The 52,198-nt window shown below is 43.5% G+C and carries 53 protein-coding genes and 1 other annotated feature; of the genes, 4 read left to right on the forward strand and 49 right to left on the reverse strand.

Annotated elements, in window-relative coordinates:
- Positions 1 to 148 precede the first annotated feature (148 nt).
- From ABGU93_RS07200 to mraZ, 43 genes are all read right to left on the reverse strand, one after another.
- Entirely contained in the window at positions 149 to 550 is a 402-nt protein-coding gene (locus ABGU93_RS07200) for a hypothetical protein (RefSeq protein WP_347412799.1), read from the reverse strand.
- 179 nt (positions 551 to 729) lie between these two features.
- Positions 730 to 2,094: a sodium:proton antiporter gene (locus ABGU93_RS07205; RefSeq protein ID WP_347412800.1), complete on the reverse strand. Its 1,365-nt coding sequence runs from the start codon at positions 2,092 to 2,094 to the stop codon at positions 730 to 732.
- Between the two features lie 258 nt (positions 2,095 to 2,352).
- Positions 2,353 to 3,582 carry a U32 family peptidase gene (locus ABGU93_RS07210; RefSeq protein WP_347412801.1) on the reverse strand — a complete coding sequence of 410 codons (1,230 nt, stop codon included), beginning with the start codon at positions 3,580 to 3,582 and terminating at the stop codon, positions 2,353 to 2,355.
- Positions 3,583 to 3,646: 64 nt separating this feature from the next.
- Positions 3,647 to 4,297 (reverse strand): O-methyltransferase, encoded by a 651-nt coding sequence (locus ABGU93_RS07215; RefSeq protein WP_026396178.1) that lies wholly within the window; start codon positions 4,295 to 4,297, stop codon positions 3,647 to 3,649.
- Positions 4,298 to 4,371: 74 nt separating this feature from the next.
- Positions 4,372 to 5,454, reverse strand: a complete 1,083-nt coding sequence (mltG, locus tag ABGU93_RS07220) for an endolytic transglycosylase MltG (protein WP_347412802.1) — start codon at positions 5,452 to 5,454, stop codon at positions 4,372 to 4,374.
- 101 nt (positions 5,455 to 5,555) lie between these two features.
- A complete protein-coding gene (locus tag ABGU93_RS07225; RefSeq protein ID WP_347412803.1) occupies positions 5,556 to 5,924 on the reverse strand; it encodes a YlbF family regulator in 369 nt (122 codons plus the stop codon).
- Positions 5,925 to 5,997: 73 nt separating this feature from the next.
- Positions 5,998 to 7,695 (reverse strand): ribonuclease J, encoded by a 1,698-nt coding sequence (locus ABGU93_RS07230; protein WP_347412848.1) that lies wholly within the window; start codon positions 7,693 to 7,695, stop codon positions 5,998 to 6,000.
- A 43-nt stretch (positions 7,696 to 7,738) separates the two neighbouring features.
- Positions 7,739 to 8,188: a Fur family transcriptional regulator gene (locus ABGU93_RS07235; RefSeq protein ID WP_347412804.1), complete on the reverse strand. Its 450-nt coding sequence runs from the start codon at positions 8,186 to 8,188 to the stop codon at positions 7,739 to 7,741.
- 5 nt (positions 8,189 to 8,193) lie between these two features.
- On the reverse strand, positions 8,194 to 8,910 hold the full coding sequence (gene sfsA, locus ABGU93_RS07240) for a DNA/RNA nuclease SfsA (protein WP_347412805.1): 717 nt from the start codon (positions 8,908 to 8,910) through the stop codon (positions 8,194 to 8,196).
- The gene (locus ABGU93_RS07245; protein WP_347412806.1) at positions 8,885 to 9,247 is read right to left on the reverse strand and encodes a DUF1292 domain-containing protein; all 363 of its coding nucleotides are present in this window, start codon (positions 9,245 to 9,247) and stop codon (positions 8,885 to 8,887) included. The genes sfsA and ABGU93_RS07245 overlap by 26 nt, the downstream gene beginning before the upstream one ends.
- Before the next feature lie 10 nt (positions 9,248 to 9,257).
- On the reverse strand, positions 9,258 to 9,674 hold the full coding sequence (gene ruvX / locus ABGU93_RS07250; protein WP_347412807.1) for a Holliday junction resolvase RuvX: 417 nt from the start codon (positions 9,672 to 9,674) through the stop codon (positions 9,258 to 9,260).
- 30 nt (positions 9,675 to 9,704) lie between these two features.
- On the reverse strand, positions 9,705 to 10,649 hold the full coding sequence (locus ABGU93_RS07255; protein WP_347412808.1) for an aldo/keto reductase: 945 nt from the start codon (positions 10,647 to 10,649) through the stop codon (positions 9,705 to 9,707).
- Positions 10,650 to 10,763: 114 nt separating this feature from the next.
- Positions 10,764 to 11,015, reverse strand: coding sequence for an IreB family regulatory phosphoprotein (locus tag ABGU93_RS07260; protein ID WP_026396169.1), 252 nt, complete (start codon positions 11,013 to 11,015; stop codon positions 10,764 to 10,766).
- Positions 11,016 to 11,127: 112 nt separating this feature from the next.
- Positions 11,128 to 13,767: an alanine--tRNA ligase gene (alaS, locus tag ABGU93_RS07265; protein ID WP_347412809.1), complete on the reverse strand. Its 2,640-nt coding sequence runs from the start codon at positions 13,765 to 13,767 to the stop codon at positions 11,128 to 11,130.
- 87 nt (positions 13,768 to 13,854) lie between these two features.
- Positions 13,855 to 14,082, reverse strand: a binding site (T-box leader).
- 44 nt (positions 14,083 to 14,126) lie between these two features.
- Positions 14,127 to 15,200: an AI-2E family transporter gene (locus ABGU93_RS07270; RefSeq protein ID WP_347412810.1), complete on the reverse strand. Its 1,074-nt coding sequence runs from the start codon at positions 15,198 to 15,200 to the stop codon at positions 14,127 to 14,129.
- Complete coding sequence (locus ABGU93_RS07275) at positions 15,200 to 15,727, reverse strand: hypothetical protein (RefSeq protein WP_347412811.1); 528 nt, start codon at positions 15,725 to 15,727, stop codon at positions 15,200 to 15,202. The genes ABGU93_RS07270 and ABGU93_RS07275 overlap by 1 nt, the downstream gene beginning before the upstream one ends.
- A gap of 145 nt (positions 15,728 to 15,872) precedes the next feature.
- Positions 15,873 to 16,250, reverse strand: a complete 378-nt coding sequence (locus tag ABGU93_RS07280; RefSeq protein WP_347412812.1) for an iron-sulfur cluster assembly scaffold protein — start codon at positions 16,248 to 16,250, stop codon at positions 15,873 to 15,875.
- Between the two features lie 42 nt (positions 16,251 to 16,292).
- A complete protein-coding gene (gene nifS / locus ABGU93_RS07285) occupies positions 16,293 to 17,501 on the reverse strand; it encodes a cysteine desulfurase NifS (protein ID WP_347412813.1) in 1,209 nt (402 codons plus the stop codon).
- A gap of 21 nt (positions 17,502 to 17,522) precedes the next feature.
- Positions 17,523 to 17,930 (reverse strand): Rrf2 family transcriptional regulator, encoded by a 408-nt coding sequence (locus ABGU93_RS07290; RefSeq protein ID WP_347412814.1) that lies wholly within the window; start codon positions 17,928 to 17,930, stop codon positions 17,523 to 17,525.
- A gap of 166 nt (positions 17,931 to 18,096) precedes the next feature.
- Positions 18,097 to 20,355 carry a bifunctional 4-hydroxy-3-methylbut-2-enyl diphosphate reductase/30S ribosomal protein S1 gene (locus ABGU93_RS07295; RefSeq protein ID WP_347412815.1) on the reverse strand — a complete coding sequence of 753 codons (2,259 nt, stop codon included), beginning with the start codon at positions 20,353 to 20,355 and terminating at the stop codon, positions 18,097 to 18,099.
- Positions 20,356 to 20,362: 7 nt separating this feature from the next.
- Positions 20,363 to 20,944, reverse strand: a complete 582-nt coding sequence (locus ABGU93_RS07300) for a lysophospholipid acyltransferase family protein (RefSeq protein ID WP_347412816.1) — start codon at positions 20,942 to 20,944, stop codon at positions 20,363 to 20,365.
- On the reverse strand, positions 20,941 to 21,594 hold the full coding sequence (gene cmk, locus ABGU93_RS07305) for a (d)CMP kinase (RefSeq protein WP_347412817.1): 654 nt from the start codon (positions 21,592 to 21,594) through the stop codon (positions 20,941 to 20,943). Before cmk ends, ABGU93_RS07300 begins: the two co-directional genes overlap by 4 nt.
- 32 nt (positions 21,595 to 21,626) lie before the next feature.
- Positions 21,627 to 22,862, reverse strand: coding sequence for an NAD(P)/FAD-dependent oxidoreductase (locus ABGU93_RS07310; RefSeq protein ID WP_347412818.1), 1,236 nt, complete (start codon positions 22,860 to 22,862; stop codon positions 21,627 to 21,629).
- Positions 22,863 to 22,865: 3 nt separating this feature from the next.
- Entirely contained in the window at positions 22,866 to 23,789 is a 924-nt protein-coding gene (locus ABGU93_RS07315; RefSeq protein WP_347412819.1) for a MurR/RpiR family transcriptional regulator, read from the reverse strand.
- Positions 23,790 to 23,791: 2 nt separating this feature from the next.
- Complete coding sequence (locus tag ABGU93_RS07320; protein ID WP_347412820.1) at positions 23,792 to 24,373, reverse strand: class I SAM-dependent methyltransferase; 582 nt, start codon at positions 24,371 to 24,373, stop codon at positions 23,792 to 23,794.
- On the reverse strand, positions 24,363 to 24,761 hold the full coding sequence (locus ABGU93_RS07325; RefSeq protein WP_347412821.1) for a hypothetical protein: 399 nt from the start codon (positions 24,759 to 24,761) through the stop codon (positions 24,363 to 24,365). The genes ABGU93_RS07320 and ABGU93_RS07325 overlap by 11 nt, the downstream gene beginning before the upstream one ends.
- A complete protein-coding gene (locus ABGU93_RS07330; protein WP_347412849.1) occupies positions 24,761 to 25,447 on the reverse strand; it encodes a pseudouridine synthase in 687 nt (228 codons plus the stop codon). Before ABGU93_RS07330 ends, ABGU93_RS07325 begins: the two co-directional genes overlap by 1 nt.
- Positions 25,448 to 25,461: 14 nt before the next feature.
- Positions 25,462 to 26,112: an SMC-Scp complex subunit ScpB gene (gene scpB / locus ABGU93_RS07335; protein WP_347412822.1), complete on the reverse strand. Its 651-nt coding sequence runs from the start codon at positions 26,110 to 26,112 to the stop codon at positions 25,462 to 25,464.
- On the reverse strand, positions 26,102 to 26,839 hold the full coding sequence (locus ABGU93_RS07340; RefSeq protein ID WP_347412823.1) for a segregation/condensation protein A: 738 nt from the start codon (positions 26,837 to 26,839) through the stop codon (positions 26,102 to 26,104). The genes scpB and ABGU93_RS07340 overlap by 11 nt, the downstream gene beginning before the upstream one ends.
- 2 nt (positions 26,840 to 26,841) lie before the next feature.
- A complete protein-coding gene (locus ABGU93_RS07345) occupies positions 26,842 to 27,483 on the reverse strand; it encodes a site-2 protease family protein (RefSeq protein WP_347412824.1) in 642 nt (213 codons plus the stop codon).
- Between the two features lie 221 nt (positions 27,484 to 27,704).
- Positions 27,705 to 28,247: an NUDIX hydrolase gene (locus ABGU93_RS07350; RefSeq protein ID WP_347412825.1), complete on the reverse strand. Its 543-nt coding sequence runs from the start codon at positions 28,245 to 28,247 to the stop codon at positions 27,705 to 27,707.
- Positions 28,234 to 28,716, reverse strand: a complete 483-nt coding sequence (gene nrdR, locus ABGU93_RS07355; RefSeq protein WP_347412826.1) for a transcriptional regulator NrdR — start codon at positions 28,714 to 28,716, stop codon at positions 28,234 to 28,236. The genes ABGU93_RS07350 and nrdR overlap by 14 nt, the downstream gene beginning before the upstream one ends.
- Before the next feature lie 5 nt (positions 28,717 to 28,721).
- Entirely contained in the window at positions 28,722 to 29,774 is a 1,053-nt protein-coding gene (gene ftsZ, locus ABGU93_RS07360) for a cell division protein FtsZ (RefSeq protein WP_347412827.1), read from the reverse strand.
- Between the two features lie 266 nt (positions 29,775 to 30,040).
- A complete protein-coding gene (locus ABGU93_RS07365; RefSeq protein WP_347412828.1) occupies positions 30,041 to 30,886 on the reverse strand; it encodes an FtsQ-type POTRA domain-containing protein in 846 nt (281 codons plus the stop codon).
- The gene (murG, locus tag ABGU93_RS07370; RefSeq protein ID WP_347412829.1) at positions 30,886 to 31,989 is read right to left on the reverse strand and encodes an undecaprenyldiphospho-muramoylpentapeptide beta-N-acetylglucosaminyltransferase; all 1,104 of its coding nucleotides are present in this window, start codon (positions 31,987 to 31,989) and stop codon (positions 30,886 to 30,888) included. The genes ABGU93_RS07365 and murG overlap by 1 nt, the downstream gene beginning before the upstream one ends.
- 3 nt (positions 31,990 to 31,992) lie before the next feature.
- A complete protein-coding gene (gene ftsW / locus ABGU93_RS07375; RefSeq protein WP_347412830.1) occupies positions 31,993 to 33,132 on the reverse strand; it encodes a putative lipid II flippase FtsW in 1,140 nt (379 codons plus the stop codon).
- An 18-nt stretch (positions 33,133 to 33,150) separates the two neighbouring features.
- Entirely contained in the window at positions 33,151 to 34,512 is a 1,362-nt protein-coding gene (gene murD, locus ABGU93_RS07380) for a UDP-N-acetylmuramoyl-L-alanine--D-glutamate ligase (protein WP_347412831.1), read from the reverse strand.
- A 12-nt stretch (positions 34,513 to 34,524) separates the two neighbouring features.
- Complete coding sequence (gene mraY, locus ABGU93_RS07385) at positions 34,525 to 35,499, reverse strand: phospho-N-acetylmuramoyl-pentapeptide-transferase (protein ID WP_347412832.1); 975 nt, start codon at positions 35,497 to 35,499, stop codon at positions 34,525 to 34,527.
- Positions 35,499 to 36,872 carry a UDP-N-acetylmuramoyl-tripeptide--D-alanyl-D-alanine ligase gene (gene murF / locus ABGU93_RS07390; protein ID WP_347412833.1) on the reverse strand — a complete coding sequence of 458 codons (1,374 nt, stop codon included), beginning with the start codon at positions 36,870 to 36,872 and terminating at the stop codon, positions 35,499 to 35,501. Before murF ends, mraY begins: the two co-directional genes overlap by 1 nt.
- A gap of 149 nt (positions 36,873 to 37,021) precedes the next feature.
- A complete protein-coding gene (locus ABGU93_RS07395; RefSeq protein ID WP_347412834.1) occupies positions 37,022 to 39,430 on the reverse strand; it encodes a penicillin-binding transpeptidase domain-containing protein in 2,409 nt (802 codons plus the stop codon).
- A 61-nt stretch (positions 39,431 to 39,491) separates the two neighbouring features.
- The gene (locus ABGU93_RS07400) at positions 39,492 to 39,875 is read right to left on the reverse strand and encodes a hypothetical protein (RefSeq protein ID WP_347412835.1); all 384 of its coding nucleotides are present in this window, start codon (positions 39,873 to 39,875) and stop codon (positions 39,492 to 39,494) included.
- Between the two features lie 15 nt (positions 39,876 to 39,890).
- On the reverse strand, positions 39,891 to 40,847 hold the full coding sequence (rsmH, locus tag ABGU93_RS07405; RefSeq protein ID WP_347412836.1) for a 16S rRNA (cytosine(1402)-N(4))-methyltransferase RsmH: 957 nt from the start codon (positions 40,845 to 40,847) through the stop codon (positions 39,891 to 39,893).
- Positions 40,848 to 41,279 carry a division/cell wall cluster transcriptional repressor MraZ gene (mraZ, locus tag ABGU93_RS07410; protein WP_347412837.1) on the reverse strand — a complete coding sequence of 144 codons (432 nt, stop codon included), beginning with the start codon at positions 41,277 to 41,279 and terminating at the stop codon, positions 40,848 to 40,850.
- A gap of 269 nt (positions 41,280 to 41,548) precedes the next feature.
- Between mraZ and ABGU93_RS07415 the strand changes: the two genes are divergently transcribed.
- The 4 genes from ABGU93_RS07415 to ABGU93_RS07430 all read left to right on the forward strand — a co-directional run bounded on the left by ABGU93_RS07415 (position 41,549) and on the right by ABGU93_RS07430 (position 44,904).
- Complete coding sequence (locus ABGU93_RS07415) at positions 41,549 to 41,818, forward strand: ACT domain-containing protein (RefSeq protein ID WP_347412838.1); 270 nt, start codon at positions 41,549 to 41,551, stop codon at positions 41,816 to 41,818.
- An 11-nt stretch (positions 41,819 to 41,829) separates the two neighbouring features.
- Entirely contained in the window at positions 41,830 to 43,188 is a 1,359-nt protein-coding gene (locus ABGU93_RS07420; protein ID WP_347412839.1) for a PFL family protein, read from the forward strand.
- 69 nt (positions 43,189 to 43,257) lie between these two features.
- The gene (locus tag ABGU93_RS07425; protein WP_347412840.1) at positions 43,258 to 43,662 is read left to right on the forward strand and encodes a formylmethanofuran dehydrogenase subunit E family protein; all 405 of its coding nucleotides are present in this window, start codon (positions 43,258 to 43,260) and stop codon (positions 43,660 to 43,662) included.
- A 156-nt stretch (positions 43,663 to 43,818) separates the two neighbouring features.
- A complete protein-coding gene (locus ABGU93_RS07430; RefSeq protein WP_347412841.1) occupies positions 43,819 to 44,904 on the forward strand; it encodes a hypothetical protein in 1,086 nt (361 codons plus the stop codon).
- Positions 44,905 to 44,959: 55 nt separating this feature from the next.
- Here the strand turns inward: ABGU93_RS07430 and ABGU93_RS07435 are convergent, their stop codons facing one another.
- The 6 genes from ABGU93_RS07435 to ABGU93_RS07460 all read right to left on the reverse strand — a co-directional run bounded on the left by ABGU93_RS07435 (position 44,960) and on the right by ABGU93_RS07460 (position 51,623).
- The gene (locus ABGU93_RS07435) at positions 44,960 to 45,901 is read right to left on the reverse strand and encodes a hypothetical protein (RefSeq protein WP_347412842.1); all 942 of its coding nucleotides are present in this window, start codon (positions 45,899 to 45,901) and stop codon (positions 44,960 to 44,962) included.
- A 467-nt stretch (positions 45,902 to 46,368) separates the two neighbouring features.
- Positions 46,369 to 47,607 carry a helix-turn-helix domain-containing protein gene (locus tag ABGU93_RS07440; RefSeq protein ID WP_347412843.1) on the reverse strand — a complete coding sequence of 413 codons (1,239 nt, stop codon included), beginning with the start codon at positions 47,605 to 47,607 and terminating at the stop codon, positions 46,369 to 46,371.
- Positions 47,608 to 47,616: 9 nt separating this feature from the next.
- Complete coding sequence (locus ABGU93_RS07445; protein ID WP_347412844.1) at positions 47,617 to 48,345, reverse strand: NAD-dependent protein deacylase; 729 nt, start codon at positions 48,343 to 48,345, stop codon at positions 47,617 to 47,619.
- Positions 48,346 to 48,373: 28 nt separating this feature from the next.
- The gene (locus tag ABGU93_RS07450; RefSeq protein ID WP_347412845.1) at positions 48,374 to 49,024 is read right to left on the reverse strand and encodes a dienelactone hydrolase family protein; all 651 of its coding nucleotides are present in this window, start codon (positions 49,022 to 49,024) and stop codon (positions 48,374 to 48,376) included.
- A gap of 163 nt (positions 49,025 to 49,187) precedes the next feature.
- Positions 49,188 to 51,062: a hypothetical protein gene (locus ABGU93_RS07455; RefSeq protein ID WP_347412846.1), complete on the reverse strand. Its 1,875-nt coding sequence runs from the start codon at positions 51,060 to 51,062 to the stop codon at positions 49,188 to 49,190.
- 210 nt (positions 51,063 to 51,272) lie between these two features.
- Positions 51,273 to 51,623: a hypothetical protein gene (locus ABGU93_RS07460; protein WP_347412847.1), complete on the reverse strand. Its 351-nt coding sequence runs from the start codon at positions 51,621 to 51,623 to the stop codon at positions 51,273 to 51,275.
- Positions 51,624 to 52,198 lie beyond the last annotated feature (575 nt).

Below are 52,198 nucleotides of genomic sequence, written 5' to 3' on the forward strand. Positions count from 1 at the left end.
CGTGCTCGGGACTTTCACCCGTTAGATTGCGCCCATGCCGGGCGCACATAAAAAACGCCACCGTTAATACGATAGCGTCCCAAAATACGTTCAGTCTGATTTTTAAATTCCAGCACACATCATTGATGCTGTTAATTATTAGTCATTTTTATTTCATCGCATCCACAGCGGTCATCAACTCCGAAATCGAACTATACCAGTTTTTAATCATATGGCGCATCAGCCCGACCTGTTCAGCTTTGGCCAGCAGCCCAAAGATTGGAATTTTGGAGCCGTAAGCCGCGCCGATTTCGGCCCAGGCATCACAGCCTGATGGCCCGACGTAGATAATCAGATCGGCGCTGGTAACGGATGAGATACAAAAGTCAAAAACCCGTTCCCCTTCGGAAGACTCTATAAAATGGGTCAGCTCTTTTTGCGAAAGAAAGGCTTCTTCCGGTCGGCCCTCCCGGATCCAAGACAGGATGGTGTGGCCCCGGGTTTCCAATAAATCGGTCAGCATTTCAACGGCATGCTGATGCTTCCATGAAGCGGCAATATATATTCTCATGATTCCTCCAACTTGGGTGTTTTTTTATTCTAAGCTCTGTGTTTATTATAACCCTGTCATATTTTATTCACAAGTAGAGGTTATCTTTCCGGCCATAAAAACAGTGCTGTGACACTAATCGAATCATTGCTAAAGTCAGTTTATTTTGCTGGGTTACCGACAATCTTAACATTTTTCTTTTATTTTACTAGCTTGTCGGCTATTTTATAGCTTTTCTTTTTTTGGTTCAGAATTACTTTATTTTTGCTAAGGAGTATATAACCCTTCCCTACTGATAATCCTTGCACCACCGTTGTAAACAGGACGATGGCATAGGTCGCCACCAAAAACAGGTTATAGGTTGGCGTCGCCAAAGAGATGCTGGTACCCATAATCAAGGCCAGACAAAGACCGCCTTTTAAACCGGCCCAGGTCATAAAGGTAATGAATTTAGAGTTTCTCATTCCCTTACCTTTTGGTGGGTTTCTGTTAAAGATCATCGAAGCGTAAACACCAGCCATTCTGGCAATCGTATTAAATACAATCGATCCGATGGCGATGGCGAAAATCATCCCGACCGAGAGGGTGTTGATGTTCTTGATATTCAGTAATATGACACCGACTAACAGGAATAAGATCCCATTTAAGAGGTTATCCACCACTGACCAGAAGGAATAGAATAAGTTGTGTAATTCCTCCGACATACCTTTGTGATTATTACGCTTCATTCCGGCGATTCCGGTGGCATAGTAAAGTCCGCAAATAACTGCCGCGATCGGGCCGGAGAAAACAAGGTATTCACAAATCAGATATGCCAGCATCACAGTCAGGAGACTGGTGAATATTTTAATAAAATTGTCATTTGACCGTTTGAAGACTTCAAATAGCAGGAAGGAAACAACAAAGCCAACAGCCACTGCACCCAGAATTTCAGTGGTTAGGCCCCATCCAAAACTTATTACGGAGACACTGTTAGCAGACAGTTTTAAAGCTGTTAGCAGGGTGGCAAAAATAGCCACGGCAACACCGTCATTGAACAAAGCTTCCCCTTCAATAATCAGGCCGATTCGCTTCGGTAATCCGGCCTTTGCCAGAATACTCATGGCCGAAATCGGATCGGTCGGAGCTACGATTGCGCCAAGCAGACAGGCTTCCAGAAAGGAAATATTGACATGGATCAGATAGCCCAGAGCGAAAAAAAGCAGACCATAAACAACAGTAGATACCACGGTTCCGATAACTGCCATGCTGCCAATCAGGAATTTATCCGCTCTAAAATCGCCAAATTCGATCCGCGATGCCCCACTAAATAGCATAAAGCATAAAACACCTTTAAACAGAAAGTCGGTGAAGTCAAATTCCCGGTATAGATTTATAAACTCCATTGGCAAGTGGACAAGATTCAAGTTCCGGCCAATGATATAAATAACAACAAAGATAAAGCCAAAAACAACCAGACCTATTTCATAGGGCAGTTTTATTGTTTTTTCATTAATAAAACTAAACACGACCACTAACAAGAGCAGTACACTAAACAGTATAAGCAACTGATCAAAATTATACATTTTTTCTCCTTCTTTTCTACGCAACGAAATTTGCGCAAAAAAAAGGCAACAACAAGATAGGCTCACCTTGTTATCACCTTCGATACGTCCGAGTCTATAACAAGAGGATACTAGATACCTTCATTGATGTTAACCTAGTACACTCTTGAAACTTTCTGAATTATAGCACTTTAATATTTATGTGTCAATGGCATTTCATTATAATTTTAGACGCTTTTTTTATGTAAACGAGCGTCTGTTTTAAGTGTTATTTTTCTATCAAACTTGGTCCTGTTTTCTGATTATATCCATCGGTTTAACCGGTGTGCACATCTGTAGATAATAAAGCATTTTGGGATGGGGTGCAGACTCAATTACCACTCCAGATTTGTCGGTCATCATCGCGATTTTTTGCTTGATAAAGCCTTTACCGGGAATCATTATCTCGATCTCGTCGCCTATTGATACTTTGTTGCGCTGCTCAATTAAGGCCATTCCGGAGTTTTCGTCATATTCCAGAACCAGACCCACAAAATCATAATGCCGGGTATAACTGCCGGTCCCGTAATTTTGATCATCTGCTGTTGTTTTACCGCTGAAAAAGCCTTTGGTGTAATTACGGTGGCTGACCTTGGTCAACTCATCATAATAGCCCGCGTCGAGCTGTGTCACCCCGGGATTATCATAAGTGTAGTCAATGGCACTGCGATAAGCCGATACGACGGTAGCCACATAATAAAGGCTTTTCATCCGTCCTTCGATTTTAAAGCTGTCCACCCCAGCCGCCATCAGCGCCGGGATCTCATCGATCAGGCAGAGATCCTTGGAGTTGAAAATAAAGGATCCGGTGGCATCCTCTTCGATGGAAAAAGCTTCATCTGGTCGGGTTTCTTCAATCAGGTGATACTTCCACCGGCAGGGGTGGGCGCAATCACCCTGATTTGAATTTCGGCCGGTCATGTAATGGCTTAACAAACAGCGTCCCGAGTAAGAAATACACATGGCACCGTGAACAAAAATTTCAATTTCCATTTCGGGAGCGACTTTTTCCCGGATTTCCTGAATCTCGTTAAGGCCCAGTTCCCGGGCTAACACAATTCGCTTGGCGCCCTGGGCGTACCAGAATGCCACACTTCGCCAATTGGTATTATTGGCCTGGGTACTCACCGATATTTTTAAATCTGGGGCTACTTCCCGGACCACAGAAAAAACCCCGGGATCGGCTACAATAACACCGTCAATTCCCAGGTCTTTAAGTTCGCTGACATATTCAGGCAGACCTTCCAGGTCGGCATTGTGGGGAATCATGTTCAAGGTGACATAAATTTTTTTATCGCGTTCATGGACATATCTAATCGCCTCCGCTAAATCTGCCAGATCAAAATTGTCGGCCTTGGCGCGGAGCCCAAATTTTTTGCCAGCACAATAGACCGCATCGGCGCCATAATGCAAGGCATACCGTAATTTTTCAAAATTTCCAGCCGGTGCTAATAGTTCAGGTTTTTTCATTTCTTTCTCCGTTCTACAACTCTCGCTTCAATTCTCTTCCTATTAATATTACACCCTTACCTGATTAATTATCTTTTTTCCAACTAAGTGCCAGCCCATCGCCTAATGGCAAAATGCTGGTAATCAATTGGGGATGGTTGGCGATGGTTTCCAGATACACCCGCATCCGTTTAACAATGGTTATTTTCCGGCGGATGACCAAATCATTGGTGGCAATCATGCCTTTGAACAACACATTATCGGAAATCAATAGTCCACCCGGTTTTAAGCACCTCAGGCAATCGTCAAGCAAGTGAATATAATGGCCTTTAGCCCCATCTAAAAAAATCATATCATAAGTTTTATTCAGTTCAGCCAGTTTTTCCTGAGCATCCCCGACCATCAGGTTAATCTGATGGTTAAGTCCCAAACTGGTGATGTTCTCATCGGCCTGAACCACCATGTTTAAATTTCGTTCAATGGTATCCACATGCCCTGTGGGACCCATGGCTTCGGCAAAAATCGACGCCGAAAATCCCACCGCTGTACCAACTTCCAGAATAGTCCGGATTTTATTGGCCGCGATCAATAATTCGATGTGTTTTTGAACTTCTTTATGAATGATCGGGATCTCATCGTTCAGCGCTCTTTTTCTGAATGCTTCTATTTGGGGACGATCAGCCGGGATTAACCCTCTGATATAATCCTCAATGTAATCTTGTACAATTTCGCTCACAGTCTGGCCTTCATTCTTTTTTATTGGTGGCCCCTTTTTTACAGGGGCCTGACTTACATTTCAGTTTGTCTTAATCAGTTGCCCATATATTTTTCAACATCTTCCAGGTGTTCTTCATAGGTTTCGTTGAAATAAATTTTTCCTGAGTTCATATCGGCCACAAAATATAGATATTTGGTTTCGGCCGGATATAAGGCCGCTTCTAACGAAGTTTCCCCGAAGGAACAAATCGGTCCAAAGGGTAGTCCGGTGTTGATATAGGTATTATAAGGTGACGGGAATTGGGTCTGTTCGGTTGTTAATACTGCCGTTTTTTCGCCGCGGGCATAATCCACGGTAATGTCAGACTGTAGCGGCATATTTTCGGCAATCCGGTTGTAAAATACACTGGCGGCATTAGCTTTATCTTCAACCAGTTTGGTTTCCAATTCCACAATGGAAGCCATAATCACGATCTCATCCACCGTCTTGCCCTTATCTTTAGTTCGTTTTTGCAGCTCCTGATCATAGACCTCCACAAAACGGTCCAGCATCGCCGTCACCACAGCTGATGGCTCAACCCCTGGTGAAAAGCTGTAGGTATCAGGAAAAAGGTAGCCCTCCAGAGTTCGGCTGACCCCATCTTTTTCAGTCAGGGGAATACTGCTTAAAATCGGATAGTTTTTTTGATATTCAGCTACTTTTTTTGTTTCTTCGATAAACGCTTCGGCATCACAAACATTTTTTTCTTCCAGAATTTCGGCAAATTCTGAAATATTACGTCCCTCTGGTATGGTAACCGTGGCATCTGCCACATCACCGCTGACCAGACGGTCCAGAATCTGTTGGGCGGATTCGGTCGGACTGAAAGCATAATAGCCAGATTGGATCTGGTTGGCAGTACTCTCTTTTTTAGCCAACATCTCAAAGGCAAAAGCATCTCGGATCAGGCCATTTTCTGTCAATAGCTCAGCGACATCGCTGATGACTGCGCCTTCTTCAATCTGCACATAGACAAGGTCCCCATCTCCTACTGGTTCCAGCATTTGACCGATAAAATAGTTGAAGCTGAACACACCAGTTGCCCCAAATACGACTAATAATAAAAGAATAATTGCAATAAGTTTTCCCGGCTTTTTTCGGGGTGACAGTCTGGTTTGATTTGTTCCGTTACTCATCCTTTCACCTTCCTTTCATTTCTTAAACCATAAAAAGAATATAGGACCGCGATTGAGGGGCACCTATATTCTTTTTATATTATTTTTATTTAAATGGTTGTTTACACGCCACAGCCTTCTTCTTCTGAATCAAATAGACCCATATCCAAATCTACTGCTTTTGCCATGATGTCAGTGATATCCTGAAAAACCACCGAAAAATACATTTGCGCCTGGAAAAACTCGGCAATTACAGGAATACCCATAATTGTGTTCGCAATGGCATTATAGCCAGTAATCTGCTCTTCTGTCAGCTCATTTCCCAACATTTGAAAAGATTGAATTTCCATCTGCTTACGCATATAATCCTTGGCCATTTCATACTTTTCTGGATCTTGTTCCAGCTTTTCTTTAGCGGCTAAAAAATTCTTGTATTCGGTGGATTCTTTGAGTGCTCGTGCCAAATTATTGGCTTCATCATATACATTCATGCCTTACTCCTAGTTTTAAAATATTATCGGCAACTGTTCAGGAAATTTGTCTTAAACAATCGCCTGATTTAATTTATACTTCCATCAAGATGGGCAGTATCATCGGTTTTCGCTGTGTTTTTTCATAGAGATATTTAAACAGGCTTTCCCGAATTACATTTTTGATGGAATTCCAGTCTATAATACCCTTTTCTTCACAAGATATCAAGGCTTTCTTTACCTCTTCCCGAGCGTTATTAATGAGTTCTTCAGATTCTCTCACATAAACAAATCCCCGGGAGATAATATCCGGTCCTGAGACTGCTTTACCTTTATGCATGGTACAAACCACAATGAAAAGACCATCTTCCGATAAACGTTTCCGGTCATTGAGTACAATATTACCGATATCACCGACTCCCAGCCCATCAACCAGAACCGGTTCGGCCTGGGTTTTTCCGACAACCTGAACACTTCGCTTATCGATTTCCAGAATATTTCCATTTTCGGCAATAAAAGTTTTATCCTTATTCATTCCAACCGTTTGGGCCAGCTCCGCATGCTGCATCAGCATTCGGCTTTCCCCATGAACAGGTAGGAAATGCTTGGGTTTAACCAGCGTGATCATCAGTTTCAGTTCTTCCTGTCGGGCATGACCAGAAACATGAATTTCGGCAAAACGACCGTATATAACATCAGATCCCAGTTCTACCAGTTTATTAATGACTTCGGAGACCATTTTTTCATTTCCCGGTACTGGAGATGCTGAAATGATAACCATATCTTCTTTTTTAATCGTCAGGTGACGGTGCTCACCCAATGCCATTCGTCCCAGTGCCGCCATCGGTTCACCCTGACTGCCGGTGGTAATGATCACCAATTCTTTATCTTTATATTTTTTGATGTCTTTTAATTGAACCAATACATTGGCCGGTACTTTCAGATAGCCCAAATCCATCGCTACTTCACTGACATTTTCCATGCTTCGCCCACAGATAATAACCTTACGGTTATACTCAACTGCTGCATCAATGGCCTGTTGAAGCCGATGGACATTGGAAGCAAAGGTGGTTACGATAATTCTCCCTTTGGCGCCTCTGAACAAGTTATATAAGGTTGGCCCCACGGTACTTTCCGATGGGGTAAATCCAGCCCCTTCAACATTGGTGCTGTCTGACATCAGCAGATCCACACCCTGTGATCCAATTTTAGCGAATCGCTGCAAGTCGATTACTTCGCCGCCAATGGGATGGTAGTCTATTTTAAAATCGCCGGTATGGACAACAGTCGCTGCCGCACATTTAATACACAGTCCGACGGCATCAGCGATACTGTGATTAACGCGAATAAATTCAACGTTAAATTCGCCGATATCAATCCGTTCTTTTGGCTTGACAATAATCCGGGTGGTTTTGGTTAACAAACCATGTTCTTTCAGCTTTTTGTCAATCAGACCCATGGTAAATTTCGTGGCATAAATGGGTAAGTTTATCCTTTTTAGCAGATAAACAAGTCCCCCAATATGATCTTCGTGTCCATGGGTAATGACAACCCCTTTAACCTTATCCTGGTTCTCCAGAATATAATTAAAATCCGGCAGAACAATATCGATTCCGAACATGTCATCATCCGGAAACTTCAGGCCGCAATCCACAAGGATGATGTCTTCCTTGTATTCAAATACGTTCAGGTTTTTCCCGATTTCACCTAAGCCCCCCAATGGAATCAATCTCAGCTTGTCTTTGTTCTTCTGAGCCTGAGGTTTTCGTCGCGATCGTGAACGGCCCTCCACTCGTTGGGTTTCCGTCTTTATTAAGTTATTGTTTTCAGTCAAATTATTCTCCTTTCGTTATTGCATAACAATCCGAACAATATCCGTACACTTTAAGTTCGTGATTGATTATAATAAAATCCTTCTTTTCTTCTATTTCTTTTTCAAGGGCTTCCAGGAAATCGTCTTGCATTTCGATAACCTTTCCGCATTTTAAGCAAATTAAATGATGGTGCCAGTGTTTTTCATCCAGCTCGCAGAGTTCGTACCGAGCAAAGCCATCATCAAAATTACGTTTGGTAATGAGTCCCATTTCTTCTAATATTTGCACCGTTCGATAAATGGTCGACATTCCCACATCAGGATTGCGCTGTTTAACACCCTGGAATAATTCCTCAACACTAAAGTGCTGCCCCCTGAAGGTCATCAGAACCTCAATAGTAACCAGACGTTGAGGGGTTACTTTGTTCCCTCTTTTTCTGAGTGCATCCACAATTTGTTTTTCGTTATTCATGGTTGTCACACCTCTTTTTCAGTCTCTTCTGATAAAACAGTTACAGGCAACTCGCTGGTTATTTCTATGTTTACTCCATCAATATCACAGGAAAGCGCACGGATCTCTATTCCCAGACTATGACATTGACCCAATAAACGCGTAAACTTTGGATCCATTATTTGATTCGGCTGAAACGATTTCGCATCATTGCGTTGCACAACAAAAATAACACCGGTATGGTAACCCTCCTGGTGAGCCCTGATTAATTCAGCAAGATGCTTGGCCCCTCGCTCTGTTGGTGCGTCTGGAAACATGGCAATCTCGTTGACTACCAGGTTGACACTTTTTACTTCGTAGTAGGCATATTTTCCGCCACGAAAACAGGCAAGGTCAAAACGACTGTTGCCGTAGGTCACTTCTTGTTTGAGTTCTGAAACGTCCGCTTGAGCTTTTAAAAATTCGTAGGCAATCTGGTTAGCCAACATCGAATTGACAGATACCCAATGCTCGTCTTTTTCAACCAGCAATAGCGTATAATCAGTTTTTCGATGGGGCGCCGGATTCCATTCCAGAATGGCCCGAACACCTGAAACAAGAAGCTCACTCATGCGACCGGTATTGGGCACATGAGCGGCTATCTCTTCCTGGTTGATCATTACCTTGGCAATGAAACGATTGGGTCGGCTAATAAATATCCCGTTAACAAGGGGGTATTTACTCAACTTCACCTTCATCGTCATCTTCGTCTTCCTCTAAATCTTCGTATTCTTCGTCCATGATGCGATCATATTCTGCTTCAATTAAAGCAAATTCTGCTTCATCTTCAACTGGTACCAGAATTTCGCCATCTTCGTCTACATCGATAAAGAAAGCAAAGACATCATCACTTTCTTCGCCTTCTGTTAAAAGCACATAAGTCTTTTCACCCAGAGGAAACGAAACTTCTAAATCAAACTCTCTTGCAACGCCATTTTCATCTTCTAAAATTATTTTTTCTTCCATATCAACTTCTTCTTTCAATTTTATTTTTTCGCTCATAATCTTGTAATTATACCTTTTCATGCTTAAAGAATCCATTATTTATGAATTATTTAACAGCCCGGTCCATATAAGACTGGAGAATAATCTGGGCTGCCAGCATATCGATATAATCTTTGCGGTTCTCCCGGGAAACATTTCCTTCGATCAATACTTTTTCAGACCAGGATGAGGTTAATCGCTCATCGATATAGATGATTTCGATATTTAACCGTTTCTTGATAAACTGACAAAAGTTCACTGTTTTCCGGGTCTGAGCGGATTCTGAACCGTCCATGTTCAGAGGCAGACCAGCCACTACTTTTTTGATCTCATATTTTGCAATGAGCTCCCGAAATGCTTCTAAATCGTCATCACGGGTCTTTCGTTTGAGGGTCATAACCCCCTGGGCGGTAATCTGCAACGGGTCCGTCACGGCTATCCCAATGCGTTTGTCGCCAACATCAATTCCTAAAATTCTTTCCATTCATTATCCCATCTATTTGTTATGACTGTGTTAAATCACCTTGATGCAAAAGTCTTGACAGGCAGAGCTACAATAACAGCAAAGCACACATAGCTTTTCATCAACTCGCGCTTTTCCCGCGACTAAGGTCAAGGCTTTCTGGTTACAGCGGCGTACGCATTCCCCACAGCCGCTGCACCAGTCACTGATATGCAGTGTTTTTGGGGCACTGGAAACGGCTACCTCTAAATCATCGGGGATTCTTTCGCCATTGAATTTTTTAACGTTATAAAGCACTTCGTTAACCGATTGAACCCCAATCGCAATGGCATCAAGATCGGTATTACTCAAAATAAACTCAAAACTGGCTTGTTTCTGGGAAAGCAGATTACCACCGCCTAAAGGCTTCATACCGTAAATGCCCTTCCCCAATTTTTTAGCCTCATGGATGGCGGCCGCCATTTCCTGGGCGGTTCCATCTTCAATGCCGATTCCCGTTAAATTGATCAGCGGATGAATCACATCCAGCTCGGGAAAAAGATTCGCCCCGTAAACCCCTTCCACCCGATGGGTGGAAATGCCGATGGCTCTTACTTTCCCCGCTTGCTTTTCGGCAACCAGCGCCTCAATGGCTTCCCAATGACCTTCAATGGTTTTTCGGCTTTCCTGCTCATGGAGCAGGTAAAGATCTACATAATCCCGGCCCAGTTCAGTCAGGGCCCGATTTAAACTGCTGCGGACTCCCGCTGCAGTATAATCATAAGATTTTGTGGCAATCACCACATCCTGCTGCATCTGGATCGCCGCCCGCAGATGATCGTAATTGTTATACAGATCCGCCGTATCAAAAAAATCAACCCCGCAATCCAGAGCTGCCGCGAAGATTTCCCGACTTTCCAAAAGGGTTTTGTTTTTTTGGAGCGGTCCAATCGTCAAACTGCCAAAGCACATTCGGGATACCTTGATACCGGTATTGCCCAGTGTATTGATTTTCATCTTAAAATCGTTTCCTAACCACAAACAAAATAGTCCATGAGTCTTCGCTCACAATCGCCTTGCCGCACTAAAATAGGACTGCCTCGGTTGAGACAGCCCCAATTTATCAGCCTACTAAATACTTTTTAAGTAACGTCGAACAAGTTCTTCGAGTAACTCATCCCGTTCAATTTTCTGTATGGCATTTCGCGCTTCTCTGTGACTTGTGATATAGGTCGGATCTCCTGACATGACATAACCTACAATTTGATTGACGGGGTTATACCCTTTTTCAACTAGAGCCTTATGTACATTTCGCATCACTTCGTCGATCTTCTGAGACTTTTCGCTATCGACCTCAAACATAATGGTTCCTCGATCAATCACCGTATTTTCTCCCATTGTCATCTGACCTCCTTCACAATCAATTTATATCATTTTAACCCAAAGCAAAAGAAAAGACAAGTCATATGACGTAATTTTTCTTTTTCTTAACAAATTAGTTCAATTGCTCGCGAATGCATGCCTCTCCCTTTACAAGAGATTCTGCCAGTTTTTCTGGAAGTTTCCCCCCAGCTTGCGCCATATCCGGACGTCCGCCGCCACCTCCGCCAGCTACTGTCGCCACTTCTTTAATGACTTTACCGGCATGGAAGCCGCGTTTGACAATATCGGGAGTTGCTGTTGCCACAAAATTAACCTTGCCTTCCAGGGCACTTCCCAGCAGTACCACCCCAGAGCCCATCCGGTCTTTCAATAAATCGCCGATGGTTCGCAGCTCTTCCATGGGCATTTTTTCCACTTCGGCAATGGTAACCTGAACACCACTGATGATCACCATTTTCTGGTGGATATCCATAATCGCATTGCCGGCCGATTTCTGTTTCAGTTCGGCGATGGTGCGTTCTTTTTGTTTATTGATTTCAGTCAATTCCGTTACCTTTTCAAGTAACTGATCGGGATTTGTTTTCATCAGATTGGATACCTCAACCAGGGTATCATCCATTTTTTCCACCAGGTGCCAGGCATTAAAACCGGTTGCTGCCTCAATCCTTCGGACCCCAGCCGCGACGCCACCTTCACTGATGATTTTAAACATCCCGACCTTGGCCGAATTGCTGATATGACAGCCGCCGCAAAGCTCGGTACTGAAGTCGCCGACTTTGACTACCCGGACAATTTCGCCGTATTTTTCACCAAACAACGCTGTTGCTCCCAGTTCTTTGGCTTTGTCAATATTCGTTTCAAAGATGGACACATCATAAGCCGCTAAGATCGCTGCATTGACAATATCTTCCACCTGACGTTTTTCATCACGGGTCATCGCCTGGAAGTGGTTAAAATCAAAGCGCAAACGGTCTGGCGAGACAAACGATCCGGCCTGTTCGACATGGTCACCTAAAACCTGTTTCAGAGCTTTCTGCAATAAATGGGTCGAGGTATGGTTTCGTTGAACCGCATCTCGCAAATCTTTGTCAACCTCGGTAATCACGTTTTCGCCAACCTTGAAGGTTCCCGACTTAACGGTTCCTGAGTGAATATGTCGGCTCAGGCTGCCTTTTTTACAATCTCTGATTTCAATCATGCCATCACTCTTTTGAATGACACCATGATCGCCGGTTTGGCCACCACTTTCAGAATAGAACGAGGTTTGATCTAGAAGTACCAGCACCTCATCCCCGGCTTTGGCTTCATCAACCAGGGTTTCGTTGACATAAAGGCCTAAAATCGTACCTTCAGCTTCCAGATTATCATAGCCCACAAAGGTGTCAACTGCATCTGGGCCCAGAGGATTAAAGGGGTCATCGGCCCATACTGCTAAATCACTATTGAGACGATCCTGTCGGGCCCGTTCCCGCTGGGCCTCCATTTCTTTTTCAAATTCCTCGGCAATAATGGTCAGTCCCCGTTCTTCGACAATTTCCTTAGTCAGATCATAAGGGAAACCATAGGTATCGTAAAGTTTAAAAGCGCCACCGCCGGGGAAGACCGTTTCTTCCATTTCGATAATTTTGTCCAGCTCTTTGTTGAGCAGAGCCAGACCCTGATCGATGGTTTCTTTAAACCGTTCTTCTTCAATGCGGATCAGCTTTTGAATGAACTCCTGCTTTTCCTTCAGCTCCGGATAAGCCCCTTCAGAAACCCGAATCGCTTCCTTGGCCACATCATATAGGAAAAGATCCTTGATTCCCAATAATTTGCCGTGACGGACAGCCCGGCGGAGCAGTCTCCGTAATACATAACCCCGGCCTTCATTGCCTGGCATGACGCCATCAGCAATCATAAAGGTGACACTGCGGATGTGATCGGTGATAACCCGGATCGAGATATCATCCTGAGGATCATCGCCATAGTTTACGCCGGCTTTTTTGCAGATATAATTGAGTACGTGGCCAACCGTATCAATTTCGAAAATGGTCCCCACGCCCTGCATTACTACCGCCAGACGTTCCAGCCCCATCCCGGTGTCGATATTTGGTTTAGGCAGTGGATTATAATTGCCGGCTTCATCTTTATCAAACTGGGTGAAAACCAGGTTCCAGAATTCAACATAACGATCGCAATCACAGCCGACACCACAGGTAGGGCTGTCACAGCCATATTCTTCGCCGCGGTCAAAGTACAGTTCGGAACACGGGCCGCAAGGTCCCAGACCGTGCTCCCAGAAATTATCTTCTTTTCCCAACCGGACAATTTTTTCTTTGGGAATTCCCACATCTTCATTCCAGATTTTAAAGGCTTCATCATCATCCAGATAAATAGTGATCCATATCTTATCTTCTGGTATTTCCATCACCTCGGTACAAAATTCCCAGGCCCATGGAATCGCTTCTTTTTTGAAATAATCACCAAAGGAAAAATTTCCCAGCATTTCAAAAAATGTCCCATGCCGCGCCGTTTTTCCGACATTTTCGATATCCGGCGTACGAATACATTTCTGGCAGGTGGTCACCCGGTTTCGGGGCGGTATTTCATCTCCGGTAAAATAGGGTTTCAGTGGTGCCATCCCTGAGTTGATCAGCAACAGGCTCTTGTCGTTAATTGGCACTAATGGAAAACTGTTTAAGCGCAGATGTCCTTTTTCTTCAAAAAAAGCTAGATACTTTTCTCTGATTTCATTTAATCCTAATGGTTTCATTTTTTTTCTCCTAGTCGAAATTTTGGTCTCTGATTGTTAGCATCTAACACGCGGTGTTCATCAAACAAAAAAATCCCCTGCAAGTCTGCAAGGGACGGTTTAATCCGCGGTACCACCCAAATTAGCTGCAAAATATTAGCAACTCACTTTATCAATAACGGTTTCCCGGCTGAAAATACTGGTTGAACACTTTGTTCAGACTTTCTTCTCAGCTGCTCGAACGGGGCAACTCTAAATCAACCATAAAAGACTTTCAGCCATGTCTTTCTCTCTGTAATCGCTATTTTTTAGAGCCTTCGTTCTCGATGCATTTCAATATTAACTTATAATGAAGATTATATTAATTCCATATTTAAATGTCAATCCTTTTTTAGATCGGCGACGTCTTTTGAAGCAAACAGGGAAATAATATATCCGGCGATTACCTTAATGGTTCCGGCCATCGGTACTGCCATAATCATCCCGACACCCCCAAACATGGCACCAAAAAAGAAGATCGAGAAGATAATAAACACCGGGTGGAGTCCCACGTTACCGGACATCAGCGCGGGTGCCAAAAAGTTGCCACAGACCACCTGAACCACCCCAATCACAATCAACATCGGAATCAGCATCATTGGATTAGTGAACAGCACCAGCAACACGATTACTATTGTGCCCACCGCTGGCCCAAAATAAGGAACCATGGTGGTAACACCGGCAATCACCCCTATAATACTTGCATAAGGCAGTCCCAGTGCAAAGGCCCCAATCCCCGTTGCAATCCCGGCAATGAGAGAAGTCAGACCTTGGCCCTTGATAAAGCCCCCAATGACCAGATCGATGTCGCAACACATTTTAAGCATGCTGTTGCGGTATTGCAATGGCACCAGATACATGATGTCCTTAATAAAGAATTCCTTATCCATCAACAGAAAGATGGTCACTAATGGCACAATGATGATATTCATCAACTGACCACTGTTTTGCAGAATCGCATTCGAAATTCCCTGAAGTGCCGTTGCAAAGCCTTGCAGTACATTACCCAGAACCTGTTCTAAATTAAAAAACTGAGTAATATCGTATCCGGTAAAATTTGAAATGTAGTCAGATAAATTAGTGATGTAGGTCTGCGTTTGAGTCACAAAGGTTGGAATGCTCTTGATCATGCTGGCAATATTGGTAATAAGACTGGGAATAAAGCTCATGAATGCGCCAATCACCAGTGCCAGTACCGTAAAAAAGACGATCAGAACCGCTGCTCCCCGATTTAGACCTTTATTCTCAAAATTCCTGACCAGTGGATTAAGTAAATAAGCCAGCACAATGGCAAAAAAGAATGGTGCAAACATCCCTGCCAAGGTTGGCCAGACAAAAAAGCACAGTGCGCCAATTAAGACTACAACGATGAGGTTAAGAAATAACAAGCGCTTTTTATTGGATGAATCTCCCATTATCTTACCCCCAGTAATTTATTGGCAATGCCGGTTCCCTGTTTTTTAAATCCCAGATCAAACATCTCTTTTCCATAATAAAGCACCTGATCCTTATAAACCAGGTCGGATGCCGGAATAATCGCAAAGCCATGGTCGATATCATCAAAGAAACTTCGGGAAATTTCGTATTCAGTAATAGCAAAGGTTCCCTCTTCAATGGTCGCATTGACGACATGACCAAAAGCCTCCTTATTTATATCCACTACCGGATAATCCATCAGCGGAAATGCCTCATCCAGATAAGTTTTTACTTTTTCCCCTTTTGCTTTAATGATGACTTTTTCATTTTCAATTACCAGTCGCTTATAATTAACATCAATAATATTTTCAGGTTTGAAAAATTGAGCTTTTGAAAAAATTCCGCCGGGATTAATCACCAGATACTTGACAACATGGTTCACCACCACCAGACTCTTGACCAAACCATGTCGTCGGCCATTCTTTTGAGAAACAACTTCCACATTGAGCAAAATATTTGCTTTCATTCCGTACTCCTTTCATTTTTTGTCATATGCTTATCTTACACTATTATTTTTTTTATGGCAACGTGGATTTTTCTTTTCTTGTGTTCATAAAAAAAAGACACGGTTTCCAGTAAAAGAAACAGTGTCTTGATATTCAGCATGCTTTTTATTGTGCTTTTTTATTGTGATAGTCTTCAATGGCTGCCTGAATGGCTTCTGCTGCCAAAACTGAACAATGAATCTTTTCAGCTGGTAATCCTCCTAAAGCATCAACCACATCCGAGTTTTTAAATTTTCCGGCTTCTTCAATGGACTTGCCAATGATCATGTCGGTTGCCATGCTGCTGCTGGCTACGGCTGCGCCGCATCCAAAGGTTTTGAAGGATGCATCTTCGATGATGCCGTCATCGTTTATTTTCAGGAAGATTTTCATAATATCGCCACAAGCCGGGCTCCCAACCTGACCTATACCGTTTGCTCCTTCAATCTCACCAACATGTTTGGGACAGGTAAAATTCTCCATTACTACATCTGTATATTCCATTTTATTTTCTCCTTAGTATTTATTTTAATCTGGTTTTTATTCTTAATGATGGTGATGATCGGCTTTATCAAAAACCGCATCATCAATCGGACAATCGGCGTTAATCGGGGACATTTTTCGCAAACGCTCAATTATCTGAATCAGATTGTCGACTACGTAGTTGATATCTTCAACCGTTGTGTGTTTTCCAATCGTGAGTCGTAGTGAGCCATGTGCTACCCCCGCCGGCAAACCGATGGCCAGCAGCACATGGGATGGGTCCAGGGAACCCGAAGTACAAGCAGAGCCGCTGGAACCGGCAATGCCAATAATGTCCAAGCTGAGCAGAATCGATTCCCCTTCGATGTAATCAAAACAGAAATTGGCATTCCCGGGCAGACGCTTTTCCGGATGCCCGTTTAAACGAACCTGAGGGATATTATCCATGACCCCCTTAATCAGAAGGTCTCTTAATTTTTTCATATGGGTGGCATTTTCTTCCAGATGCTCAGACGCCATTTCCGCCGCTTTTCCGAATGCCACAATCTCAGCCGTATTTTCGGTACCAGCCCGTTTTTTACGTTCTTGAGCACCGCCGTGGATTAAATTATCAATCGGGACCCCTTTTCGGATGAAAAGAGCACCGATCCCTTTAGGACCGTATATTTTATGAGCCGATATGGATAGCAAATCGACGTTTAAATCCTTGACATCAACCGGGATGTTGCCCAACGCCTGAACGGCATCGGTATGAAAAATGATCCCTTTTTCCTTAACAATTTCACCGATTTCTTTAATCGGTTCGACCGTTCCGATTTCGTTGTTGGCAAACATGATGGTGACGAGAATGGTATCTTTTCTGATGGCATTGCGCAAATCATCCAATGAGATCAGTCCGTCTTCGTCAACTGGCAGGTAGGTTACTTCAAACCCCTGTTTTTCCAGGTATTCACAGGTATGAAGAACCGCATGATGCTCGATGGTGGAGGTGATGATGTGTTTCCCCTTAGCCTGATTTTTCATGGCAATACCTTTTATGGCCCAGTTATCCGCTTCTGATCCGCTTCCGGTAAAATAAATTTCCCGGGGATCAGCATTAATTGCTTTGGCTATCTGGAGCCGGGCCGCTTCAATACTTTTTTTAACCCCTCTACCTTCGGTGTATACGGAAGAAGGATTTCCAAAATATTCAGTAAAGAATGGAAGCATGGTTTCAACAACAGCCGGATCAACTGGTGTTGTTGCTGCATGATCTAAATATATTCGTTTCATAGATTTATACCTCTTTCTGGTTTATTTGCCTAATAAGTCCTGTAATGATCGATTATCAATAATATTGCTGATGCTGTCACTAATGTCTTTCCAAAGCCCTCTGGTCACGCACTCCGGTGATTTGACACAGGTTAATTTGCCGCCGCCATCGATGCATTCAGCCAATTCGATGGGACCTTCAAGTGCTCTGATAATTTCTCCCACGGTAATATCACCGGGATCCCGGGCTAAAATATAGCCGCCCCGAGCGCCTCTAATGCTTTTTACCAGCCCGGCGTTTTTCAAGGTTGAAAAAAGCTGTTCCATGTATGAATCCGAAAAATTTTGTTTTTCGGCAATTTCCTTAATTGAAACCGGTCCATCGCCATATTGCAGCGCCAGTTCCACCATGGCTAGCACACCATATCGTCCTTTTGTTGAAAGTTTCAAGTGTTTAAACCTCCCTGGATTATTTCCGAGTATTCCACCGGGATTTAATGCCATTATAGCACGAAATAAATATTTTTCAAGAGGTAAATGAAAAAAAGTTTTTTTAATTAAAAAAGACCCAAGCTCTGGAAAATACCAGAACTTGGGTCTTTTAAAAAGGCAATTCTTATTTATCGTCTTCGCTGTCTCCGAAAAGGCCATCGAATAAGTTACCGAAAGAATCTCCAAGAGTTACATTGGCGGTTTCTTCGTAAACTGTTTTATTACGATTGTTGTTGCTGTTATGGCTTTGCTGTGGTCGGCGATTTCTGTCTCCGCCACCGTAGTTGCTGGTTCTGTCACGATCGCCAGATCCGGCATTGCTGGAGTTGCTGCTTCTTGGTGTTGGAGCAGGACGAGCTGGAGCTTCTTCGGTTGCTTTTTTGCTTAAGCTGATTTTTTCTTTTTCTGGGTTAATTCCGATGATTTTTACAGTTAACACATCACCTGTGTTTAAAACTGAAGCAACGGATTCAACACGGTTATAGCTGATTTCAGAAACGTGAATTAATCCTTCAACGCCTGGAATCACTTCAGCAAAGGCACCAAAATCTAAAATATTCGTGATGGTAACTTCTACTTCATCATCAACATTATATTTAGCGATGAAATCATCCCATGGACGATCCATTAGTGCTTTTACGCTTAATTTGATTTTTTTGTCTTCTTCGTTTTTCGCGATAACCTTAGCTTCAATTTCCTGGCCTTTTTCGACAATATCTTTAGGCTCATTAATTTTTTCCCAGGTCAGGTCTGAACGATGTACAAAACCATCAATACCGTCAAGATCAACAAAGATTCCGAAGTTAGTAATGGTTTTAACCACACCTTTTACAACATCATCCACGTTTAATTCATCAAAACGTTTGTCTTTCATTTCTTTTACTTGTTCCCGACGTTCTTTCATATCTTTTTCCAGAATAATTTTCTGAGAAAGAATCGCACGACGTCGTTTTGGGTTGTAATCAATGATGATACCCTTAACTTTTTCGCCGATCAGGGTGTTCAAGTCTTTAACGTAACGAACATGATATTGTGAAGCTGGCATATAAATATCAGTAAATCCGATATCGACAATTAAACCATTTCCAGAAATATCTTTGATTGTTCCTTCTAAGATCGTTTTATTATCAAAGGCGTCACATAACTGTTTTTGTACGAGACGGTTATCATATTTGATTTTTGAAAGTTTTACATTTCCAGAACCTTCATTTAAATCAGTTACGATACACCAAACTTTGTCTCCTAATTGTACAAGTTCAGATAATACCTCATCGCTTTTCCATGTGAAATCATTCTTTTTGATGATACCATCTGCTTTGTAGCCAATGTTTAAGATAACTTCATCTTCAGCAATGTGAATAACTTCGCCTTCGATTTCAGCACCCCGACGAATTGTTTTTAATGACTCTTCAATTTCTGCAGCGAAATCGAAATTTGCATCATCATATTCGTCTTTTTCAATGGTTTCCACCACTTCCTCAACTACAACAGTTGGCTGTTCTTCAGTCGCCACTTCTACGACTACGTTTTCCTCAGCAATTTTGTTTTGCTCTTCCATACCTTCCAATACCTCCTTAACGATCCAATCCGGTGTTGATGCCCCTGCTGTAATACCAATTTTTTGATATTTCACTACTTCAGTGAGATCTAAGTCCCGAATGGTTTCTATGTGACAAGTTTTTGCGCAATACGATTTACAGATCTCCGCCAGTTTTTGTGTGTTCGAACTGTGATATCCACCGATTACGATCATATATTCTACTTCTTTTGCAGTTTTCGCTGCCGCTGCTTGTCTTTCAGCGGTGGCACTGCAAATAGTATTAAATATAACTACTTCATTGACTCTCGACCTGATCGCATCACAGATTTCATTAAATCTGGATTCGATGATGGTGGTCTGAGCCACGATACATATTCTATCATAACTTTCAATATTTTCCAACTGATTTATGTCATTAATTATTAAAGCTTTATTGCGACACCAGCCATTTGCTCCAACAACCTCAGGATGATCCTTATTTCCGACAATAACAATCTGATACCCGGCGGCATCATAGCTTTCCACCTTTTTTTGAACCGCCCGTACAAAGGGACAGGTAGCATTGATAATTGGGAGTCCTTTCCCTTTAATCGCTTCAATAATTTCCTTGCCAACGCCATGGGAGCGCAAAATAATACAGCCGGTTTCTAAGTTCTTGACATCATCGTCTTCAATTATTACCACGCCCTGATCGGCCAAGCGCCTGGTTTCCTGGGTGTTGTGGCTGATGGGACCTAATGTATATATTTTTTCCTGACCAGATTCGATGGTATCCCGGACCATTTTCATGGCATTTTCAATTCCAAAACAATAGCCAGCCTTTTCGGCTATAATTATCTCCATGTTAACCTCAAGTCAATTCCAATCCATAGACTGTATCCATAATTTTTTCACTTAGCTGCCGGGTTTCTTCATCGGACAGTTTTTTTCCATAATATTCTTCCAGATAAACGGGTTCGCCAATAATAATTTCGATTTTACTTCTGAAACGATACTTGCCTCTGATCCGCACCGGAATAATCGGCGATTTTGTTTTGATTGCAAAGACCACAAAACCACTGGCCGGCTGAATCCGGTCTTCCGGATTAACCCGATGCCCCTCCGGAAAAATTCCCAGAATTTTTTCTTCCTTCAAAATCTTTAAGGATGTCTTAATGGTTTCCACCCCGACCTTTTCCCGATTCACCGGAAAGGCGTTGACCTTTTTGAAAAACCAGTTCAAAAGCGGATTTTTAAAGAGCTCCGCCTTGGCCATGTAATGAATTTCCCGGGGGGTTGTAAATGAAATCACGACCGGATCAATATTACTGATATGATTGGGGCAAATCAACGCGCCCCCGCACTCCGGGATATTTTCCTTGCCGGTGATTGTAATCCGAAAGAGCAGCAAACTAAGCAGATAGGTTAAGAAACGACCGATTTTATAAATCATCGATGGGCCTCGTCAATATGACTTTTCATTTCTTCGTAAACTTCTTCAATGCTCTTTCCGGTTGTGTCAATAACGATGGCATCCGCAACCTGAACCAGTGGTCCCTCTGAGCGGTTGCGGTCACTGCTATCGCGATTCTCGATATCGTTTTTTATTTCTTCCAGGGCTTTGCCGTTGCCTTTTTCATCCATTTCTTTTTTTCTCCGCTGCGCCCGTTCCAAGACATCAGCATCCAGAAAAAACTTTAGCTCAGCATCCGGCAAGACCACCGAACCGATGTCTCTGCCATCCATAACTACGGCATGGTCTTGGGCATATTCCCGCTGCTGAGCAACCAGCAGATCGCGGACTGCTTTGATTCTGGCCACATCGGAGGTATGCCGAGAAACCAGGGGGGTCCGTATTTCACGGGTCACGTCTTTATTATTGCAAAATACCTGCTCCCCTTCAAACCGGATCACTGTTGACTCGGCAATTTTGACAATATCTGCTTCATTATCAAAGCGGTCACCGATCTGATTTAAAACGCAATGGGCAATACAGCGATACATGGCGCCGGTATCAAGATAGGTCATCTTATAGGTTGCTGCGATTTTTTTTGCTAAGGTACTTTTTCCTGCTCCGGCAGGACCGTCAATGGCAATTTGCATCTTACTCTCCCTCATCCAACTCTTACAATCAATTATTCAACGGCATTCCCGGCCAGCCAGCCGGTGGAAACAGCAATTTGGATATTATATCCGCCAGTCAGGGCATCAACATCCAACATCTCCCCAGCGATATACAGATTTTTGATCAGTTTTGATTCCATCGTCCCCGGGTCAACTTCTTTTACGTTCACACCGCCAACCGTGATGATGGCTTCGGTAAAATCCCGTAATCCGGCAATACCAATCTTTAACTGTTTAAAACATTCCAGCAGTTTTTTTCGCTGGTCTTTGGTGATCTGATTAACCTTGGTAGCCGGGTCAATCCCGGACAAGGTTACCATCACCGGAATCATTTTCGATGGCAATAAATCCCCCAGGGCATTCCCAAAATCCTTATTCTGATATTTAAGGAAGTCCCGTTGAATCCGGGTATCCATCTGTTCCAGACTTAAAGCTGGTTTTAAATCCAATTCCAGACTAAAATCTTTGGTATTCCCGATCATATCGGAGCTCAGTGATAAAACCAGTGGTCCGGACACGCCAAAATGGGTAAATAGCATCTCCCCCAACATTGACTTGACCTTTTTTTGTCCCTTTGGTGTTTTTTTATACAGGGTTAAGACTACATTTTTCAGCACCAGTCCCTGGAGATCTCGGGGCCAGTCTTCTTTGGTATTGATTGGTACCAGCCCAGGAGCCAGGGGTGTGATCTGATGACCCCATTTTTCTATGATCTTAAAAAAATTTCCGTCCGAACCGGTGGATGGATAACTTTTTCCACCACAAGCCAGGATCACTGCATCAAAACTCCTCGCTTCTCCATTTTCCAGGACAATTCCGTTGACGATATTGTTATCAACTACCAGATCGGTTATTTTCGTGTTTAAATGTACCTTGCAGCGATTGTGTTTCAGTGCCGTTTTAAAAGCGCTAATCACATCGCTGGATTTATCCGAAACCGGAAAAACCCGATCTCCCCGTTCTATTTTTAGGGGTACCCCATTTTTTTCCAGAAAGGCCATAAAATCGGCATTTGTGTACGAATATAAGGCGCTGTACATAAAGTTGTGATTGTGGACAATGCTGTCGAAATAATCGCCGATGTCAACGGCATTGGTCAGGTTACAGCGCCCCTTTCCGGTAATATACAGTTTTTTCCCCAGCTTTTCGTTACTGTCGAACAAATCAACCTGATGTCCCTTTTCGACTGCCGCCACCGCCGCCATCATGCCGCCGGGGCCGCCTCCAACTACTGCTATTCTACTCATTGATTATTCTTTGTCCTTTCGCGAACTATTTTCCAATTCATCGCCGGTATAGATATAATGTTCTCGCCAAATTTCTTCAAGTTCATTAAAGGTTTCTTTTGTTTTTCCGATATTTCTGAGCCCCACCGATATCACCAGGGCGTTGATCAACGAAAGGGGCGCCACCAGCGAATCCACAAACGAGTAAACATTGCTTTTGGCAATCAGCCGATGTTGGGTAAAGACATTGATGGGGGCATTTTCATTGTCTGAAATCGTAATGATTTTTACCCCTTTATTCTTCAAAAATTCAACCGCTTCATAGGTTTTTTGGGCATAGCGGGGAAAACTGATGGCGATAACGACATCTTCTTCATTAACCCGAATTAAATGCTCATAGATATCGGATACCCCATAATTGACAACTCTGACATTATCCAGAATCAGATTGAGATAGTAACCCAGATGCTCAGTTAACAGGGTAGTGGTTCGAAAGCCGATAATAACCACCTTCCGGGCGTCTAAGATCAAGTCAATACAGGACTTGAAAATCTCATAGTCAAATTCCTCAAAGGTGGCGTTGATATTTGACAGATCTGATTTCAAGACATTATGCACAGTTTCCTGCAAGGCCTTTTCTTTTTGCTCATTTCGCAAGGTCATGTCAATTCGCTCAATCGTTGTCAGCTTACTGTTGATTTCATTTTTTATTGCCCGCCGGAATTCCGGATAGCCTTCATAGCCCAGGGTAACCGAAAAACGAACCACCGTTGCTTCGCTGACGCCAACACTTTTGGCCACTGTCACCGCGGACATTTCTGAAACGCGCTCATAATGACTCAACATATAGTCGGCAATCAGTTTATGGGATTTACTCAATTTCTCATAACGCTTCTTTATTGTTGAAAAAATATCTCGGCTTTCTTTGGTACTTGAAACATCTTTCATATCTACCTCGTTCTCTGGATCATGACGAATGTGGGTGGAGATTTTCGATTCAAGGTCCGAAAATGATGGGCCACAAAAGGTGCTTCCAGGGTTTCACACCATCTAATCACAGCCTGGGCTTCTTCAAATCCTCCCGGATGCCCCGGATAGAGGCATATGGTTATCAATCCGCCGGAAGCTAATAAGGACAATGCCCCATTCAGGGCAACCATGGTTGTTTCAACCTGGGTGGTGATCGTTTGATCGCCGCCAGGAAAATAGCCAAGGTTGAACATGATTGCTTTGACCGCCTGCTCCCCAACCGCCGCCGCCTTTAAAGCCGGCACCATAAAATCGTGACTTTGATGAATCAGCGTGACCTGGTCGGTATACCCGCTTTTTTCCAGATTATCTTTGGTTTGCTGCAAAGCAGCCGCCTGGATATCAAAGGCAAAAACCCGACCGGTTTCCCCAACACATTGGCAGAGAAAAACAGTATCCTGACCCGTTCCGGCGGTGGCATCCACCACGATATCACCGGGGTTAAGCATCGGTCTCAAAAACTCCCAGGCCAAGTCAGTAACCCGTAACGGTTTATTTTTCACTGCAGCCTGCACAGGGCTTGAAAAATTCTCCGGGAAAAGCCCGATGGATCAGTACTTCTCCTTCTTCGGTAAAATCATGGTCTTTAAAATATGTTGCAAATTCGCCGGTGGCTCCCTTAACAGACAGGGCGGTACACCCTTCTTCTGCCATTTTATAAAGCAGGGTTCGGATAATTCCGTCAAAGACAGCCATGGCCTGATCGCCCTGGTATGTCATGATCATCTCGTAAATATCAACCTGTTCTTCCCCATAGAAAAAGCGAACCGCTCCCAGAATTACAGACTTAGCTGTATCCTCGGCGACAATATATAAATCCCGTTCTTTTTCTTTTTCTGGAAATAATGCCTGAATTTGACTAAAAGCTCTTGGAAATCCTATTTTTACCATTAGTTTTCTCCTTTTAAATAAGTAATTTCGTCATTATTTAAATACCGCCATTCCCCAGGTTTCAAGTTCCCCAAGGTCAGGTCACCGACAGCCACCCGCTTTAAATCAATAATCGGATGGCCCATGGCGGCGCACATTTTTCGGATCTGTCTTTTTTTCCCTTCGTGAATCCGCATTTCCAGCAGACTGGTATCCTGATTCACTTTTAAAACCTTAATCGTTGCCGGGGCGGTGCGGTAATCCTCGATCGCCATGCCATGGCTAAAGGCCTCCAGACTTCTTTTATCCGGACAGCCTTTGACCAGACCTACATAGGTCTTGCCAAACTCATGGCTGGGGTGAGTCAGATAGAAAGTCAGATCACCATCATTTGTCAGTAGCAGCAACCCCTCGGTGTCCATATCCAATCGTCCAACGGTATAAAGCCGTTCTTTTATCGGTACCAGATCCAGCACCCGCTGGCGGCCATGAGTATCTTCAGAAGTTGATAAGACCCCTTTGGGTTTATTCACCATAATATAGATTTTTGCCGCTTCATTTAATCTTTTTCCCGCAACGTTAACTTCGTCCTTATCCGGATCAATCGGAAAACCTGGTTCGCGGACCGTGACGCCATTGATCTGCACCAGTCCTTTTTGGATCAATTCCTCGGATTTTCGCCGGGAAGCGACTCCGCATTGGGCCATAAATTTCTGAATTCTCACTGGGCCGCCTCCAAAACCCGGGCATCGCCCATGGTTTTTTCCAACATGACCGTCAGTAAATCTTCACTGGAACCATCATTTTTCCCAGCGTCACTGTTAAGTAATTCCAGATCAAAACTTTCCTGTTTACCCTGAGAAAACACCTCAAATTCCGGGATCTCTTTAAGACTGGTAAAACCCATGGTTTTCAGAAAGGCATTCGTTGTTTTATAGAGAATTGGCCGACCTGGTGCTTCCAGACGGCCCCCATCACAGATCAGTCCCCGATCCAGCAAGCGCTGAATGGCACTGCTGGAGCTGACCCCGCGCAGTTCATCAACGGCCAGCCGGGTAACCGGCTGACGATAGGCAATTATCGCCAGGGTTTCCAGGGCGGCCCGGGATAAACCGGTTTTTTCCTGTTGCCTGGTAATTTCTTTGATGTACCCGTAATAGTCGGGTTTTGTGGAAAGCTGATAGGAATCCTTGATCTGAACCAGACGAATGCCTCTCGCTTTAGATTGATAATCCTGTTTAAGTATTTCCATGGCGAACTGCACCTCCGATGCCGGTTTAGCCAGACATCGGCACAGTTCCGACATCGAAACGCCATCGCCGGCCCCAAAAAGAATGCCTTCGATGATCCCTGCCAGTTCATCACTGTTCATTATTCTCCACCTCCCTGTGAATTTGAAAATCAATAAATACCCGATTTTGAAGTAACCGCAAACCGCTGGTTTTAACCATTTCAAGCAACGCCAGCAAGGTTACCACCACCTCTTCCCGGGAAATATCCGGGTGCAACAGCTCTGAAAAGCTGATCCCCGCTTCGCCGGCCTGAATCAGGATATCGGTTATTTCGGCAATTTTTTCTTCAATGCTGAATAATTCCCGGATAATCTTCTGCGGTGGGGCGATCGCCTCCAACTCCTCTTCTTTCTGAAACAACAGCCGTTTAAAGCATTGTTCCAGGGAGTAGGGATCAATAATCAGCGGAACCGCTTCCGTATTTTGGGGAATATACTCAGGATCCCGATAAACAGCACAAAGTTCGACCTGTTCCCGGGAGGCAAAATAACGGCTGATCTCTTTAAAGATCTTATATTCCACCAATTGACGAACCAGTCTGGCCTGAAGATCTTCGGTGTCTTCCTGTTCATCCTCATTCTTAGGCAGCAGCGCCTTCGCCTTTATTTCCAGCAGTCTGGCGGCCATGACAATAAACTCACTGGCCACATCCATATCCATGTCCTGCCAGGTGCGGATCTGCATTAAATATTGATTGGTGATGGTTGCTATCGGAATGTCACAAATATCGATCTTGTTTTTCTGGATCAGGTTGATTAATAGATCCAGGGGTCCTTCAAATGTTTCCAAACTAACTGCATATGCCATTATCAGGACCAGATCAGATTGAAAATCGGTATTAATATTGTAAAAAACAGGCTCGCAATCCCATTAATGACGGGGTTAATGATCATTCCCAACAAACGGGTAAAGGCCAGTACAAAAATTACAATCATGCCGTAGCGCTGATATTTATAGTAGGTCATCAGTGCTTTTGGCGGTAAAAACAAGACCAGAATCTGGGATCCGTCCAGCGGTGGAATGGGAATAATATTAAATACGGCAAACATGATATTGTAGATATAAATATACTGCAACACCAACATCAACACCTCGTTGTTCAGGGGCACCACGGCCAGATAGGCAGCTATTCCCAAAAATGCCAGCAGCAGATTGGTGAGTACCCCCGACAGGGCTACCACAATCATCCCTTTTTTCCGATCTTTAAAATTCCCGGGATTTACCGGCACCGGCTTGGCCCAGCCAAAGCGAAATAACAGCATCGATATAAAACCCAGCGGATCGATGTGTTTCAGGGGGTTTAAGGTTAACCGCCCGGCATTTTTAGGGGTGGGATCCCCCATTGAATCAGCGGCATAACCATGTGCCATCTCGTGGAAACTGATGGCAATCAATATTCCCGGAAGGCTCAGTATTAAATTATAAAAATAGTCCGGTGTAAAATTAAACATTATCTCTTCACCTCGTAATTTGACTTCGTATATTTGATTTATTCAAACCCGAGCTTCCATTTGAATCCCGGTCTGATGCAACCAATTTTTTTAAATCTTGCCCGATCCTTAAGCGCTAATTATGCGATCGGCAGCTATGGTGCATAATATAAAATAGATGATTTATTCTAATGCTCTGCATCGAAATAAACCATCTATCCTCATTGAACATTATTATTTCTTTATAATTGCTTTCTGGCGGCAATGGAAAAATAATACCCCAATGCGGCCACGGTTTTACCGTCAATGAACTGTCCGTTGATAAACAGGGTTCGAGCTGTCCGCACTGGAATTCTAACGACTTTGATGAATTCATCCGCATCTTCTTCCAGGGGATCCCACACAAATTCGGTGGCGCAAAACAGGGCAATTTTCTCTGAGCAATAACCTGGGGTCGGAATAAAATCGCCCAATTTATAAAGATTCAACGGACGATAACCGATTTCTTCCTGACATTCCCGGATCGCAGCCGCTTCTGGGGCTTCACCGCTTTCCAGTAGACCGGCCGGAATTTCAGTCAGCAACTGCTGGCTGGCGATCCGGTATTGTTTCACAAAGATCATTTGTCCATCTTTAATTGCCAAAACGGCTACTGCACCCTGATGATCTACAATCTCTCGTTTCGAAAAACTGCCATCCGGAAGTTCCACTTCATCAATCCGCAATTTAACAATCCGGCCATCATAAATAACATCACTCTTTATGGTTTTTTCAAACTGTGTCATGTAAGCCCTCTGCCTGCTTTTCAGAAATTAAACGTTCCAACTCATCCATAAATGAAGCAACATCCTTAAACTGTCGATAAACAGACGCAAAACGGACATAGGCGACCTGATCCATACTCTTTAAGGCAACCATGACCTGTTCGCCAATCAGTGAAGATGGTACTTCTTTCATTTCACTCTGGTACAGGCTCCGTTCCAGGTCATCTACCACCGTTTTGATGGTATCAATGGGAACCGGTCGTTTTTCGCAGGCTTTAATCATGCCGTTGAATATTTTATTTTTATCAAAAGCTGTTCGTTGACCGCCTTTTTTAACAACAATCAGTGGTATATTTTCGACCCGTTCATAGGTTGTGAAACGCTTATTGCATTTGTTGCATTCCCTGCGTCTACGGATCATCGTTCCTTCTTCAGATGGCCGTGAATCTACCACCTTGCTGTCATCGAATGCACAATAGGGACATTTCATCGCTATTATTCTTGGGTCAGGAAATCCGGAATTGAAAATTCGCCTACCGACTCATTTGCACTCTTGACAACTTTTTTAATGACGGCTTTCTTTTCTTTTTCGCCGCCAGATAAGAACCCAGTGGCAATGACCGTAATTTTGATTTCATCGCCTAAGGATTCATCGATAGTTGCCCCAAAAATAACGTTGGCATCTGGATCAGAAGCTTCTCTGGCAATACTGGCTGCCTTATCCACTTCAAATAATGACAGATCTTCACCAGCCGTGATATTAAGCAGCACGCCGGTTGCTCCATCGATCTGGGTTTCCAGCAATGGACTGAGAATCGCCTGTTTAGCCGCTTCTTCCGCACGGTTATCACCAGTTGCACGACCAACACCCATATGGGCCAGACCGGTATCTTTCATAATTGTTTTAACATCCGCAAAGTCAAGACTGATCAGTCCAGGCATCGCGATCAGATCGGAGATACTCTTAACACCCTGGAGTAATACATCATCGGCCAATTTGAAAGCATCTTTTAGCGATGTTGATTTATCGGCCATTCTTAATAGGCGGTCATTGGGAATCGTTACCAGGGAATCTACATTTTCCTGTAAGAATTCACTGGCTATCTGAGCATTACGCATCCGTACCCGACCCTCAAAAGAGAATGGTTTGGTAACCACACCAATGGTTAAAATCCCCATGTCCTTGGCGATTTTTGCGATAATCGGAGCAGCTCCAGATCCGGTTCCGCCACCCATGCCGGCTGTTAAAAACAGGAGATCCGTGTCTTTAATCATGTCTGCAATGGCATCTTTGCTTTCTTCAGCAGCTTTCTGACCAATCTCGGGATTTCCCCCGGAACCAAGTCCCTGAGTAATTTTTTCGCCGATTTGAAGCTTTTTTTCAGATAAAGCTAAGGCCAGGGCTTGTTTATCGGTATTAATCGCAATAAAATCCACGCCCTTCATCCCGGCTTCAATCATCCGATTAATGGCGTTATTTCCGCCACCACCGACACCTATAACACGAATTTTTGCAAAGTTATCGTAATTTCCATCTAATTCAAACACTTTTATTCCTCCTCTTACTAAACAGCTTTCTCGTTCTAAATCGATATTTTGTATCTTTTTTCCTGAAACATTCAATCTGTTTCAGTTGTTTTTTACACTTTAATAACACTTCTTCACATTATTTATTGATAAAGAAATGTTCACCTCTTTATATTAACCTTTATTTACAAATTTTTCAACTATTGAATAATAAATTAAGCAAAATAACGCCAATATTTTATTGAACAATAAAATATTGGCAGAAATCATGGGAAGGTGTAAAAATTTTACCGTGGTTTGATGACTGGCTTGGTTCCTGCCGCTAAATTAATGATCATATTGCTGGTGTTTTTATCCAGGTTATTCTGGATATAAGCCTTGTTTTCAATATAATTATTATAATCCCAGAGAATAAAAACGGTCCCATTTTTGGTGACAATTTCATAGGTGTTTACATCAGTCATCCGTACCTCGGATATTTTTCCCAAATTACCATCATTTTTTAAATCTCTCAGGAGATTCATGACAGTGTCAAAACGCCAATAGGGTTCGACCACCACTTCTTTTCCGATTTCCGAGATCGTAACGGTATCACTGCCAAAAACCAGCGGGATGTCAGTTTTTCTTAAATACTCTCCATCTTCAATCAGTTTTTTGTCTTCGGTGAGATAATAAACTTTGTCATCATAATTAACGGCACAAATTGGTACTGATTCCACCATTCGGATCAGAATCTTATTCGGCATGATCTTGGAAATTTCCAGTTCATCCAAATTCATCAAAGCATTAATATTATAATTCGCCTGATTGACATCGATCAAAAAAATACTTTCCCCAACACTTATTCCTGATGCCTCAACCACTGTCTGAACATCAACAATTTCATTTCCAGCCACTTCAATTTCGGCCACGTTGAAAATCCCCAGATTGACGGCCTGATAAACGCCGAAGCCAATAACACCCATTACTCCTAAAATAATCAAGAAGGTGATCAAGGCTTTCATCAGTCTTTTACGTTTATTTATTTTTCGTTGCCGTCTTCGCTGATCCCGGAGTTCCTGCTTTGTCAGCTCGTGGTTTTGTGCTTTTTTTATGCTTTTTTCTTTGGGTTTTTTCTTTTTTGATCGTTTCATTAATTCTCCATTAATATATTTATTTCGTTATAAATCCGATCTCCGGCATTCGTAATGCTCTGTTCCTTTGTAATTTGGCTCATCTTCAGGCACTTTTCATCGTCATCCAATAACGATTCGACGGTTTGAATGAGCAGCGCGCCCGTCAGGTCCTTGTCTTTGATAAGAACCCCTCCCCCCAGATCGGTAATCACCCGGGCATTGAATTCCTGATGATTTCCGGCTGCCATGGGGTAGGGAACCAGAATTGAGGGCACCCCCACCGCCTGAATTTCAGCTACTGACATTGCTCCAGAACGACTGATTACCAGATCAGCGGCCCCTAAAAGGCGGTGTACCTCATTGCTGTAGGCTTCCACGAAGACGTGGCCGGATGGTGAGAGTCCCAGGTTTTCAACTTCTCTTTTGATGGATTCGTACTGATCTTTTCCTGTCAAATGATAAATTACCCGATCGTCCCGATCCTTAAACGATGCAATCAATGACAGCGCGCTTTGGTTGATCGAACCGGCACCCTGACTGCCCCCCATAATCAAAACCATTTTCTGTGAGTCAGAAAGATTCAGGTTCTTTCTCAATTCATTACGGTCAATCTGATGATATTCAGATCGCACCGGATTTCCGGCCAGAAAGGTTCGTTCTTTGGGAAAATATTTTTCAGCCTCTGTAAAACTGATGGCAATCCGATCGACCCGTTTACCCAGCATCAGATTTGTTTTGCCGGGATAGGCATTCTGCTCATGAATCATCGTTTTGATTTTCCGGCGACTGGCAATTAACAGCAGCGGTCCAGCGGTAAAGCCGCCTGTGCCGATGACCAGATCCGGCTGATGTTTAGCAATTATTTTTTTTGCATCATTGAGTCCATCAAAGATCCCTTTAATTGCCGCCAGGGTTTCTAATGAAGCCTTTCGCTCAAATCCCCTGACCCGAATATACTCAATCGGATATCCAAACTGAGGGATAATATTTTTTTCCATCCCCACCATCGACCCGATGAAGATAATTTCAGCCCCGGGGTTTTCGCATTTTATTTTTTCAGCAATCGCCAGTCCCGGGTAGATATGCCCCCCGGTTCCGCCCGCTGCAATGAGTACTTTCACAGTCTACCTCACAATCTTTTTCTTGTTTAGCACTGGTTTTCTATTTGGTTCCAGTTTCTTGCCGAGATCAACAGTCCTGGAGATATTTAATATCGGGCCCATCATTGCAAATAGAATGACCATGGAGGAGCCACCCGCACTGATAAAGGGCAAGGCCATCCCGGTTACCGGGATAATCGCCGAGGCCACCCCAATATTAACCAAAACCTGGAATGCCAGCAGAAACATGACACTACTGGTATACAGATAGGCAAAGGTATCCTGAGACTTCTGGGCAATTTGAAAGCCCCGCCAGATAACAAAGGCATAGATACCCAAAACCAGCAAGCAGCCAATAAAACCAAATTCTTCGGCAATATTGGCAAAAATGAAGTCATTTTGCAACTCCGGCAAAAACAGATATTTCTGTTTTCCATTACCCAGACCCCGGCCAAAGATCCCACCGGTCCCGATCGCTAAGAGAGACTGGGATATCTGATAATCATACCCCCCTTTGCCCAAAAAAACATTAAAACGATCCAACCGCCAGGGTTCGGCAATCATTAAACCGGCCACTGCCAGTAACCCAAATCCCAGATAAGGATAAAAGAGTTTAAATTTAATGCCGCCAAAATAAAGCACTCCACCAGCAGCCAGGGCAATGGCTATGGCCGCACTTAAAGACGGTTCGATGGCAGTCAGACCACAGATGAGTCCCAGCGGAAGCATAAAATTTAATAAAAACGGCATATTTTCTTTGATTATACCAGGTTTTCGGGAAATGATGGTACTGAAATAAAGAATAACAGCTACCTTGGCCAATTCCGAAGGCTGAAAGGTGGTTACTTTTAAATCGATCCACCGCCTGGCATCATTTACCTTTAATCCGATTCCTGGGATTAAAACAATAATCAATAGAAAAACAGAAATCACAATGCCGACAATGTAGTATTTTTTATAAACCCGGTAATCAATCTTACTCATGACCCCCATGACCGTTACACCCAAAATGACAAAAATCAATTGTTTCAAGAACAGGGCATAACCTTTTTCCCCACTAATCGTGGATGAGTACATGCTGGCACTAAATACCATGATAACCCCAATACCCGCCAATAACATCAGGGCAATTAAAAAGGGGCGATCTATTTTTCCATTCTTCATGGTTAACTCCTCGGATTCTTATTGATTTTCGGTCACCAGTCGCTTGAAAACCCGACCCCGGATTTCATAGTTGTCAAACATATCCCAGCTGGCGCAGGCAGGTGACAACAAGACGGTATCACCGGATACTGCTGCTGCTTTGGCACTGGCAACGGCCTCCTCGTAATTGTCAACCTTGGTGATGGCCGTAAAGCCCTTGGCCTTGGCCGTATTTATGAGATCATCGGCAGTCACACCTAAAACAATCAGTCTTTTGACGCGTTTGGCCACCAGCTCCATCAGTTCGGAATAATCTTCTTTTTTATCATAGCCCCCGGCCAGCAAAATAACCGGTTCTTTTACCGCATTAAGAGCGGTAATGGTGGCATTGGTATTGGTCCCTTTGGAGTCATTGATATAGGTCACCCCAGCAAAACAACCCACCATTTCCAGCCGGTGTTCCACGCCTTTAAAGGTTTTAAGCACCTGGACTATAACATCCAATCCAACTCCTGAAAAATGGGCCAGGGTCATTGCCGCCAGGGCATTCATGATATTGTGGGGACCAATGATCCCCAGTTCGTCTTCCCGACAAACAAAAATGGTTTCTTGACCGGTGTTAATATAGATTTCGTTATTTAAACACCAGGCACCATAATCCACGGTTTTTTGATAACTGAAGAACGCTTTTTTGGAAATCGCTTTTTCGCCTAATTCGCAGACTAATGGATCATCGCCATTTAATACCAGCAGGTCTTCAGCGATTTGATTTTCGAATATCCGGCCTTTGGCGTTGACATAATTTTCCATCGTCAGGTGGCGATCCAGATGATCTGGCGTCAGATTGAGAATCGCCGCTGCCCGGGGGCGAAAGGTATGGATGGTCTCTAATTGGAAACTGCTGATTTCAGTCACAAATACTTCATCTGCGGTCGCATTATCGACATAATTGGTAATCGGATCACCAATATTTCCCACCACATAGGTTCCCCGGCCTGAGGCTTTAAATATTTCACCCAGCAGGGTGGTGGTGGTGGTTTTTCCATTAGTTCCGGTAATGGCAATAAAAGGTGTTTTTGTCAATCGATAGGCTGCTTCAACCTCTCCAGTGACAGGAATACCCTGTTCATAAGCTGCTTGAATAATCGGGATAATTAACGGCACCCCGGGGCTTACCACCACTTCATCAATTACTTTTAAGATCTCCGGACTTGGCTGAATACCGAAAATCGATTCAAAATCGGGATTTTTTTCATAATCCAGAATCTGAGGAAATTCTTTTAAGACAATGCCTGATGCCCGGGTATCGGTTAATACCACTGCTTCGCCATGATTTAATAATAATTCTGTGACAGCTACCCCACTTCGGGCGGCTCCTATCACCAGGGTCCTTTTTTTCATAATGCGCTTCTCCTATCCTAAACAAATAAATGCAATGGTTACAAAAATGGCAGTGGCGACCCAGAAGACAGTGACAACCCGGGTTTCGCTCCAACCAGACAATTCGAAATGATGATGAATCGGGGCCATTTTAAAAAACCGCTTTCCTCCAGTGGATTTAAAATAGCCCACCTGGATGACAACCGATAAAGCTTCGATGACAAACAAAGCCCCGGCGATGAGTAAAAAAATCTGCAGCTGGGTAATGATGGCCATTACCACAATTGCTCCTCCCAATGCCATCGAACCGGTGTCTCCCATAAAGATGTCAGCGGGATTTGAATTATGTCTTAAAAAACCCAAACAGCCCCCAATAATGGCACCAATAAAGATACTGGTATCGGCCTGGGGCAGGACCAGGGATCCGACAAAAAAGAAAATGGCAACAATCAGGGTTACCCCCGATGCCAATCCGTCCAATCCGTCCGTTAAATTAACGGCATTGACAATCGATACCACCGCGATAAAGGTAAATGGTACATACCAGATCCCAAAATCAACGGTCTGGTTCATCAACGGTACCACCAGTTCCGAACCAATCGCCGGTGAATAATATGCATACAGGGCAATGGCCAACGCCCCAATACATTGGAGCACCATTTTCTGCCAGGCCCGCAGACCCAGATTATGTTTTTTGGCCACCTTGATATAGTCATCAATAAAGCCTACCGCTCCGAAATAAAGCATTACCAGAATCGGGAAAAAGTCCCAGTTGCCAATCAGCACCGACAAGATTATAAAAGCTGCCAATACGCCCAATTGGATCACCAGTCCGCCCATGGTTGGGGTTCCTGATTTCTCCAGATGGCTCTGGGGGCCTTCTTCTCTGATGGCCTGTCCAAATTTCAAACGTTTGAGCATGGGGATAAACCGGGGCGTCACAAAATATACAACAAAAAATGAAATCAGCAGACTGATCAGTCCTGTTCGTAAAATTGTCATTTCCATTATTGACCACCTTCCTTAATAAAATCAATAACCCGTTCCAGACCCATGCCCCGGGATGCTTTGATCAGAATGATATCCGCAGGCTGGATGATTTCTTTTAAGCATGCTCCGGCTGCCAGGGCATCTGTAACCTGATAGACCGTCCCGGCATTTTCATAGCCCTGACAAATCGACCGCCCCAGTTCGCCGACACCAATCAAGATATCTGCCTTATCCCTGGCGTAACGGCCCACTTCAAGGTGTGCCGCTGGCCCATATTCACCCATTTCCAGCATATCGCCGAGAATTGCAATTTTTCGCTTGTAGTCTCGGCCCAGGGTGGCTAAAACATCCAGGGTCGCCCGCATGGCATCAGGATTGGCGTTGTACGAGTCATTAATAACCTTGATTGCCCCAATCGTGAAAATATCCATCCGATTGCTACTGGGGACAAAAGCATCAAGCCCTTTTTGTATTTCCGGTTGGGTCATTTCATAGAAATACCCTAAGCCAATGGCCACCAGACAATTATAGACATTATGTGACCCGGGATAATTAAAAGTGAAGACTTCGTTTCGCCGTTCCCATTCCACCTGGATTTCCAGACCGGTTTGCGAGGAAGTGTAGTTCCGGGCTGTGACGGTATGCGCCCCCTGTAAGCCAAAGGTTTTAACCTGATAAGGTTTTTTTTCTGCTGTAATTCGCTTTAAAAATTCATCATCACCATTGACATAGGCAATACCCTCACTTGATAAGGTCTGAAGGATTTCTTTTTTGGCCAGATAAATATTCTCCTGGGTTTTCAGGCGTTCAATATGGCTGAGACCCACATTGGTGATCACACTGATATCCGGTTCGACCAACTGGATAGATTTCGAAATATCTCCCAGATGGTCCATTCCCATTTCGATCACCGCGATTTGATGGTCAGGTCCCAAATTAAACAGGGTTTGGGGAATGCCGTATTCGTTATTTAAGTTTCCTTCTGTTTTCAGGGTATGATACTTTTGTGAAAGCACCGATGCGACCAGATCCTTGGTGGTTGTTTTACCACTGCTGCCAGTAATTGCGATCACGGGGATATTGTAACGATGCCGGTTAAAACCAGCCAGAGCTTTCATGGCCGCCAGTGTGGAAGCGACATAAATAACTGTCATTTCCGCTGGAAATGATCGATTTCTTTCCTCGGTAAGACAAACCCGGCCACCGTTAGAATAAGCCTGAGTGATATAGTCGTGACCGTTATTTGTTTCCCCGATAATGGGCACGTACAAGTCATTATTTTTTATTTTGCGACTGTCAATGGCGACATTTGTAATTGCCAGTGACTGATTTCCCTGGAGCAATTCCCCCTGGGTAATGTGAAGTATTTCATCAATACTGATACTTTCCATGGATACTACCTGAACTTTCTTTCTTAATTTTAGTCCGCACTTACGCAATTTTCGAAATGCAATCCACTGTCCAAAAAGACCTGAATATTATATCAAACTTTGAACATAAAGAAAAGCAAGGATTTCCCCCTCGCTTTTCTATTACTCTACTATGGGGTAAACGTTACGCTGACGTCACTGCCCTTTTCTACAACGGTTGTTGCTGCCGGAGTTTGGCTTGAAGCAAAACCATTACCGGTAATTTTAAGATTCAGTCCTAATCCAGTGAGAATTTCATTGGCACTTTGAATCGATAGTCCTTTTAAGTCAGGGACAATAACTGTTCCGGCAGCCGCGGTGTCGGCATTTCCCAGAGCCAGAATCAACTCTGTATTCGGATCATAGACCGAATTGGTGGGCAGGCTCTGACTGACAACCGTGGTGCCGCTGGTGGCCGGATCAACGACGTATTTTATCCCTTTTTCATTCAGAATACTGGCGGCAAAATCGATGTTTTGACCGACCAGATCGGGAACTGTGATGGTCCCTTTTTGAATTTCTTCAGTTGCTGCACCACTGAGGGTGGTATCTGCCGAGTTATAGTTCAGGGCCTGTTTCATTAAACTGATGGCGGTTGGTGCCGCACTGGTGCTCCCATAGGCGCCAGCCGCCGGTTCATCCAAGACAACATAAACCGAATATTTGGGATCTTCCACTGGCGAAAAACAATAAAAGGAGGTGACATACTTGGAACTGGAATATTCGCCATTGATGAACTTTTCGGCCGTTCCCGTTTTTCCGCCAATGCTGTAACCTTCTGAAAGAGCTGTCATATCGGCATCATAGCCCACCACCTTACGCATGATTTCTCTGGTGGCTGCTGAAGTTTCCTTTGATATAATCTGTTTCGGTGACTCGATTGCCTGGCCTTTGGTTTCGCTGGAGATAATCGTCGGTTTTACATAATAACCATTATTAACAACACAGTTTAAGGCACTGACAATTTGGATCGGCGTAACCGCCAAACCCTGTCCAAATGAAAAGGTGGCATAGTCCACTTCATTGATCCCGCCGTTGGCGGTAGACAACCGATTGACAATTCCGGCTTCCTCGCCATCCAGTTCAATTCCGGTGGTTTCTCCCAGTCCAAAATTATAGACATACTGGTAAAAAACATCGGGATTTAATTTTTCAATAATCTGTACCAGCCCCGGATTGCAAGAATGAGCGATGGCGTCGGAAACGGTAATACTGCCGTGGGGGCCGGTCGCACAGTTGATGACAGCATCCCCGATTTGAATCGATCCCCCACAATAAACCACCGTGTCCGGGGTAATGACGCCTTCTTCCAGGGCGGCGGCCCCTGTCAGGGCTTTAAAGGTGGAACCCGGTTCGTAGATAAAACTGACGGCCTGATTCTTATACATTTCAGCCAGTTTCTCCTGCTCCGTTTTTCCAGTCAGATCGGCCGCATGGGTCGCTGCAAAATTAGGATCGAGGGTAAATGGATCATTGAGATTATAATCAGGGGTGGTCGCCATAGCCACTACTTCTCCGGTTTTTGTTTCCATCACAATAGCCGTAACGCTTTTGGTTTTCCAGGTCGCTGCAGCTTCCTCCACCGCCTTTTCAGCCATCAGCTGAATATTGCTGTCGATGGTTAAGACGATATCCTCTCCCTGAACCGGTTCTTTGAGAATCTTGGTCTGGGAAGGAATCTGGTTGCCATCGGCATCCTTCTGAAAATAAACAACCCCATCTTCACCACTTAAGACATCTTCATAAGTTGATTCGACACCATAGAGCCCACTGTAGTCCGTCCCCGTAAAACCGAGGATATAAGAAGCAAAGTTGCCATTGGTATAATAACGACGGTAATCATCCAACAACTCAATCCCGTTATAGCTTTCGATTTCGCCTTCCTCGTCTTTAATCGCTTCTGATTCCCTGATTTCCAGGGCCAGGGCATTGTCTACCTTTCCTAAAATCAGCACCGGTTGATTTTCCTTGCGGGTGGCTTTGTCATAAAGCGATTCATAATTATAGTCCAGATCTTTGGAAATGGCCGAGGCCACTGCTCCGGGATCTTTGATTTTGATTGGTTCAAAATACAAAGTCCCATCTTCAATCGTTACGCCAGCAAAATTGTGGCCGAGCACGATGACTGCGGCGCCCTGGCTGATACCGGTTTTGACTTCAACAATGTCATTCTCCAGAACGGATATCTTTGTCTGGATCTCTTCAACCTTTAAGCCCAGTTTGCTGCTTAACGTTTTGGCCAGCCGCTCAGGATCTTCCACCTCATAAGGAATTACATTGACCGCCGTAGCTGAGGAATCTTTAGCCAGAACATTTTTATTCCGATCATAAATATCCCCACGGGACGCCTTAATTGGTACTTCTTCGACAAGTTGGTCCACTTGTCGTTCATATTTTCCGGTCGAATTCACAATTTGCAGGGAAAACAATTTTCCAATAACAATAATTAAGCACAATGAAAGTATAACCATGGCAATCATGATGCGATTCTGTTTGCCGACTGGTCCAATCTCTCGTTGTGCCTTCTTTTTTTTATTCACATTTTTTCTCCAAATTTTTATTCAGTTAAGCTTACCTGATACAGCTTAAATAAACCCTAACTTAAAATAAATTTTCAAACCAGCTCCTGACAATTTGTGAATCCGTCATCAGTGACTCTTCCTTTTTTTCGGTCACCAGTTCCCGGCGATATTGTTCCTGAACCGGTTCGCTCATGCCATAACCTCTGGCTTGAGCCTCAATCGACTGAAGATTCATATTTGTTACCAACTGACCTTCTTTACTGTCATTGACCTGTATAGCATCCTCCAGGGTTTTCTGGAGGTCGCGAATTTCAGTATTTTTTTCGGTGATCAGTGCATGTTGAAATAATATGCCGATCATCGCCACAAACGCAATCAAGCCAATAAGCATAACATAAGAACTTGTGGTCATATGCTTTACTTGCTGTTTGGGCATTTTTACTCTTTTTCTTGTCGTCGCCATGGAACGCTCCTTTGTTTAACTTTCTGTTCCCAGCTTTTCAACAATCCGCAGTTTTGCACTTCGCGAACGCCGGTTTTCTGAAGTCTCATCAGCCCCCGGAACAATCGGTTTTCTGGAAATAAGCTTCACTTCCGGAGATTTTCCGCAAACACATTGGGGAAAATCCGACGGGCAGGTGCAGGGATTGGCTTTGTTTCTAAAGAGATGCTTAACGACCCGATCCTCCAGTGAATGAAAGGTGATGACACACATTCTTCCGCCTGGTTTCAGGGCTTCAAGACCCTGGGTTAAAGCATCTTCCAATATTTTCAATTCCCCATTAACTTCCAGTCGAATCGCCTGGAATGTTTTTCTTGAGGGATGTTTTTCTTTGAAACGTTCCTTAGGAGGATAAGCATTCTTGACAATTTCACTTAACTCCAAAGTGGTGGTGATTCGCTTAAGCGCTCTGGCTTTAACGATCGATTTGACAATTTGACTGGCAAATTTTTCTTCGCCATACAGAAACAGTATTTTTTTTAATTCCCCGGGAGCATAGTCATTTACCACTATTTCGGCAGTTAATTCCGCCGACTGGTTCATGCGCATATCCAAAGGACCATCGTTATGATAAGAAAAGCCTCGGGTATCGTCATCCAGTTGAAATGACGAAACCCCGAGGTCATATAGAATACCGTCGATCCCAAAGAGATGGAGGCTCTTTAGAACCTTGGCTAAACTGGCGAAATTACTTTTTACAAAATGACGTTGACAGGTAAAAGCCGCCAAACGATTTTTGGCATACTCCAAAGCATAATCATCCTGATCGATGCCGACCAAAATGCCGCTTTCATCCAATGATTCACAAATCCATTGGGAATGGCCACCCCCGCCAAGGGTGCAATCCACATAGATACCGTTTGGCTTAATGTCCAGGCCTTCAATGGATTCCCGCAGTAAAACGGTGGTGTGTGAAAATGTTTGTGGTTTCATTTATATTCCCAGCATTGCCATATTATTGGCGATGTCCTCATAGTTTAAATCATCGTTATCGTTATAGCTGGACCATAGTTGACTGTCCCAAATTTCCAAGCGATTTGAAACCCCGATAATGGTCACCTCTTTTGTTATTTTTGCATATTTACGCAGAGAAAGTGGAACGCTCGCCCGGCCTTGTCGATCCAGTTCGCAATCGGCGGCACCGGCAAAGAAAAATCGGGTGAATGCACGTGCATCCTTATCCGATACTGGCAAAGATTTTAATTTGCTTTCAAAATTTTCCCACTCTTCCATGGAAAAAACAAACAGGCAGCAATCCAGTCCTTTGGTTAAGACAAATTCTCCGCCCAGTGATTCTCTGAATTTTGAAGGAATGATCAATCGTCCTTTGTCATCAATATTATGTTCATACTCTCCAAAAAACATCCTGATCCCCCTCCTTCTTACTTCGCTCTTCCATTTTCTTCCACATTATACCACACTCCACCACCCTTCACAAGTTGAGAAACCGGCTATTAAGCAAAAAACCATGATTTATTTTGTTAATAATTCCCAACATTTGTATTAATTTTATATCAAAAAACTTAAAAATAAATTCACTCTTGTGTTTCCTGCAAGAATTCTACATTATATCTTGTGATTGTCCGGGTTTTAGTTTAAACTTATAAAATAATGAAAATTAAGGAGTTATTTAAATGAGAGCAGTAGTTACGGTTATTGGAAAAGACCGCACCGGAATAATTTATAATGTATCTAAAATTTTGGCTGAAAACAGTGTCAATATTGAAGATATCAGCCAGACAGTTATGCATGATTTTTTCACCATGATCATGCTTGTGGACATGACAAATATGTCTGTTGATTTCAATGTCCTCAAAGCCGCCCTTGAAGAAGTTGGCGAAACCATCGGTATGTCCATTCGTATTCAGCATGAAGATCTTTTCAATGCCATGCACACCATTTAGGCGGCCCGATTATGGCAATGTTTAAAGACGTCCTCGAGACGGTTAGAATGATCGAAAAAGAGCGGCTGGATATCCGGACCATCACCATGGGAATTTCATTACTGGACTGTATTGATTCCTCCGGAGCCAAAAGTCGAGAAAAAATTTATGAAAAAATTACCCGCCTGGCCGAAAACCTGGTCAAAGAAGGGGAACGCATTGAAAATGAACTGGGAATCCCGATTGTCAATAAACGGATCTCAGTAACTCCGATTGCACTCATCGCCGGCAGTAGCGATGATCTTAATTATGTTGAATATGCTAAAATACTCGATGCTGCCGCCGCAACTGTCGGCATTAATTTCATCGGTGGTTTTTCCGCCCTGGTCCCCAAAGGTTTCACTAAAGGCGATCGGATTTTGATTGACTCCATCCCTGAAGCTCTGGCAACCACCAATTGCGTGTGTTCATCGGTCAATCTTGGCTCCTCAAAAGCCGGGATTAATATGGATGCCGTTAAACGGCTGGGCGAAGTGATTAAAGAAACCGCCTACCTGACCCGGGATGCTGATTCTATCGGCTGTGCCAAGTTTGTGGCCTTTGCCAATGCGGTTGAAGACAATCCCTTTATGGCAGGCGCCTTCCACGGCGTTGGTGAAGCCGAATCCGTCCTCAATGTTGGGGTCAGCGGCCCCGGGGTTGTCAAGCGGGCACTGGAAAAAGCCCAGGACGCTTCCTTTGGCGAAATGGCTGAAATTATCAAAAAAACCGCCTTTAAAATTACCCGGGCCGGCCATCTGGTTGGTACGACGGTAGCTGAACGCCTGAATGTCCCCTTTGGTATTTTGGATCTGTCCCTGGCACCAACCCCAGAAATCGGCGACAGTGTAGCCCGAATTCTGGAGGAAATGGGTCTGGAACATTGTGGTACCCATGGTACCACCGCAGCTTTGGCGATGCTCAATGATGCCGTTAAGAAGGGTGGTATTATGGCCTCCACCTCAGTGGGCGGCTTCAGCGGCGCCTTTATCCCAGTTAGTGAAGACGAAGGAATGATCGAAGCGGTAGAATGCGGCGCCCTGACCTTTGACAAACTGGAAGCCATGACCAGTGTCTGTTCAGTCGGCATCGATATGGTCGCCATCCCTGGTGATACGCCTGCTTCCACCATTTCCGGCATCTTAGCAGATGAAGCCGCCATCGGCGTCATCAATAATAAAACCACCGGTGTTCGGATCATCCCAGTTTATGGGAAAGATGTGGGTGATACCGCCGAATTTGGTGGGCTCCTGGGCCGGGCACCGATTATGCCAGTGAATAAAAATGACTGTTCAGTTTTTGTAAATCGTGGCGGACAGATCCCGGCGCCGATTCACAGCTTTAAAAACTAATGCAATCAGATTTGCAACTTGGGAGACCCGCGACAGTGGGTCTCCCATTTTATCGAAAGGAGCAAATAAATGAATGAAGAATTATGGAAAAAATGTGTAAGCTATCACGGGCATCACTGTCCCGGCCTGGCTATTGGTGTGCGCGCTGCTTTGGAAGCTATTGAAGCTCTTTCTCTTGATCTGGCCGGAGATGATAAAATTGTCTGTGTCGCTGAGAATGAGTCCTGCAGTGTTGACGGAATCCGGGTGGTACTGGAGTGTACTGGCGAAAAAGGCAATCTGTTCTTTATAAAAGGTGGAAAACAGGCTTTTTCCGTTTTTAATCAAACCACCGGCGCGAGTGTCCGGCTGATTTTGAAAGAGCTTCCGCCAATGGAGCGTGATGAAATGGAAGCATTTTTGCTCAACGAACCTGATGCAGCAAAACTTTTCGATTTCGAAAAACCCCATTTTGAATTACCCGAAAAAGCTTAACAAGTCCCCTATTTATAACACCATCACTGATTGGTCCAGACTAATCAGTGATGGTGTTATTTTGATTTGGCGCCGTCCATTTTCGCTGCCATTGACCGCTTTGGTGTGATATACTATAAAATAATTTACTATTAAATCTGATATCGAGGTGCTCATATGTTTACTCTGCCCGTTTATACAGCTCCTGATTTTACGGAAACCTTTTTTGTCAAAGCCCCCAGCGTTCGAACGATGCCTGCTCCCATGGATGGGGTGGTTCCCGAAAACTTTTACGCCACGACCATCTACCCCGAGTATTTTAAAATCCATGATACCTGGCAGCTGATGGCTGAAAGCCGGATGGACTGCGTGGTTGTCATTGTCAATGATCGGCCCCATGCTATCGAATTCAGAAATGTCAAAAAAGGCGATGCGATTGTCGTCGGACGCCATGAAGATGGCGGAAACGGTGTTTATGTCGATCATTTTGCTTTCAGTAAAAAGCAGCCAGATGGTGATAATTTTTCGTTTCGTACCTCCAATTCCCGGGAAACCGCCTACTCCCGGGACTATGACCGCCTCTATCAACTCTTGGAATTCGAGTGCGATAACGGCTATATTCTCTGGGTTCTCGGCCCGGCGGTTACCTTTGATCAGGACTCCCGAAATGCCATGACCCACCTGATCGAAATGGGCTATGTGGATGCTCTTTTCGCCGGGAATGCTCTGGCAACCCACGATTTGGAATCCCACTTTTTCAACACGGCCCTGGGTCAGGACATCTATTCCAAAGAAAATAAATCACTGGGTCACTATCATCATATCGAAACGATTAATCGTGCCCGGAGCTGCGGTTCCCTGGAAAAGCTAATTGAAAAATATAAAATCGCAGACGGGATTGTCAGTTCCTGCATTAAAAATGACATTCCCATGGTTTTAGCTGGTTCGATCCGCGATGACGGGCCCTTACCCGGCGTCTATGCTGATGTTTATAGCGCCCAGGATGCCCTGCGGGTACATACCAAAAAAGCCACCACGATCATCTGTCTGGCGACCCAGCTTCATACGATTGCCACCGGCAATATGACCCCTTCCTACCAGTTGGTTGATGGCGTGATTCGGCCGGTATATTTTTATACCGTGGACATCTCCGAATTTGTGGTCAATAAGCTTAAAGACCGGGGTAGCCTCAGCTCGAAGTCGATTATCACTAACATCCAGGATTTTGTAGTCAATTTACAGCGGAATTTATCATTACTATAGGCGCTAAAAAAGAGACTTTTGCAAAAGCAAAAGTCTCTACCACTCGATAACTAAATTACATAATAGAAGGTAAAATTAAAGGCAGTACTGAAAAGTTAATCAGCTGTAAAACCCAGATTGTACAAGCCGGTGGGTCGATGTGGCTATCTGCATAGCTGTTAAAGGTTAACCCGGCGAACTCACCGATTAAGGCCCCTAAGATACCGGTGATGGCAGCGGCGATAATCGCTGCCACTGGGCTTAATGTACCTGAGAAAACAACGATTGCAGTTGAAGCGGCTGGTAAAACGATATGATGGCAGCCATAGAAAGGTAGTCCCATGCAGGCAAAGACCAGTCCAAATGCGGCAATCCCAAAGGCAAAGCCACCCATTTGTGAGAAAATATAAGCGGCTTCTTCAGAACCGGCCAATGCCATATTTCCGAAGGCTGCCACAATTCCACCAATCAGGATACCAAATCCGGCGCCCAGAACAATGGTAAAAATTAAGTCCGAACCCTGAGGCAGATAATGTCGTGTCACTCCAGCCGGTGTTTTTCCGGTTAAACCGGAGTTGGTAAACAGTAACCGAACCAGAATAGCTGAAATGACTACGCTTAAAGCAACGGTGTCGGTCCAGGCTGCTGATCCAAATACATTTGCTCCAATTAGAGTGCCGACGGTAAAGTTTAGTAAGTAACCTATAATACCAAATATTCCGCCAACCAGTAAAACTGAAGCATCTTTTAACCCTGCCAGGGGCGTAATAATATCTCCGCCAACTTCCAGTTTTCCGATTTTTTTAGCATAACCGGCGGCGGCTACCGCACCGGCAAAAGCGACACATGGCGAGAACCATGATCCAAAGCTGACGATGCCAATGGCTGGGGCGCCAAAATCGCCGGCTAAAATTGCGGCAACTACTGTTAACCCGGTAAAAATAAATGATGGCACACCGCCGATGGCGGCTGCAAACAACCCGCCGCCAAAAGCAGCAATTAATAATGTTAAGTCCATTTTTTTCTCCTTTTAATCGTATTCAGATTATCGTAAACACATTAACGTTTATCGAGTGGCTCTGATAATGTTTACAAGATCAGTTTAACAAGAAGGACAAAATTTTACTATGGTCGCCATTACCAAAATATCTCTCATCCTTTGTGCATCACTCACAAGGATCATTCCTCGACATCTCATCCTGTATAACTGCCAAAAAATATATTCATCAATTAAATTTTTTTATTCATAAAAAAAAGAGCCTGAGCTCTCTTGGATTAAGGGGTTTAGTATGAACTTTAAACATACTAATTAAGGGGTCACAATCCCTTTGTGTTAGAATACGCTATTTTTCTGAAAAAATCATCAGTTATCATTAACAAAATATCAAAGTAATTCTGTGCGTTTTGCACAGCATCCAGCTACTTAAAAAACAGCCGTCCGTCCAAATTGTCACGACATCCCATAACAAGCCCCGCTGCCAGCATTTACTGATATTTCAGAAATTCTAAAATCCGAAACGAATATGCCAGATCAAACTGAACCTTCGGCGCCGTAAGGTCCAGTTGCGTCAGAGCTTTGATCCGATCGATGCGATAACTGAGGGTATTGCGATGAATATGGAGGGCTTCGCAGGTTTCTTTGTAATTACACCCCTTTTCGATGAGCATGTTTAACGTATAGAACAGTTCCGATTGATGCTGTCGGTCATATTTTTCAAGCGTCAGCAAGCCGCTCTGTACAAAATCCCTGAGTTTATTTCCATCGTCACTGGTTACCTTCTCAAGCAAATGAAAAAATTTGTAATCCCCATAATAAAAAAATCGTTTTTGCTCATGGATCGTTGCACCGATGCGAATGGCTGCGCCAGCTTGAAAATAATAGTTTTGAAAATTCTCAATCCCCTGAAAAAAATCACTCATCCCAATTCGCAATGCGTGTTTTTCGATAAAATTCTTCAACCGATTGATTCCCTTATCAGTTTTTTCTTTTTCCAGGTCCGTACATAAAACAACCATTTGATTACCATAAAAAATTGCATGGGACTTCGGAAAAACATGATACAAGTCATCTCGTAACGAATCTTTGATGACCTCCTGATAGAGATTGTCATCATCTTGTTCTGAAACCAGTACACATAAATTATTGCTGGTATTAAGTTCTGATTCCAGGACCCATGATTTAAAATCCGCATTTTCCTTGTCGCGACCTTCAATCAGATCCATCAGGATCCCCTCATTCATATTTCCGCGAATATATTTATACATCGGAATCTTTAAAATAATTTCGGTCAGCACCTCATTAGCCAGCAGCAATAACTCCAAATGTTGATTTGTCACTTCAGAATTTTCAAAAAACATCACCATGGCACCGGCATATTTGCCCCGAATGATCACCGGCGATACTAATACCTTTGAATCACTTTCTAAACCGACGACATAGGGCGTCCGTTCCTTGGGAAAACGTTTGACCTCTTCAATATTAACAATTTCAAAAATAAACTCATGGCTGCAAAATCCTTTGGAAATGGCAAAATTCCACGAGGGATCGGTAATCTCATCGGTCCGGCTCATGCCGCGAATAGAAAAATTTATGTCTATAAAAAGAACTGGTTTTTCCATCAGATAACTAATGGTTTCCACCACCTCTTCAACCGTGTGGTTGTCTAGCAGCAATCTTAATAATCGATTGCTCTGTCGGTATCTCAGTTCAGTTTGGCTATCCATAATCGTTTTTTAGTTTTCACTCCATTTCAGTTGTTTAAATACTTTGCCAATGCTTCCCTTAATGATCAGATTTGCCCGGGAATCCATCAGGGTTGCAGTTTTATTTACCAGTACCAGGTTCCTGCCCCGATAATAATCGATGAGTCCTGCTGCCGGATATACTCCCAGCGAAGTTCCGCCAATAATCAGAACGTCTGCTTTGGCAATGACCGATAATGACCGATTCATGACATCATTATCCAAACCTTCTCCATACAAGACCACATCCGGCTTGATCGTTCCGCCACAGCTGCATTTTGGCACCCCCTGACTTTCCTGAATCGTCTGCACCGAATAAAATTGCTGACAACGCATACAGTAATTGCGATGGACCGATCCATGGAGCTCCAGCACCTTTTTACTGCCCGCCTGTTGATGAAGACCATCAATATTCTGGGTAATCACCGCCTTCAATTTCCCCTGGGCTTCCAATTCTACCAGTTTTATATGGGCGTCATTTGGTTTAGCTTCCAGGTACAGCATTTTATTGCGGTAAAAATGATAGAATTCTTCAGTGTTATTCATAAAAAATTCATGGGAAAGAATCGTTTCTGGCGGATATTGATAGGTCTGGTTGTACAGCCCATCAACGCTCCTGAAATCTGGAATGCCACTTTCGGTGGATACCCCTGCACCGCCGAAGAAAACAACATTCTCAGCTTTATCAGTCATTTCCTGTAAAATTTCGATCTCGTTCATGATTTAGCCTCTTTTCTCAAAACATTTATCAGTATGCGATTTTTCTTAAAAAGCATTTTACCATATCCAGCCCTTTTTTTCCTGACTGCTCATTAAAATCATTACCATAAGGATCGGCAAAGCCGTGTTCACCAGGCAAAACGCGGGTCACAACCGTCCCATTATGTTTAAGTTTTGGAATAATCGCCTGCACCTCAAAGGATTTCTCCTGCTCCGGAAATACCAGCAGGCAGGGACAAATCGGGTTGACCTCCAGATAGTCCCGGATTCGTGATCCATAAAAGCCGATCATTCCATCACAACATCGGCTCTCGGTCAATCGCCAGGCGATGGTAGCTCCGACGCTTGATCCAAACACGATGATTTTTTTATAGCACAATTTTAGTTCCTTAATATAGACCGCGATCTCTTTGTATCGTTCAAAGCCAATTTCTGTCATAAACTCACTATAAGCTTCATTGCTTTCAGAATATTTATAAACATGTCCTCGACCGCTCAGATCCACACAAAACACATCGTAACCCTGATCTTTAAAAAAATCTGCCCAGTCTTTTATATACTGGTTGATTCCGTAAATTTCCGGGATGATTACAACCGCTTTTTCCGACCCTATTTTTTGCTCAAAAATAGTCATTTTAACTTCTCTGCAATGATACCATTTGATACCAAGTTGACGCAATCATCATTCTCCTCCTTTTAATTTTCAAACAGTTTATTCCACTCACACAAATAAGTGTCGTGGAGTCCGATGCAATCACCATGTAGTGCTAATTATAAAAACAATCGCCGAAAGCTTTTTTCGGCGATTGTTTTTTGGATTGCTATTGATGTTTATCCTAATTTTAATCTTCAGCAATGACGATCAAGCCATCCTTTTCACCCAAACTGACGACGGTTGATTTGTCCGGATTAATATAGATACCATAGTCCTTTTTTGCATCTTTTTGTTCTGCGGCAATCACATAGCCAATGACAATTTCGTTCTTTCTTTTTGCTGCTTCAACCAGGGTATAATAATTAACGGCTGCGCCTGGCTTAATATATTTTGCAGCTTTTTTAATATAAAGCTCTGAACCGTCGGCATCAAATAAATCCTCAAAGACCGTATTGATCATCTTGTTCTCCGAAACCTGAGTCAGCATCAAACTGATGAGTTTTTCACTGACAATAAAGTCGTTGACCTTTGTCACTTCCGCCAATTTCTTGTTTCTGAAATCCATCATTTCACTGACAACGGAAAAACGACAATTGAGTTTTTCGGAGATATCCCGGAGTTGCAGTAAAACCACCAGGGTGTTGGCATCGGATTCCTGCACATCAAGTCCAGAATTATTAGACAGGATAATGACATGGTCGTAATTTTTGACCATCAAGTCATCTAAAATACTTCGATCTTTGGGGTCACCCTTTAATAGTTCAATTTTCTGATTGACAACCTGGCTGAGGGCCATCTGAAAATCTTCATCTTCAACACAATCCGAAACAACGGTCAGGATTGAGGATAGGGGAACATAATTATCAATTTCTTGAATAATTAAATGGGCATTATCATTCCAACCTAAGATTAACGTTTTTTCCGGACTATCCGATTCATCTGCGGAAGTTTGCATAATTACTCTTTCATCAACAGTATGGCCCTGATCTGCTTTAGCAATAATGGTATCGTCATCTTCTGAAATGGCAATAATTCGATCTCCCGGTAGTATAATTGTTTCCATCGGCGGATTTAAATAAGTTTTCCCCTCAGATTGGATACCAATCACAGTTGATTTTTCAAACAAAAATAGCACCTCACCGAACGTTTTATTATTTGCTTCGGGACAGTCGCTGAAGTAAATTTCATCTCCACCAAAGTCCAAGAGTTCGGTATAAACGGTCGAAAGGCCCGGCTGTCGGCAGGTTTGTGCAATAATACGAGAAATCAATGTATCACTGAGAATTATTTCTGCTTGATTATTGCCGGCAATCTGCGCCACCTGGACATTTTCAGGGTCTTTTAAAACAGTAACAATGTTATATGGCTCGTTCCGTTTATTGGGATTATTTGTAATGGCTAGAATTGTTTTGATGACCCGGGTGTCATCCTCGGGAATGATGATGATTGATCGAGAAGTATTTAAACTGACGATTTCGAGATCATCGATATCGATGGGATTTCCCTGTCGGGTTACTATCCTTGTGGTTTTCATATCAGTGATCCGCTCCCGGATGGCATCATCCATTTCGGATTTGTCATGATTACCCATGATGACGATACAGGCATGCTTACGATTGCTGTTCGCTTCAATCAATTCTTCGATAATCGTAAAGATCTGTTCAGACCATCCTAAAATAATTGTTTGGTCTTTTTCGATAACCCGGGATCTTCCCTTTCTGAGAGAATCTAATTTCGATTCAATCCCAGTTGTTAAAATCCCAATTAATATACTAAGAATAAAGATACCACCCAGGGTAGTAACAAACATTAAAAAGATATAACCAATACTTCCGGTATCACCACTTACCGTTCCGGAGTCAATCGCTCGCATTAAGCCCATCCACAGCAGCTCGGTAAAACTGGATGTTGGACCCGATTGAGTAATCCAGACGATCAGTGAAATAACAGCTATCATAATTGCCGTAGCACTGGCCAGAGACAATAACAGAACGCCTGTTCCTTTTGACATCAGGTTGTCAAATTTGTACCGTAGCTTTTCTAAAAAACCAACTTCATCCATTTTAGCACCTCTTCTAAGTTAATTATTTTTGTCTGAACCCTAAGACTATGCAACCTTCCTGTTTTGATTGTGAGGATTATGTTATCTTAACCTTCATTATTTGACGGAAACATTTTATCACATTCAAATACGTCCTTCAATCATTGTTGACGCTCATTTTCACTGATTTGCGATTTTATTAATATTTGTAAGTATCATCCCATATGCTTCTTACTCAGAGTCCGGATTATCATCGTTTCGTTTTTTTAGGATACTACCCAGGTACATTCCCAATACAGCAACTGCTCCAAAAATACCTCCAAATAGCAACGCCTTAGTATTGATAATAATATATATCGGTGGCAGAAAAATGATTCCAATAAAGATCGGATAAAACCAGACGATCCCATTCTTTAGTCCATAAAAAAAGGCCGAAACAAAACAGTATGCGGGAATAATCAACATCATAAAAAGTGAAAAATACCTAGAATTCGGATCAAGTGTGGGCAAGATAAAGAAGACCAAGGAGGTCATAATCAGATATGGTAATACCGGTATTAATAATGGCAAGTTTTTTTTCATAAGTGGCTCCTATTTGAAAAATCTACTGAGATAATATTATTGGTGCATTTTATTATAGCATGAAAATATTAGGTATTGGAAATAAATTGGTTTTAAACTACTGGCATCATAATCGCTCATGCGGCACTTCGGCTTCGCTGCGCTGCGCCTACGTCGCGTCAGTCGCCAGATGGCTCCTTCCTAAAAAATACAAAAAGAGCGGTGAAACCTTACTGCCGTCTAATGAATTCGTGCAACTCCGGCGCAGCTCTCGCTGCGCCTACGTTTGGGGCTTCGCCCCATAAAAAAATACAGATATAAACATTGATTTTCAAGTGAACTTGAATCAATCTCTTAACTTCACTACCGTCGTACTCACTCATGCGGCACTTCGGCTTCGCTGCGCTGCGCCTACGTCGCGTCAGTCGCCAGATGGCTCCTTCCTAAAAATATAAAAAATAGAGACCAAAAAACAAATAAATTTGCTCTTTGATCTCTATTTTTTATATTTTTCGCCGCATGGCTCGTTGTTTCACGCAAAAAAAGTCCCGCAATGTCCTATCCTCCCAGGCAGTTGCCCACCAAGTACTTTCGGC

The organism is Acetobacterium sp. (assembly GCF_039830195.1).
Taxonomy (GTDB): Bacteria; Bacillota; Clostridia; order Eubacteriales; family Eubacteriaceae; genus Acetobacterium.

Coding starts and splice junctions, on each gene's coding strand:
- ABGU93_RS07200 (WP_347412799.1), bottom strand. CDS start 550: ATGAGAATATATATTGCCGCTTCATGGAAGCATCAGCATGCCGTTGAA.
- ABGU93_RS07205 (WP_347412800.1), bottom strand. CDS start 2,094: ATGTATAATTTTGATCAGTTGCTTATACTGTTTAGTGTACTGCTCTTG.
- ABGU93_RS07210 (WP_347412801.1), bottom strand. CDS start 3,582: ATGAAAAAACCTGAACTATTAGCACCGGCTGGAAATTTTGAAAAATTA.
- mltG (WP_347412802.1), bottom strand. CDS start 5,454: ATGAGTAACGGAACAAATCAAACCAGACTGTCACCCCGAAAAAAGCCG.
- ABGU93_RS07225 (WP_347412803.1), bottom strand. CDS start 5,924: ATGAATGTATATGATGAAGCCAATAATTTGGCACGAGCACTCAAAGAA.
- ABGU93_RS07235 (WP_347412804.1), bottom strand. CDS start 8,188: ATGAATAACGAAAAACAAATTGTGGATGCACTCAGAAAAAGAGGGAAC.
- sfsA (WP_347412805.1), bottom strand. CDS start 8,910: ATGACGATGAAGGTGAAGTTGAGTAAATACCCCCTTGTTAACGGGATA.
- ABGU93_RS07245 (WP_347412806.1), bottom strand. CDS start 9,247: ATGGATTCTTTAAGCATGAAAAGGTATAATTACAAGATTATGAGCGAA.
- ruvX (WP_347412807.1), bottom strand. CDS start 9,674: ATGGAAAGAATTTTAGGAATTGATGTTGGCGACAAACGCATTGGGATA.
- ABGU93_RS07255 (WP_347412808.1), bottom strand. CDS start 10,649: ATGAAAATCAATACACTGGGCAATACCGGTATCAAGGTATCCCGAATG.
- alaS (WP_347412809.1), bottom strand. CDS start 13,767: ATGAAACCATTAGGATTAAATGAAATCAGAGAAAAGTATCTAGCTTTT.
- ABGU93_RS07270 (WP_347412810.1), bottom strand. CDS start 15,200: ATGGGAGATTCATCCAATAAAAAGCGCTTGTTATTTCTTAACCTCATC.
- ABGU93_RS07275 (WP_347412811.1), bottom strand. CDS start 15,727: ATGAAAGCAAATATTTTGCTCAATGTGGAAGTTGTTTCTCAAAAGAAT.
- ABGU93_RS07280 (WP_347412812.1), bottom strand. CDS start 16,250: ATGGAATATACAGATGTAGTAATGGAGAATTTTACCTGTCCCAAACAT.
- nifS (WP_347412813.1), bottom strand. CDS start 17,501: ATGAAACGAATATATTTAGATCATGCAGCAACAACACCAGTTGATCCG.
- ABGU93_RS07295 (WP_347412815.1), bottom strand. CDS start 20,355: ATGGAGATAATTATAGCCGAAAAGGCTGGCTATTGTTTTGGAATTGAA.
- ABGU93_RS07300 (WP_347412816.1), bottom strand. CDS start 20,944: ATGATTTATAAAATCGGTCGTTTCTTAACCTATCTGCTTAGTTTGCTG.
- cmk (WP_347412817.1), bottom strand. CDS start 21,594: ATGCAAATTGCCATTGACGGTCCTGCCGGAGCAGGAAAAAGTACCTTA.
- ABGU93_RS07310 (WP_347412818.1), bottom strand. CDS start 22,862: ATGAGTAGAATAGCAGTAGTTGGAGGCGGCCCCGGCGGCATGATGGCG.
- ABGU93_RS07315 (WP_347412819.1), bottom strand. CDS start 23,789: ATGAAAGATGTTTCAAGTACCAAAGAAAGCCGAGATATTTTTTCAACA.
- ABGU93_RS07325 (WP_347412821.1), bottom strand. CDS start 24,761: ATGGTAAAAATAGGATTTCCAAGAGCTTTTAGTCAAATTCAGGCATTA.
- ABGU93_RS07330 (WP_347412849.1), bottom strand. CDS start 25,447: ATGGCCCAATGCGGAGTCGCTTCCCGGCGAAAATCCGAGGAATTGATC.
- scpB (WP_347412822.1), bottom strand. CDS start 26,112: ATGAACAGTGATGAACTGGCAGGGATCATCGAAGGCATTCTTTTTGGG.
- ABGU93_RS07340 (WP_347412823.1), bottom strand. CDS start 26,839: ATGGCATATGCAGTTAGTTTGGAAACATTTGAAGGACCCCTGGATCTA.
- ABGU93_RS07345 (WP_347412824.1), bottom strand. CDS start 27,483: ATGTTTAATTTTACACCGGACTATTTTTATAATTTAATACTGAGCCTT.
- ABGU93_RS07350 (WP_347412825.1), bottom strand. CDS start 28,247: ATGACACAGTTTGAAAAAACCATAAAGAGTGATGTTATTTATGATGGC.
- nrdR (WP_347412826.1), bottom strand. CDS start 28,716: ATGAAATGTCCCTATTGTGCATTCGATGACAGCAAGGTGGTAGATTCA.
- ABGU93_RS07365 (WP_347412828.1), bottom strand. CDS start 30,886: ATGAAACGATCAAAAAAGAAAAAACCCAAAGAAAAAAGCATAAAAAAA.
- ftsW (WP_347412830.1), bottom strand. CDS start 33,132: ATGAAGAATGGAAAAATAGATCGCCCCTTTTTAATTGCCCTGATGTTA.
- murD (WP_347412831.1), bottom strand. CDS start 34,512: ATGAAAAAAAGGACCCTGGTGATAGGAGCCGCCCGAAGTGGGGTAGCT.
- mraY (WP_347412832.1), bottom strand. CDS start 35,499: ATGGAAATGACAATTTTACGAACAGGACTGATCAGTCTGCTGATTTCA.
- murF (WP_347412833.1), bottom strand. CDS start 36,872: ATGGAAAGTATCAGTATTGATGAAATACTTCACATTACCCAGGGGGAA.
- ABGU93_RS07400 (WP_347412835.1), bottom strand. CDS start 39,875: ATGGCGACGACAAGAAAAAGAGTAAAAATGCCCAAACAGCAAGTAAAG.
- rsmH (WP_347412836.1), bottom strand. CDS start 40,847: ATGAAACCACAAACATTTTCACACACCACCGTTTTACTGCGGGAATCC.
- mraZ (WP_347412837.1), bottom strand. CDS start 41,279: ATGTTTTTTGGAGAGTATGAACATAATATTGATGACAAAGGACGATTG.
- ABGU93_RS07415 (WP_347412838.1), top strand. CDS start 41,549: ATGAGAGCAGTAGTTACGGTTATTGGAAAAGACCGCACCGGAATAATT.
- ABGU93_RS07420 (WP_347412839.1), top strand. CDS start 41,830: ATGGCAATGTTTAAAGACGTCCTCGAGACGGTTAGAATGATCGAAAAA.
- ABGU93_RS07425 (WP_347412840.1), top strand. CDS start 43,258: ATGAATGAAGAATTATGGAAAAAATGTGTAAGCTATCACGGGCATCAC.
- ABGU93_RS07430 (WP_347412841.1), top strand. CDS start 43,819: ATGTTTACTCTGCCCGTTTATACAGCTCCTGATTTTACGGAAACCTTT.
- ABGU93_RS07435 (WP_347412842.1), bottom strand. CDS start 45,901: ATGGACTTAACATTATTAATTGCTGCTTTTGGCGGCGGGTTGTTTGCA.
- ABGU93_RS07440 (WP_347412843.1), bottom strand. CDS start 47,607: ATGGATAGCCAAACTGAACTGAGATACCGACAGAGCAATCGATTATTA.
- ABGU93_RS07445 (WP_347412844.1), bottom strand. CDS start 48,345: ATGAACGAGATCGAAATTTTACAGGAAATGACTGATAAAGCTGAGAAT.
- ABGU93_RS07455 (WP_347412846.1), bottom strand. CDS start 51,062: ATGGATGAAGTTGGTTTTTTAGAAAAGCTACGGTACAAATTTGACAAC.
- ABGU93_RS07460 (WP_347412847.1), bottom strand. CDS start 51,623: ATGAAAAAAAACTTGCCATTATTAATACCGGTATTACCATATCTGATT.